This window comes from Flavobacterium sp., from assembly GCF_046296355.1.
Lineage (GTDB): Bacteria > Bacteroidota > Bacteroidia > Flavobacteriales > Flavobacteriaceae > Flavobacterium.
This window is the reverse complement of sequence record NZ_JBKBLM010000017.1, coordinates 1-57,671: the sequence shown is the minus strand read 5'-3', so window position 1 is coordinate 57,671 and position 57,671 is coordinate 1. Positions and strand designations below refer to the sequence as shown.

Sequence of the window (57,671 nt, the reverse complement as noted above, 5' to 3'; positions counted from 1 at the left end):
AAATTACAAATGAAGGTAGTTGAGCATTGTAAAACAATATTATACGAGTAGAATTAATGTTTCATAATTTGATGAACGATTTTAAATGGTTTGACACTTTATTAATCAAATTATATTCAAAAATTAATAAATAAAATCTTCATTTTAACTTTTTTATTTCTGCTTTATAGCAGTCACTTCAATCTCAATTTTCATTCGAGTATCAGCTAAACCTGCGGAAATCATAGTGGCAGCCGGTCGGCTTTCGCCAAAATACTTTCTAAGTATTGGCCAACATAGCTTAAATTCTTCCGCATTTGGCACAATATAAAGTACGCGAACTACATCAGTTATTTCGGCGTCAGCTTTCTTCAAAGCAGCAACAATATTTTTCAAACATTGCTCTGTTTGTTCTTCGATCTCTTCCGAAATGGTCATTGTTTCATAATCAAAACCGGTGGTGCCGGATACAAAAACCCAATCGCCTTGAACTACTGCTCGCGAATAACCGATTGCTGTTTCAAAAGTGGAGCCCGAACTGATGAGTTGTCTTTTCATAAAAGTAATTTTTAAGGATTATTCCAACATCAATTGCATAAGCTGAGAATGCAACCAGCGGTCAAATTTAAATCCGGTTTCTTTAAGCACTGCTACGGTTTTAAAACCAAATTGCTCATGAAAAGTCACACTGCTTTGGTTTTCCGAGTCAATTACCGCTATCATGGTGTGCAGTTTTTGATTTTTGGCCAAATGAATTAGGTTTTCCATAATCAATTTACCAATGCCTTTGCCGTGAAAATCATTGGCTACATAAACCGAATGTTCAACGGTAAAGCGATAAGCTTCTCTAAAACGAAACTCGCTGTAATAACCAAAGCCAACTACTTTATCCTCAATAGTGGCCACAATTACCGGAAAGCCTTTCTTTAGTTTATCTTCAAAAATCGCCTCTTGCTGTTCCAAAGTCCGCGGCTGATAATCGTATAAAGCGGTTGAATTTAAAATATTGTAATTGATAATGTCCACTATAGGTTGAACATCTTGATTTCGATAAGGTCTAATGCTAATTTCCATGGGATAAAAAAGTGTACTCAAAAGTAATAAAACTATTCATTAGTATTGAAAAACCTACACAACTTTGTACCTTTGTAGTCCATAAAAAACAACAATGATTTATCCCAAAATACCGTTGGCACAAAGCATTATTGAGATTTGCAATGCCAAAGGAGTTCACGATATTATTATTTCGCCAGGTTCCAGAAATGCACCGTTGACTATCGGGTTTACCAATAACCCTAATTTTCGTTGTTATAGTATTGCGGACGAGCGTTGTGCTGCCTTTTTTGCTTTGGGTATTGCCCAACAAACACAAAAACCGGTAGCGGTTGTTTGTACTTCTGGTTCAGCGTTGTTGAATTATTATCCGGCATTAGCGGAAGCTTTTTACAGCCAGATTCCTTTTGTTGTCATTTCAGCCGATAGACCTTTTGACAAAATCGATATTGGCGACGGGCAAACCATTCGCCAAGAAAATGTTTTTTTGAATCACTCTTTGTACAATGCCAATTTACTCCAAGAAGCTTCTGAAGAAAACGATGTGTTTATCAATGAAGCGATTAACGTAGCCATTGCGCACAAAGGTCCGGTGCATATCAATGTGCCGTTTGAAGAACCTTTATACCAAACCACAAATAAGCTAACGGTCGATGTGAATTTAACGAGTTTATTTAAAGTCCACCGCCAAGTTAGGGTAGAAGATATCATCGCTTTTTCGACTTTATGGAACCACAGCCAAAAAATTTTGGTATTAGTAGGCGAATGCGCTCCCAATTCAGTAGAACAAAAATGGATTGACAAGCTTGCCGAATTTCCTTCGGTTGTTGTGCTGACAGAAACCACGTCAAACTTACATTATCCCTCATTTATCAATAATATTGACACGCTGATTACGCCTTTTGGACCAAAAGAGTTTACCGAATTACAACCTAGAATACTTATCACTTTTGGCGGTATGATTGTTTCCAAAAGAGTAAAAGCATTCCTGAGAAAATACAAACCAAGACACCATTGGCATATTGACGAACTGAGAGCTTACAACACCTTTGGCATACTGACTAAACATTTTGTGGTGAGTCCGAATCAGTTTTTTTTACAGTTTATGCCGCATTTAAAAGAAGTCAAAAGCCATTACAAATCGACTTTTGAAACGATTCATCAGGATAGAAAAGTGAAACACAACGAGTATTTGGCTAAAGTGAAATTCTCTGATTTAAAAGCTTTTGAAAATTTATTATCGGCTTTGCCAAAGAATATTCAGTTGCAAATCAGCAACAGTGCTGCGATTCGTTACGCTCAGTTATTTGATATTGACAATTCCATTCAAGTGTTTTGCAACCGAGGAACTAGCGGTATTGATGGAAGTACATCTACCGCAATTGGTGCAGCCGTTGGAAGCAAAAAGCCAACCGTTTTAATCACCGGAGATATTGGATTTTTATATGATAGCAATGCGCTTTGGAACAATTATATCCCAAAAAATTTCAAAATTATATTGATTAATAATGGCGGTGGCGGCATTTTCAGAATTCTTCCCGGTCATCAGGAAAATGAAACTTTCAATACTTACTTTGAAACTTCACACTGTTTGACCGCAGAACATTTGGCCAAAATGTACCAATTGGATTATGCCATAGCGAGCGATGAAGCGACATTGACCGATGGTTTGAAACAATTATTTCAAAACAACGACAAACCTGCCATATTAGAAGTTTTTACACCAACGCGTGAGAACAACAAACAGTTATTGAACTATTTTAAAGCCTTGGTCTAAATTTATATCTTTACTAAACTGAAACCACATAGAAACATAGAAATTACTATCAGATTGCTATAATTTTCTATACTAAAGAGAAACTTCTTGATGCCATTAATAAAAACTATGTATCTATGTGGTTGAAAAAACAATAAAACTGTGAGCCAAACCAATAAACTAAAAATATTCAACGATCCGATTTATGGGTTTATTACCATTCCCAATACCTTGGTTTATGATTTAATTCAGCATCCTTATTTTCAGCGTTTGCGTCGTATTTCCCAAATGGGTTTGTCTTATTTGGTTTATCCCGGTGCGCATCATACGCGTTTTCACCATGCGCTTGGCGCGATGCACATGATGCAACAAGCCGTGGAAGTACTTCGTTTTAAAGGAGTTTCTGTTTCAAAAGAGGAAGAAAATGCTTTGTTAATCGCCATTCTTTTACACGACATCGGGCACGGACCATTTTCGCATGCGATGGAACACAGCATTGTAGAAGAAGTCAATCACGAAGCGATTTCGTTGTTGTTTATGAATAAATTAAACGAGGAATTTGATGGACAATTGAGTTTGGCTATCCAAGTATTCAAAGGCGAATACCACCGAAAATTTATGTTGCAGTTGGTTTCAAGTCAGCTCGACATGGACCGAATGGATTATTTAAAACGCGACAGTTTTTATTCGGGTGTTGCAGAAGGAAACATCAATTCCGACCGTTTAATCCAAATGATGAACGTCGTCGATGATGTTTTGGTCATGGAAGAAAAAGGGATTTATTCGATAGAAAAATTCTTGATGGCGCGCCGATTAATGTATTGGCAAGCTTATTTGCACAAAACAAGTTTGGTCGCCGAATTGACGTTGACCAAAACATTGCAAAGAGCCAAAGAACTTCTTCATAAAGGCATTGAAATAGAATGCAGCAAGCCGTTGAAGTACTTTATGGAACACAAAGTCACACTGGATAATTTCTCAACTCATGATTTAGATACTTTTGCGCAATTAGATGATTTTGATATTATTAGTGCTTTAAAAGTTTGGCAGTTTCACGAGGATTTTATTTTGAGTAGTTTAAGCAAAATGATTATCAATCGTGATTTATCCAAAATCAAACTCCACAGCGAAAAATTCCCGGTGGAAGTATTGCAGGAAATGTCAAGTCGGTTTGCCAAAGAAAATAATATCACCATTCAAGAAGCCAAGTATTTTATTTTTAAAGGAAAGATTAAAAATCAGGCTTACAGTAAGGAAGCAGAACCGATTCGCATTTTGAAGAAAGACCGAACGATAGAAGATGTAGTGGAAGCTTCGGACCAATTGAATTTAAAGGCATTATCAAAGCCGGTAACCAAGTATTTTATTTGTTACCCAAAACAACTTGCCGAAATTTAACATTAAAATCGTTTTTTTTATACTTTTGTCGGAATGAAATTTACAGCAGCTCAAATAGCGGGAATTCTTGAAGGCGAAGTGGTAGGCAACCCGGACGCCGAAGTTTTCAAGTTGTCAAAAATCGAAGAAGGCACTGAAGGTTCGCTAACATTCTTAGCCAACCCAAAATACCTCAATTATATCTACTCAACCGAAGCTACGATTACCATCGTAAACAATACCTTCGAACCTGAGAACGAAATCAAAACTACTTTGATTAAAGTCGAAGACGCTTATCAATCTTTTTCAAAATTGCTTGAATACTATAATCAGGTGAAGCTAATGAAATCAGGGATTGAACAACCTTCAGTGATTTCAGAAAATGTGACTTATGGCGAGAATTTGTACTTAGGTAGTTTTAGTTACATTGGCAAAAATGTCATTATTGGTGACAATGTAAAAATCTATCCGAACACTTTTGTGGGTGACAATGTAACCATAGGTGATAATACCATTCTTTTTGCCGGTGTCAGAGTATATTCCGAATCAATTATTGGTGCTAATTGTGCTATACATTCCGGAGCTATTATAGGTTCAGATGGATTTGGTTTTGCGCCAACCGAAGATGGAACCTTCAGCAAAATACCTCAAATCGGGAATGTGATTATGGAAGATTATGTTGATGTTGGTGCTTGCACTACTATTGACAGAGCGACATTAGGCTCAACCATCATCCGAAAAGGCGTTAAGCTCGATAATCATATTCAAATTGCCCACAATGTTGAAATAGGAGAGAACACCGTGATTGCCGCTCAAACCGGTGTCGCAGGTTCGTCCAAAATAGGAAACAATTGCATGATTGGTGGACAAGTGGGTATTGCAGGACATTTGACTATTGGCAATAATGTTCGTGTGCAAGCGCAATCAGGAATAGGAAAAAATATAGCCGATGGGGAAACCATACAAGGTTCTCCGGCTTTTAATTATGGCGACTACAGTAAATCGTATGTTCATTTCAGGAACTTACCGAAGATTGTAGCCGACTTAGAAGAATTGAAGAAAAATAAATAACAAACTAATAAATAAGCATACCAATGGTTAAACAGAAAACCATCCAAAACGAAGTTTCCTTGACCGGAGTTGGACTCCATACAGGAAAAGAAGTAAAGATGACTTTTAAACCCGCACCAATAAACAATGGCTATACTTTTGTCAGAGTTGATTTAGAGGGAAGCCCAATTATTGAAGCCGACGCTAATTATGTGGTGAATACCCAAAGAGGAACCAACCTTGAAAAATTAGGCGTAAAAATCCAAACTTCAGAACACGTTCTAGCTGCCTTTGTAGGTTGTGATGTGGATAATGTTATTATCGAATTAAACGAATCGGAGCCACCCATTATGGATGGTTCTTCGAAGTTTTTTGTGGAAGCTATTGAAAAAGCCGGAATCGTTGAACAAGACGCTGAAAGATGTTATTATGTAGTAAAAGAAGTAATCTCTTTTACCGATGAAACCACCGGAAGTGAAATCCTTGTAATGCCTTCAGACGATTACCAAGTAACCGCTATGGTTGATTTTGGAACCAAAGTCTTAGGCACACAAAATGCTACTTTAAAAAATATTTCTGATTTCAAAACTGAAATCTCAGATGCCAGAACATTTAGTTTTCTTCACGAATTAGAAACTTTATTAGACAACGGTTTAATCAAAGGAGGCGATTTAAACAACGCCATTGTCTACGTTGACAAAGAGATTTCTGAGAAAACCATGGATAATCTGAAAGTAGCTTTCGGAAAAGATAAAATTTCAGTGAAACCAAATGGAATCCTTGATAATTTGACTTTACATTATCCAAATGAAGCGGCACGTCACAAATTGCTTGACGTGATTGGTGATTTGGCTTTAATCGGAACCAGAATTAAAGGAAAAGTAATTGCCAATAAACCGGGTCATTTTGTGAATACACAATTTGCCAAAAAACTATCTAAGATTATCAAAATAGAACAACGCAATCAAGTTCCGGTTTACGATTTGAATTTGGAACCATTGATGGATATTCACAAAATCATGAGTATCTTGCCTCACCGTCCGCCATTTTTATTCATTGACAGAATCATTGAAATGTCAGACAACCATGTGGTCGGAATGAAAAACGTAACGATGAACGAAGGTTTCTTCGTGGGCCATTTCCCTGAAGCACCGGTTATGCCCGGCGTTATCATCGTAGAGGCAATGGCACAAACAGGAGGAATTCTAGTGCTAAGCACCGTTCCCGATCCTGAAAATTACTTGACATTCTTTATGAAGATAGACAATGTGAAGTTCAAACACAAAGTGCTTCCGGGCGATACTTTGATATTTAAATGCGAATTGATTACGCCAATAAGAAGAGGAATTTGTCATATGCAAGCCAAAGCGTATGCTAACGGAAAGTTAGTAGCCGAAGCGGAACTTATGGCGCAAATAGCCAAAAAACAATAATATATGAACCAACCGTTAGCCTATGTACATCCTGGTGCCAAAATCGCTAAGAATGTCGTAATAGAACCCTTTACAACTATTCATAACAACGTCATCATCGGTGAAGGAACTTGGATTGGTTCCAATGTTACCATCATGGAAGGTGCCCGTATCGGAAAGAATTGCAATATTTTTCCCGGTGCCGTAATTGCCGCTGTGCCCCAAGATTTAAAATTTGGTGGCGAAGATTCACTAGCCATAATCGGCGATAATTCAACCATCAGAGAATGTGTAACGATTAACCGTGGTACTATCGCTTCAGGACAAACCGTAATTGGTAAAAACTGTTTGGTTATGGCAACCGCGCATATTGCGCATGATTGTCATATTGGTGACAACGCTATTATCGTAAATGGAGTGGCTTTGGCCGGACACGTAATCGTTGGAAACTACGCTATCATTGGTGGTTTAGCAGCAATTCACCAGTTTATCCATATTGGAGATCACGCTATGATTTCCGGTGGTTCCTTGGTACGTAAAGACGTTCCGCCTTACACTAAAGCCGCAAAAGAACCGCTTTCTTATGTTGGAATTAACTCAGTAGGATTGAGACGAAGAGGTTTTACTTCAGACAAGATTAGAGAGATTCAGGATATTTACAGAATATTGTACCAAAAAAACTATAACACTTCACAAGCAATGGCCATCATTGAAGGTGAAATGGAAGCAACACCGGAAAGAGACGAGATTTTGGATTTCATCAGAAACTCTTCACGAGGAATCATGAAAGGATATTCAGGATCTTATTAAAAACAAATAAACAAATAACCGCATTAACAAATACACATTACAATGGCATCTACATCAGATATTAGAAACGGATTATGCATTAAGTTCAATCACGATATTTATAAAATTATTGAATTCCTTCACGTTAAACCGGGAAAAGGACCGGCTTTCGTTAGAACTAAATTGAGAAGTTTAACCAACGGTAAAGTATTGGACAATACTTTTTCGGCCGGACACAAGATTGATGAAGTTCGTGTAGAAACACAAAACTTCCAGTTTTTATATGCGGAAGGTGATCAGTTTCATTTTATGAATACGGAATCCTACGAGCAAATTACTTTGGATAAAAAAGTCCTTGATGCTCCCGATTTATTAAAAGAAGGAACAGTAGTGATGGTTCAAATTAACACGGAAACCGATTTGCCTTTATCAGTAGATATGCCGGCTTCTATAGTTTTAGAAGTGACTTATGCCGAACCGGGTGTAAAAGGAAATACCGCTACTAATGCTACCAAACCTGCGAAAGTAGAAACCGGAGCTTCTGTAAACGTCCCTTTATTCATCAACGAAGGTGATAAAATCAAAATTGATACGGCTACAGGTTCTTATATGGAAAGAGTTAAGGAATAGTGGTCAGTTAGCAGAAAAACTGAATACTGAATACTGATTACTGAACACTAAAACATGAAGTTTCCAAGAATACATACCCTAAAAGAAATCGCAACCATCATCGACAGTCAATACGTTGGCGCCGATGATTTTGCCGTTCATGGCATGAACGAAATTCACGTGGTGGAACCGGGTGATATTGTTTTTGTTGACCATCCGAAATATTATGATAAAGCTTTACAATCAGCAGCGACTATTGTTTTAATCAACAAAGAAGTCGATTGTCCGGAAGGCAAAGCGTTGTTGATATCCGATGATCCTTTTAGAGATTTCAATAAATTGACTAAGCATTTCAGACCTTTTGTGGCTGCTAATGCCAGCGTTTCATCTTCCGCTTCAATTGGAGAGGGAACAGTCATTCAGCCGAATTGTTTTATCGGTCACCATGTTACTATCGGTAAAAACTGCTTGTTGCATGCCAATGTAATTGTGTATGACCATACGGTTATTGGTGACAATGTGATTATCCATTCGGGAACCATTTTAGGTGCTGATGCTTTTTATTATAAAAAACGTCCGGAAGGTTTTGACCAATTGCTTTCAGGCGGAAGAGTTATTATTGAGGATAATGTTGGCATAGGAGCGTTGTGTACCATCGATAAAGGGGTTACAGGCGATACCACTATCGGTGCCGGAACTAAAATTGACAACCAAGTCCATGTGGGGCACGATACCGTAATTGGTAAAAAATGTCTGATTGCTGCCCAAACCGGAATTGCCGGTTGTGTAATCATTGAAGATGAAGTTACGCTTTGGGGACAAGTGGGAACAACAAGCGGAATTACCATTGGTACAAAAGCAGTTGTTTTAGGCCAAACCGGTGTAAGTAAATCTATTGAAGGCGGAAAAACCTATTCGGGAACACCTATAGATGAAGCTCGTGAAAAGATGAAACAGTTTGCTTATATCAAGAAAATACCTGAAATTTTAAATAAACTAAAATAAATATGAGCGCTAAAGCTATCGTTCAAGAATTTTACAAATCGGATGTAATATTAGACGCGGATAAAGTGAAAGCTTTACTGCATCCTGATGTTGTTTTGGAATGGCACAGTACCAAAGGTTTTTTGAAACTTCACCAAAGTCAAATCGTTGAATTGAGTACAGAGTTGAGCAAAGCTTATCTTCGTTCCAAATCAAGAATCTCTCATATCGTGGCCAATGGAAATACGGTTGCTGTTCGTTATGCACATTACGTAAAAACCATTGAAAATCCCAGAGAGGAAATGATGTTGGCGCACTTCATGGTCGTGTGGGAAGTCAAAGACGATAAATTATACCGCGGCTATCAGATGAGTCAACTATAGTAATTTTGCAAAAAACTAATCACTAATTACTAATTACTAATTACTATTTTCTACTTTTGCATCACAAAAAATAAACACAAATAAACAAACACAAACATGAGCGTTTTAGTTAATAAAAATTCAAAAATAATAGTACAAGGATTTACAGGAAGTGAAGGAACATTTCACGCTTCCCAAATGATTGAATACGGAACCAATGTAGTTGGTGGTGTAACGCCTGGTAAAGGTGGTTCAACCCATTTAGAGCGTCCGGTTTTTAATACGGTTAAAGACGCTGTAGAGCAAGCCGGAGCTGATACTTCTATCATTTTTGTTCCGCCGGCATTTGCTGCCGATGCTATTATGGAAGCTGCTGATGCGGGTATCAAAGTAATCATCGCGATTACAGAAGGTATTCCGGTGGCAGATATGATTAAAGCTTATGATTTTATCAAAGGTAAAAACTGTAGATTAATTGGGCCAAACTGTCCGGGTGTAATCACTCCGGAAGAAGCTAAAGTAGGTATCATGCCTGGTTTTGTATTCAAAAAAGGTAAAGTAGGGATTGTTTCTAAATCGGGGACTTTAACTTATGAAGCGGCAGACCAAGTAGTAAAACAAGGATTAGGGATTACAACCGCTATCGGAATTGGTGGAGATCCAATCATTGGAACAACGACTAAAGAAGCTGTAGAATTATTAATGAACGATCCGGAAACCGAATGTATCATCATGATTGGTGAAATCGGTGGCCAATTAGAAGCAGATGCTGCTTATTGGATTAAAGCTGACGGTAACCGCAAACCGGTGGTTGGTTTTATCGCTGGTGAAACGGCTCCAAAAGGACGTACTATGGGTCACGCCGGTGCAATCGTTGGTGGTTCTGATGATACGGCTGAAGCCAAAAAACGAATCATGAGAGAATGTGGTATTCACGTAGTAGATTCTCCTGCTGAGATTGGTAAAAAAGTAAAAGAAGTAATGGGATAATTGATTCCCATACATATATTATAAATGAAAAGCCTCGAGAAATCGGGGCTTTTTTGGTTTGGCACCTTATTTGTTTTAGAATGTAGCAATAATACTGTAGCAATTTAAAATGCTACAAAATAAATGCTACAGATGAAAAAAAGCACACACCTCAGAAAAGAATTGAATCTTACGCAATACGAAATGTCTGAATTATTGAATATTACCCGAAGCCAATTATCACTTTTCGAATTGGGTTTACGAGAATTGCCTACAACAGCTTTAGTAAGATCATCACAAATAGGAATTTTTATGGCCACTACCAAAGCACCAGAAGCAAAGGATTATCCTCAAATTGCTGATTGGGAGGAAGAAAAAGAAAAGTTTCTTACGAAAGCCTTAGACGACTGTAAACATTTTCAGTCGGGTATCATTAGAAAGTTACCCAAAATGGAAGAAGAATATCGAGCTACATTGAATCTACTCCAACTAATTGATTATTTTAAAGAACAGGAAGATAAAGAGGACGCACTGCATCCCGGAGCCTTAGTAACTTTAGAAGATAAAGCTATGAAAAGCTTGGAAAGATGTGGGCCGAAGGAGATGGTAAGACAAAATTACCAACTAATGATGTTGCAAAAACAAGAAGAGTTACTAAACGAATTAATAGAAAGCAATAGGATAGAAAAAAAAGAGTAGAGACGCGATGCATCGCGTCTCTACAATAAATGTTTCTATTAATTCGGAAACGGATTAGCCCATTTAGGATCGGTGTAAACATTGGTTCCAGATAAAGTCCTCAAGAAAGCAATCACTGCATTGACTTCCGGAGCGGTTAAATGGAGTTGTTGTCCAAATCCATTGGGGCGTAATCTTGGGTCCAAATTAGTATTGCCCGGCGCTAAATTAATCGTACCATAATGACCAATAGCTGCTTGCAAAGTAGTAATCACTCCTGTATGCATCATCGGTCCGTTAGTGGTTCCGTCAAGTTTTACTAAGTCGCGTAAAGAAGGTGCTCTGGTATTGGTAATATCTATTCCGGTGCCGCTGATGGTACCAATAATGCCATTGTTTCCTGTGTTCGGATTGATATCAAATTCGGGCGCAGCATGACAACCGGCACAACCTAATCCTCCGGCAGTTCGGTTTCCGGTAGCATCAAAGACCGGTGGCGATAAAAATAAATTCTTGCCTTGATTTTCCTGAGCCGTGAAGTTGGCAAAAGGCTGTCCTTCATTAGCCGCTTGTGCTCTTCCTATATCATATTTACTATCGAATGATTGAATACTTCTGATGAATTGGGCCAAAGCCAATTGGATTTTGTTTTCGGTGATTTCTTCGCTACCATAGACAAATTGGAACAACTCTTTATAATAACCAATGTTACTTAATTTGGTTATTAAACCGCTAAAAGGTTCGTCGCCATTAGTCCCGCTAAAGCCCATTTCACCGTGGTCTTTTATTGGCATCGTGGTTTGGGTTTCCAAATTTACAGCGCGTTCGTCCCAAAAGAATTTGGTTTCATTGGCAAAACGGGTATTAATTAAACGCATCGAATGTCGACCTGTTGTACCGTTTACGCCATTGCTTGCAATATTACTATCACCAAAAGCATTGGCTTGCTGGTGACAACTCGAGCACGAAATTGTATTATTGGAAGATAGATTCTTATCGTAAAACAAAACCCGACCCAAAGTAGCGCCTTTGTCCGTAATTGCATTTCCGCCGGTGTTGTCTTTGGTGATATAATTTGGAACGGTCTGATTGGCGTAATTGGCCAGACTTTCCGGATTGATGTTGCTCCCGAAAGTAGCCGTGATATTGGCGTATGGGTCGATTGGTACGTAGTCTGAACTGTCATCACTACCACAGGAATAGGTGAGTGGCAAAACAAGTAATGGGATAAACTTTTTGAACATAAAAAATGGTTTTGGTTGGTTAGTTGACAGCTAGGACTCAATTAAATTTAAAAGGTTTAAAAGTAAAGTTAACTTTTTCAACGTGTAAAATATTCCTATATTTGACCTTTCATTAGAATAATAAAAACAAACTTTTACAATATGAAATTATTAGAAGGAAAAGTAGCCATTATAACCGGCGCAAGTAGAGGAATCGGAAGCGGCATCGCTAAAGTTTTTGCCCAACACGGAGCCAATGTGGCTTTTACTTATAGTTCTTCTGCCGAAAGTGCTTTGGCATTGGAAAACGAATTAACCGCTATAGGAATTAAAGCCAAAGGATACAAATCAAACGCAGCTGATTTTAATGAAGCCCAAAAATTAGTCGACGATGTTATGTCCGATTTTGGGAACGTTGACGTGCTAATTAACAACGCCGGAATTACCAAAGACAACCTTTTAATGCGCATGAGCGAAGAGGATTTTGATAAAGTAATCGAAATCAATTTGAAGTCGGTATTCAATATGACCAAAGCCGTTCAAAAAATCATGCTGAAAAATCGCAAAGGTTCTATCGTAAATATGAGTTCAGTGGTTGGGGTAAAAGGAAATGCTGGACAAGCGAATTATGCCGCGTCAAAAGCCGGTATGATTGGGTTTACCAAATCGGTAGCTTTAGAATTAGGTTCAAGAAATATCCGTTGCAACGCGATTGCACCTGGATTTATTGAAACCGAAATGACCGCCAAATTAAACGACGATGTAGTACAAGGTTGGAGAGATTCTATTCCGTTAAAACGCGGTGGAACTCCGGAAGACGTTGCGAATGCTTGTTTGTTCTTCGCCTCTGATATGAGTGCTTATGTTAGCGGACAAGTATTGAATGTTTGCGGAGGAATGCTTACTTAGGATTGACAGGTCGCTCCGATGGAGCTCTATTGCAATATTCTATAATCATTCTACAAACAGTCGGCTCCTACGGAGCGATAATTGTCTAGAAAATTAAACGTCTATTACTTTTGTTAGTGATTTATAATTATATATAATGTTTTTCCAATGCTCCATAGTAGCATACTATTTATTTAATATAAATTGTCTTTCCATTGCTCCGTAGGAGCATACTATTTGTAGAAAAATCGTTAAACCATTAATAAAGCTCCATCGGAGCGACCTATTAAAATGCCAAACACCTACACACAATTATACATACAAATTGTTTTTGCGGTTAAAGGAAGGCAAAATTTAATTCAGGAAAATAATAGGGTAGAATTACAAAAATTTATTACTGGAATAGTTCAAAATAGAGAACAAAAGCTTTTGTCAATTTTTGCAATGCCAGACCATGTGCATATATTGGTTGGATTGAAACCAAATATGTCCCTATCAGATTTAGTGAGAGATATTAAAGCGGGTTCGTCTAAATTTATCAATGATAGCAAATGGATTAACGGAAAATTCAATTGGCAGGAAGGATATGGTGCATTCTCATATTCCAAAAGCCAAATTGATACGGTTGTTAATTATATAACAAATCAGAGAGAACACCACAAAACAAAAACATTTAAGGAAGAATACACAGATTTTTTGCATAAATTTGAAATTGAATATGATGAAAGATTTTTATTCGAATGGATAGAAGATTGATAGTTCGCTCCTACGGAGCTGATATTTGCAACCTTTGATATGCTACAGATAGTTAGCTCCTATGGAGCTTTATTTATTTTAACAACTATAAAAATATAATGAACACCACAACAATCTTGTTATTACTTGTATCAATACTAATTGCTGCCGGCGTTTCATTTTACCAATATTTATACACCCGAGCGCAAGGCGCGAACTGGCGAAGCAAAGTCAAAAGCAGGTCTAAAGTGACTTTACTTTTGGCTTTTTTGCGTTTCTTTTCAGTTTTTGGATTGTTGCTTTTGTTGATTAATCCAATTATTACTCGAAAAACAATTGAAACTGTAAAAACGCCTTTGCCTATAGTGATTGACAATTCTGCTTCGATGGTGGATTTGAAGTCGGATAAGCAAGCGCTGGAATTGTTTGAGAAACTTAAAGACAATTCGGCTTTAAATGATAAGTTTGAAGTGCAGACGTATCAGTTCGATGAAGACTTTTTACCTTCGGATACGATTGATTTTAAAGGAACACAATCGAATATAGATGTCGTAGCGAAGAGCTTGAAGAATATCTATAAAAACCAAACGTTCCCAACGATTCTAATCTCTGACGGAAACCAGACTTCGGGTGAAGATTATGTCTTTGGGTTTAACCCAAATAATAAAGTATATCCTTTGGTAGTAGGCGACACGACGACTTATTTGGATTTGAGAGTTACCCAATTGAATGTCAATAAATATGCTTTCCATAAGAACAAATATCCGGTGGAAGTTTTCTTGAATTATTCGGGAACCAAAAGTATCAATGCTTCTTTTAAAATTTCCCAAGGGAATTCGGTTTTAAATGAGCAAACGGTTGCTTTTTCGCCTTCAAAAAAGTCAGCCACTTTGAATGTTTTATTACCGGCGAATAATGTTGGATTGCAAATTCTGAAAGCCACAATTTCTTCTAAAGAGCAAGAGAAAAACACTTATAACAACACCAAGAATTTCGCTGTTGAAGTGATAGATCAAAAGACGGAAGTCGCCTTGATTTCAGATATGGCGCATCCTGATTTAGGAGCAATCAAACGCGCTATCGAAACTAATGCCCAACGAAAAGTAACCATTCTTAAACCTAATCAAGTCAGTAGTTTAGAGAATTATAATATTTTAATTCTTTACCAACCAACGGTTGCTTTTAAATCGGTTTTCGAAAAGAATGCCAATGCCAAAATCAACACTTGGATAATCACCGGAAACGATACTGATTTCAACTTTTTAAACCAAAACCAAAGTCAGTTTACTTTTAAAATGAGTTCGCAGAAGGAAGATTATTTGGCTTCGTATGATTCTCAGTTTAATTTGTTTGCGCTGGATAATATTGGTTTTGAACAATTTCCGCCATTAGAAAATCCATTTGGAACGATTACCGCAAAAGGAAACACGAATACTTTATTATCTTCAACCATTCGAAATATTGCCACCAATCAACCTTTGTTGACGTTTAACGAAGAACAAGGCAAACGTTCGGCTTATTTATTCGGAGAAAACATTTGGAAATGGCGTTCGGATAATTATTTGGCCAAAAAAGACTTTGTCGATTTCGATATTTTCTTGGATAAGACCATTCAGTATTTAGCTTCCAATAATGCCAGAAAGTCTTTGGTAGTGAACCACGAGCGTTTTTACAATTCAGGCGAAGGCATTGAAATTACAGCACAGTATTTCAATAAAAACTACGAATTAGACGAAAAAGCTCGATTAACCATTGCGGTAACCAATACCAAAACCAAGCAAGTTAAAAACTACGATTTACTAAGAACCACGAATGCTTTCCAAGTGAATTTAGACGGATTAGCGGCAGGAAACTACAACTTTACCGTGAAAGAATTGAATTCCAATTCCTCTTACAGTAGCGGATTTGAAGTTTTAGATTTTGATATCGAAAAGCAATTCGTCAATCCGGATTGGAATAAATTGAACCAATTGGCTACGCAAACCCAAGGCAAAGCTTATTTGCCAAACCAAGTCGATGCCTTAATCAAACAATTGTCAGAAGACGAAAGTTATAAAGCCATTCAGAAAACCATCGTCAAGAAATCGCTTTTGGTGGATTGGGTTTGGTTATTGGTTTTGTTGGCACTTTCGTTAGCTTCGGAATGGTTTATTAGAAAGTATAACGGTTTGTTGTAATGCTTAATAATTCAAATTCACACCAAAACCTAATCCCATATCACTGTCATAATGGGTTGTTGCACCAAGGTTTTTAGTCAAAATATAGCGGAATCCCGCCATGTATTCTTTATCGGTATTCCACATTAAATTCATCCGTAATCTTTTTGAAAGCGGAATATCCATTCGTTCAAATTGCAATCTAAAATTACCATCAGTAAACACTTCAGCCTGTGCTTTTACCAGCATTGGCATAGTATATTCGATACCGGCGCTAAAAACAGAACGCTCGTCTTTGGTGCTTTTTTGATTGAAAAGATTCCTTTCTATTTCACCATGCATTTTTCGGTAACGCCAATCAAAGCCGATAAAAGGCATCCACCATTGCATTTTGCCTAAGTATCTGCCAATATGGGTTTCGGTTTCATACCCATGTTTACCGCCGTAACCCAATCGCCATTCTGTGCCGATACTCCAACGCGTATTGCCAATCATCAACATTCCGTCATTTCCATTAGTGGCAAAATCATTTTCGGCCATGATATGAAATTGTCTATCGTCGGCAAATAATTTTCGTTGGGCTAATTTTAGATTCGGTATCAACGGATTTGGTGCTTGGTTTTCATAACTAAAAACGCGCCCCATGCCGGCCATCATGTGATAAAGGATATGACAATGGAAAAACCAATCGCCTTCTACGTTGGCTTCAAACTCAATCGTATCTGTTTCCATCGGCATAATGTCGATGATATTTTTTAACGGTGCATAATCACCTTGACCGTTGATTGCCCTAAAATCATGTCCGTGTAAATGCATCGGATGGCGCATCATCGAACCGTTGTACATGGTAATACGAACGATTTCGCCTTTCTTAATCAAGATTTTATCGGTTTCCGAAACTACTTTATTGTCCATACTCCAAACGTAGCGGTTCATATTGCCCGATAATTCAAAGCGTAGTTCTTTGACCGGTGCGTCACTAGGCAAGTTGGTTTTAGTGGGCGATTTTAGCATTGCATAATTAAGCGTAACTATTTTTTGAGGTTTTGCATCACCGTGATTGTGGTGACTCATGTCAGTTTCCTCGGTTGGCATCGAAGCGCCAGTAATTTCAGGATACATAACCGAGTTCATGTCCATCGTATTCATAGACATTTTCATACCCATATCATCTAAATCGCCATTCATTTTCATCATTTCGTTCATCATCTTCATGCCTTCAAAATACTTCAATTTGGGTAAGGGCGTTGCTAGGTGTTTTGTTCCGTTGCCCAAGAATAATGAAGTCGATTTGGTTCTGTCTTCCGGAGTAACTAAAAACTCATAAGCGATATTATCTTCCGGAATCGTAACAATGACGTCATACGTTTCAGAAACGGCTATAAGCAATCTATCCACTTCTACGGGTTCAACATCGTTACCATCGCTGGCAACTACTGTGATTTTTCCACCGGAATAGTTTAGCCAAAAATAGGAGGAAGCACCACCATTGGAAATCCTTAGGCGTACTTTATCACCTGCTTTGAATTGCGAAAATTGATTCTCAGTTTTACCATTGATTAAGAATTTATCATAATAAACATCGCTTACATCCATCGCGTTCATGCGTTTCCATTCGTTGGTTACTTTCGTTAAAAAATGTCCGTTTTTGATGGCTTCAGCATAACTTTGTGTAGTTCCTTTTTTGATAGCAAACCAATCGGTCGCATTGTGCAACATTCTGTGCACGTTTTCGGGTTTCATATCGGTCCATTCGCTCAGAATGACAGGAATTGTGGGTAAATCATCAATACCTTTTCTGAAAGTTGGATCTTCATTTCTTTTATTCATAACAAACGAACCATACATGCCAATTTGTTCTTGTAAACCGGAATGACTGTGGTACCAATGGGTTCCGTGTTGAATGATAGGAAAAGTGTATTTGTGTGTTGTTCCCGGTTCGATAGGCATCTGTGTCAAATTAGGAACACCATCTTCTTTATTGGGTAAAAACAAGCCGTGCCAATGCAAGGAAGTGCTTTCTTTTAATTCATTATGCACATATATTTCAGCAGTATCACCTTGGGTGAAAGTTAATGTTGGCATTGGTATTTGTCCGTTTACCGCAATCGCTCTTTTGGGTTTACCGGTAAAGTTGACAATTGTATCGCGCACATATAAATCATAACGTATAGTTTTGGGTGGATCGTTTTTTAGCACGACAATGGGTTGCTTTGGCTCAATAACTTCAACTTCTTTTACAGTTGTAACGGTGTCTTGAATAATTTCTCTAGCAACTACAGGAACTATTTTCTTAACAGGTGTGGTTATAGGTTTAGGAACAGGTTTTTTCTTGGTTGGCTGAGGCTTTGCTTTAATTAATTTCATACCACAAATAGGGCAATTACCTGGTTTGGTAACACGAACTTGAGGATCCATTACACAAGTATAAATGGTTTGTGGCATTTCTTTTTTAGTTTGTGCATGGGCGATTGAAACCATGAATAACAATAGGAGTATTTGTATCAACTTTTTCATAATTTATAATTTTAGACTTCGCAAGCGCAAAGCATTGGCAATTACAGAAACAGAACTAAAACTCATTGCCAGTGCTGCAATCATTGGCGATAATAAAATTCCAAAATAGGGATACAGTACTCCGGCCGCGATTGGAATCCCTAATACATTATAGAAAAAGGCAAAAAATAAATTTTGTCTGATGTTTTTCATCACAGCGTGACTTAAATCTTTGGCTTTAACGATTCCTTGTAAATCGCCTTTAACTAAAGTAATTTTTGCGCTTTCAATCGCTACATCAGTTCCTGTTCCCATTGCAATTCCCACATTGGCTTGCGCTAATGCCGGTGCATCATTGATGCCATCGCCTGCCATCGCTACAATTTTTCCTTCGGCTTGGAGGCGTTTTATTTCTTTAAGTTTGTCTTCGGGTAAACAGCCTGCTTTGAAAGAAGTGAGGTGCAGTTCATCGGCTACGGCTTTTGCAGTATTTTGATTATCTCCCGTTAACATAATTACCGATACTCCTTTACTAATTAGCGATGTAATAGCAGCAACACTTGAAGATTTTATAGCATCTGAAATTGAAACATAACTAATTGCAACCTTATCTACAGCGATATAGGAAACGGTTTTGCCTAATTTTTGTTCCGCCACCACTTTGGTTTCCAAATCTTCGGAAATACTTGCTTGCATTTGTTCCATTAATTTTCTATTGCCTAAAACCACTTTTGTACCGCCGACACTTCCTACAACGCCTTTTCCTATGATGGCCTCAAAATCTCTGACTTCAATCAAGGTAACCGATTTTTCTTTTGCGTAATTGACAATCGCTTGCGCCAATGGATGTTCGCTATATTGATTTAAGGAAGCAATATATTGCAACACTTCATTTTCGTTATTATTGGAAGCATATATTTTTTCCACCGATGGTTTTCCTTCCGTAATAGTTCCGGTTTTATCAGTGATTAAAACATCCACTTTATCCATATTTTCCAGAGCTTCTGCATTTTTAATCAATACACCTGATTCCGCACCTTTACCAACGCCTACCATTACCGACATTGGTGTCGCCAAACCCAAAGCACACGGACAAGCAATAATTAAGACTGCAATGGCATTGATAAATCCGTAAACCAGTGCAGGTTCTGGACCGAATTTGGCCCAAATAAAAAATGTAATTACAGCAACAATAACCACAATCGGAACAAAATACTTGGCAATACTATCGGCTAGTTTCTGAATCGGTGCTCGGGAACGACTGGCATCATTGACCATTTTAACTATTTGAGAGAGTAACGTGTCTGAGCCTACTTTTTCTGCTACCATAACAAACGTTTTGTTGCCGTTGATTGTTCCTGCGATTACTGGATCATCTATTGTTTTATCTACAGGAATAGGTTCGCCGGTAATCATGGCTTCATCAATACTACTTTCGCCATCTGTTATTTTTCCGTCAACCGGAATTTTATCGCCCGGTTTCACCCGTAATAAATCTCCTTTTTTAATATCATGAATGGAAATGACTTTGTCTGAACCATCAATAATTAGTGTGGCTTCTGTTGGGGCCAATTTGAGTAAGGCTTTAATGGCACTATTGGTTTGACTATGCGCTCGAGCTTCTAATAATTGTCCCAATAAAACTAAAGTCAGAATCACCGTCGTTGCCTCAAAATAGAGATGGATTGTTCCATGCTCGGTTTTAAATTCGGCCGGAAATATATCCGGAAAAAACATTCCGAAAAGACTAAATAAAAAAGCAGCACCGGTTCCGATTCCGATTAAGGTAAACATGTTTAAATTCCAAGTAATGATAGATTTCCAAGCTCTGATAAAAAATATCCAGCCACTATAAAAAACTACCGGAAGCGTTAGTAGCAATTGCACCCAATTCCATTTTGCGACACTCATTATTTGCAGTAAAGGATTATTGTGTGACATTTCGATCATGGCAATGGCAAAAATCGGAACGGTGAAAAGCACGGCGATTTTCATTTTGTGGAGTAAATCAAGATACGTCTTTTGGTCTTCGTCATCTTTCGGTTCCATGGGAATTAAATCCATTCCGCAAATGGGGCAGGAACCCGGATGCTCTTGAATAACTTCAGGATGCATCGGGCAAGTGTAGCTTGTTTTGGCAACTGCTAAATCAGGAGCTTTTACTAAATCCATCCCACAAACCGGACAATCGCCGGGTTTGTCGTAGACTTTATCGCCTTCACAATGCATCGGGCAATAGTATTTTCCGGCAGCATTTTTTGGAACTTGAGAAGCTTTGTTATCAGTGTGAGTAGGAACAGAGCAACATGATTTTGCTATTGGAGCATGGGTGATTTCCTTTTGGTGACTACCATTATCCATTGCTATAGTGTAGTTTCCAACGGCAGTTAAGACTTCTTGTAATTTTTCAGTTGAAATATGATTTTCCATAGTGATTGTCGCCACTGGTGGATTAAGAGTAACGACTGCTTGAATCCCATCAATCGTATTCAGTGTTTTTTCAACTTTGCTGCGACAGCCATCGCAAGTCATTCCGGTAATGTTATAGGTATGTATCATAATTATAGTATTTGAATACAAATTTCCGTTATAACCATTTTGGGGATTTGCACAATTTTGGGGATGATTTGCAAGATTTACAAATCTTCTATTTGCTTTCTTTTGATGAGCTTTAAGTTTTTGAAATAAGTAGGTGAGTAGCCGGTTATTTTTTTGAATTGGTTACTCAAATGCGAAACACTGCTGTAATTGAGCGAATAAGCAATTTCACTCAGGGAAAGTTCATCATAAATAATGAGCTCTTTTATCTTCTCAATTTTTTGATGGATAAAATATTTCTCGATGGTGGTGTTTTCTACCTCTGAAAAAAGATTGCTTAGCGTGTTGTAATCCTGATTGAGGTTTTGAGACAAATAATGGGATAGATTGCTTTTTAAATCGTTGTTTTTGTTTTGGACCAAATCAATGATGAGTGTTTTGATACGGTCTATAGTTTTGCTCTTTTTATCATCGATAATTTCAAAGCCCAAGGGTTTAAGTGCTTTTGATAAAGCTGATTTTTGGGTTTCACTGATTTCGCTCTTTAACTCAACTTCTCCCAAATCAATAGCTAAGGTTTCAATTCCAACAGTTTCAAAAACGGATTTTACTACCATTTTACATCGACTGCAGACCATATTTTTGATGTAAATTTTCATCCTTATTGTTTTAGCTATACAAAGATAAACCAACTTTAAAATAATCGCATTTCAAAGTTGGTTTAAATAATAAGGTTACACAACAAACACTTACTGAACTGGTTCCGTCAATTTCATGCCGCATTTTGGACACTCATCATCCAAATCACCTTGTTCTTCCGGGTGCATTGGACAGGCATATAGAGAGGAAACCGCTTGTTGGGTTTCTGTTCGAACTGTATCTGTTACAATTGATATAGTGTCATTGTTTTTAAATTCTGTTTCAACACTATTAAGTTCTGCATCATCCACAGAATCTTCTTTGCTTTTTTGGTTACAAGATGCCAAAACAAAAGTAATAGCGATTGCCGAAAGAAATATTTTTTTCATAATTAATACTTTAAATTTATAAAACTTTTAAAGTATAAAAATAAGCAATGCTGATCAGAATATATTTTACTATTTAGACTAATCATTGTAAAATTCACACTTTTAAAGCTTTTTTTTTCTATTAAAAATCTTCTCAAAAACAATCACTAAAACAATTCCGGCCATGTATGCCAGAATATCTTCCCAAGAAAAAGAAGTGCCAATTACGGTTTTGGCCATTTTGTTGTTTTCTAATCCTAATTTTTCCACTATTGCTAAATATTGCAGTGTTTCAATACTGAAGGCAAACAGTAAAACTGCAATTGCTGCTTTGATTACTGATACTTTTAAAAATGATTTTACAAAGCAGTAAATTAAAATCACGACCAAAACATCACCCAAATAAGGTCGGACAAAGTTATCGTGAACAAATAATGCGATACCAACTTCAATAAAAAAAAGCAAAATGGTCAGTAGAAAGTAGTTTCTGTTGAAATGCAGCATAAATTATAATTCAAATGATTTTCTAGTAATTTCAAAAAACTTTAATCGAAGATAATCATAAAACAGCGCTATGACTAATATGAATGAGGCAATCAATAAGGTTTTTATTTGCCAATACCCATAAGCAAATCCACCCAAAACACAGCCGATGAAGAAGAACGAAATGATGGATAATCTCAGGTAAATGTTGGTTTTTAACTTCGTTTGCTGTTCGGGTTTTTTGTAAAAGAACAATTGGGAAAGTTCGATACCCAAATCGGTAAACAAACCGGTTAAGTGCGTAGTTCTAACGGTCGACTGTGATACTTTGGTTACCAATGAATTTTGAATACCCATCGCAAAAAGCAATAGGAAAGCTTCAATTTTTCCGTGGGTGTCATAAATACTCGAAGTCCCGAAAAACAAGCCAACACCAGTAAGTATAACAATTTCTAACGCGATAGGAACCACATGGGCCAATCTTGGTCGTTTTTGTAAAACAATTTCGACTATAGTATTTGCGGTAAACGAACCCAATAAAAAGCACAAAGTAAAGACCAAAAAAGTAATGGCTATTGCATAATCTTTGCGCATGATCTCTTCGGCAAAGTATGCAAAATGTCCCGTGACGTTTGTGGTAAGGGTTTTTAAAGCCAAAACGCCTGTGATATTCACAATACCGGCAACCAATGACAATAATGCCGCTAATCGCAGGTTGTGCAGAAAGGTTCGGGCTTTGCCTTGGTGTCTAAACATAATTAAAAGTAACTATAAATTTGGGTTCAGACCATTAGTATCAATTTAAATCTTTCTAAAAATATAACTTTTACCACCTTGAAGCAAGGTCATTTGTTGGTTGGCTAAATCAAATTTCATTTTGATTCCGGCTGCTAAAAATTCAAAAGTATCAGCCTTAGTAGCGTCTAAAGGAAATTCACCTTGACCAGTTGCTTGAGCGAAGAGTTTATCGGCTTTTCTGGTAACTTTGATAGTCATCGCCAATTCTTCACTGGCAAAATTGCCAAGGTATTTGTCTAATTCTTCTTCGGTTAAGGCAATCGTTTTAAAAGAAGGCATTTCAAAAGGCACAGCATAGTAAGTACTTAATAAGGCAATCATAATTTGATTGTTGTCAAAATTATTGCCGTTAGAAGTTAAGGCGACCGATACATTACTGTCGGGAAAGTAACCCAATGATGAACTAAAACCATCGATTCCACCGGTATGACCAAATCCTTTTCTTTTATCAAACGGAAGTTGAAAAATGCCCATTCCATAATTGTCTTTGATAGTGGTCATTTGGTGTAAACTCTTTTTGGAAATAATCTTTCCGGCAAATAAACTTTCGATAAAAATGTTTAAATCAGTTGGGTTGGAAACTACAGCGCCGGCACCAAGCGGAATTGAAGGATCGGTTTCTTTTTCAGTGTCCCAATTTTCAGTGTATGTAAAAGAGTAACATTCATTTTTTCCTAAATTGATTCTGTTGCCTAAATAAGTATTTTTCAAACCAAGTGGATTGGTAATCTTTTCGGTCAAAATTTCTCCGTATGATTTTTTATAAATTTTTTCCAAGATATAACTCAACAAAATGTAATTGGAATTACTGTAATCCGCTTTGCTGTCGGGTTCAAAATCGCTTTTGGTTTTGGCTATAATGGCTACCATTTCTGCTTCTGTTTTGGGCTTGGTGTAATACGTCCAATAATCACCACTATTGGTTATGTTATAAATACCGCTTCGGTGGTTCAACAAGTTAGAAATGGTTATTTTCTTAGCATTGGGCACCGATGGAAAATAAGCTTCTATAGTTTGGTCTAATGCTATTTTTTTTTCTTCTACCGCTTTAAAAATCATAGCGGAAGTAAACATTTTAGAGATAGAACCAATTCGGTATTTGGTTGCATTTGTTGCTCTTCTTTTGCTATACATATCGGTTACTCCAACGGATTTACTGTATAAAATTTTTCCGCCTTCGCTAATGGCAACACTTCCCATAAATTTGTTGTTGCTTTCTAAAAGCGTAAACAAACTGTCTAATTTGGCGTAATTGTTTTGGGCGAAAGTAGTTACGGTAAAAAGTAAAAAAAGCAGGGCAACTGAAATTCTTCTGGTCATGATAGTAAAGGTTTATTTGTGTTGTAAAAGTATTGAAAAAGACTATAAGAATTAGAATTGGGGCAAAATATCATTTCAAATTCCGTTAAACAAACAGGTTCAATCAATTAAAAATTCGCCTATATTTGGCAAAAATTAAAACAATCATGAAAAAATTACTCTTAGCATTTTTTATGCTATTCGGTTTAACAGTAATGGCGCAGTCTACAGATTTAGATCCATTTGATATTAATTATTCTTATGTAGCGTTACCGGCCAAACCAATTTTAGAAAAAAAGAACCGAACGTATTCTTTTGTAACCAATATTGACCGCAACTTGCAATACAGCAAATCAAAATTCTTTATTGAGAATCAAGTTACCATTTCGGGGTTTGAAAAGAAAGAAAAGAACGGTTACTTGAGCGTAGAGGTCGTGTTGCAAAATCCGGCAATTACCAAAAAAGACATCACCAACAGAATGAGTTCTTCCAAAGATAAAAACGGAAGAGTGACCAATAAATACTTTTACACGGTTAATTATTCTTATTCCCAAGACGGAAACGCCAAAGTAGTCAGCAGTGATGGAAAAGTGAATAAAATAATCAACTTCACCGCTCAAAAAACCGCCAAGAGTCAAGAGTACGAAAGCTATACTCAAGCAGAGAGTTTTCAATACGGTATTTACAATTTGATTCGAAACAACTTTACAACCGAAGTGGTAAATACCTTAAACAACGAACTAAATGATGAATTCGGTTATCCGGTGAAGTCGGGCACGGATAAATTATGGATATTGGCCAATAAAAAGCACCCGGAACAATTGGCTGAATACAATGCGTATTTGACTGTGAAAAATGCTTTCGACAGAATGAATTTTGCCGAACCAACCGCTGATATTGAAACCGAAGTAAAAGACGCGATTGCTTATTTCGAATCGTTGCCAAACAAATATGCCGAAGACGAAAAAGCACACCGTAAAATCAGATACAGCGCTTATTTTAACTTGGCTAAAATCTACAGTTTGTTAGACAAACCTGCTAAGTCGAATGAGTATTGCCAAAAACTAATTGCCAATGACTATGATAAATTTGATGGGGAATCGATGTTGAAAACAAATAATGAAATGCTTACCCTTTTCAAAGCCAATCAAATCGCCAATCGCCATTTTAGCGTGGAAACCAAAAACTTTGTCTTTGAAGAAAAGCAACCGGTTTATTCCAACAATACTTCAAGTGCGCCTGCCAGCGATGCACCTTACAGCATAGAAACTGACCAAAATTATATCTTAGCTTACATGCTTACCATTAAGAAAGATACTATTGCAGGATATATGCACAAAAGCAGATCTATGAATCTAAGCGAAGCGGTTACGGTAACGGTTAAAGATTTCCAAGGTAAATTCTCTGAGCGCAATTTCAAAGCGAATGAGGTTTCTCGCTTGATTTTGAGCAATGGAGAAGAATATGCTACAGTAGCTTTCCGTGTATCTGTTGATAATGGCGGTATGACTATGGCTTCTGCAACTAAAAAGTTTGCCAAAGAAATGTATGTTGGCAAAAAAATAAGTGTTTACCAATATTTCAACGGTGAAATCATTCTCAAAATGAACAGTGAGTCCGAAGGAAAATCAAATGCTTCCGCAGGTTGGATGCTCGGTCCGAAAAAGCGATTTGAAGAAATGGCCAAAGGCTGTCCTTCAGTCTTAGAAAGGGTTGAAAAAAAGGAATTCAAAAACAATCTCGAAAGTATCCTGTCCTTTGCAGAAGCGCTCGAAGCTTGTAAATAAATAAAAAAAAAGTCTCTCATTCGAGGGACTTTTTTTTTGAGGTTATTTGTTGAGTTTCTTATGCTTTAATAAATAGGCGGAACTTTGATAGTAGGCAATCGTTTCTTTTACTAAATCTTCTCTCAAAGCAGTCATCGGTTTTTCTTCAAAGTGTGTTTGAAATTCCTGTTTTATCTGTGGCTTGACTTGTGGAATTAACTGAAATTGTTTTACTTTTTTTACCGGAGAAATAACCGTGAGCACATTGTCTTTTATCATGCCTAAATCCTGATAAGTCGCCACAAAAGCTCTTGGCTGATAGTTTTTATCAAAGACATCTTGTCCGAAAAACTTACTCTCGTAACTAAAATTTAGCAAACCAAACAGCGTTGGCATAACATCAATTTGCGACATCAAAGTTTTCACATGTTTAGGCGCTATAAATCCCGGAGCATAAACCATCGCCGGAATTCGGTATTTGTCTAGAGGTAGTTCAGTTTTTCCTGAACTTGAAGCACAATGATCGGCTAAGATGACAAACACGGTATTCTTGAACCAAGGTTGCTCTTCGGCCATTTTAAAGAATTGCTTCAAAGCATAGTCAGTATACTTTACGCCACCGTTTCTCGACTTAGCGGTTCCCGAAATATCAATCTTCCCTTCTGGATAAGTAAATGGGCGATGGTTACTTACCGTCATGATGTGGTTAAAGAAAGGTTTGTTTTGTTGGGCTTCACGGTTCATCTCCTTGATGGCTTTTTGATACATGTCTTCATCACATACGCCCCAAATATTAGCAAACGTTATCTCTTCGGGTAAAAAGTTGTTTTTATCAATGATGTCATAGCCGTTTCCACCAAAAAAATCACCCATATTGTCAAAGAAAGCATCGCCGCCATACATATACTTTACGGCATATCCCTTTTGTTTGAATAGATTACCTGTCGAATATTTGTTTTTATTATCTACTCGTTTCACCACGCTTTCCGCAGCACTTGGTGGCAAACATAAAGTCACGGCTTCCAATCCGCGAACGGTTCTGTTGCCTACTGCATATAGGTTTGTGAATTGTAAACTCTTATCCGCCAAAGCATCCAAGAAAGGCGTGATGTGCTTTTCATTGCCATATTCGGTCATAAAATCTTCGCTCAGACTTTCAATTGTTATCAGCACCACATTTTTATGAAGTTCGGTCGAATCACTTGTAATGGTTCGCAAAGTGCTTCCGCCATTTGTTCCGGCTAATTGCTTTTGTAACAAGACAAATGCTTCGTCGTTGGGTATGGTTTTATAAAACTTATCAAAAGCCAACTCATTGTTCATGAAAGCTGTGTAGAATTTGTATATACCATTAGCTTCGAGTTCATTTACATAAACATTACTATTATTTCCCTGCTTGGCAATTATTGGAACAGCAAATAGCGACAATGTCAATAACAAAGCATAAGTACCTAACCCTAATATTTTATCTCTAAAAGTTGGTAAGTAGTTCAAAAAAGGTTGGGAACGTTTTACAATGAGGTAAGTGATTATTCCGGTTATCAATCCAACGCCTGTAAATAAAGGAATCACAGGATAAGATTCCATGATATTGCCAATTACAGTATTGGTGTAAACCAAATAATCTACAGCAATAAAATTATAGCGAACGCCAAATTCATTCCAAAAGAAATACTCACTGATAGCGTTTTGAACAATCACCAATACAAAGATGAAAATAGCTATCGAAAACAGTATCAATCTCAATGTTTTTTGGTATTTCGGTAAAAACAATAACAAGCCAAACAGTAATGTTTTTAAAGCAATGAAACTGATACCTATTTCAGGTAACGAACCACCGTATTCATTGAGTATAGTATTGAAAAAGGAAACATATAATATCAATAAAACCAATCCACCAAAAATAAAATATCCCCAAGGTTTGTAATACTTCTTATTGGATAAAAACAACAAATAAAGCCATAAAAATGAGCTACCTATTACATACACCAATAGATCTGAAAATAAACCAAGAACAAATATCTTAACGACTTCCATTAAACTAAAACTTGATTGTGTAATAGGGTGGAAGAGCAGAACCAATCGGAGGATGAAATTGGTGATGATGAATAGAAATAACAAACTAATAACTGGAGAGTACTTTTTGAAATAATTCATTTAGAGATACAATTAATATTACTAGAACAAATCACGAGTACAATACCCTATAGCAAGATTATTAAGATTAGCTTAAGAAAAAAGTTCTTGTTAAAATGGCACAATTAAATTATAATTTTACCCAACGAGGTAGGGTAAATGAATCCTAACTTTCTTTATATAAAAATTCAATCATGAAACGCCTTTTTCTATTCGCCCTTGTATTAATAACTACCAATACTTTTGCTCAAAACTGGACCACTAATATCGAAGAGGCCAAAGCCACCGCAGCCAAAGAAAACAAAAACATCCTCTTAGTATTTTCCGGCTCCGATTGGTGTGCACCTTGTATCAAATTAGACAAAAACGTTTGGCAATCAACGGAATTTAAAACTTATGCCGACGAAAAGTTTGTGTTATTACGCGCTGATTTCCCTAAAAAGAAAGCCAATGTATTACCCGAAGAACTTAAGAAAGCCAATTTGGCATTAGCCGAAAAATACAATAAAGATGGCTTTTTCCCATTGGTTGTCGTATTAGATGCCAACGGAAAAGTAGTCGCCCGAAAAGGGTATGAAAACCAAACTGCCGAAAAATATATCGCCGAACTACAAGCCCTTATCAAATAAACATGAACCGATTACTTTTAATAGTATTTCTTACCGTTGGTTTTAGCGCCAATGCCCAACTGATTCACAAACGAAAAGTGAGTTTGCTGGGCAGTCCGTTTGAAATAACGGTGGTGGCCAAAGACACAGTGCAAGCCAATCAATATGAAGACATGGCTATAGCCGAAGTCAAACGCATAGAGAATTTAATTTCCGATTGGATTCCCACTACACCATTGTCACAAATCAATCAAAATGCCGGAAAACAAGCAGTTAAAGTGCCCACCGAATTAATCGAATTGATTGAGCGTTCCATAAAAATCTCAAAACTTACCGATGGTGCGTTCGACATCAGTTATGCTTCTCTGGATAAGATATGGAAATTTGACGGCAGCATGAAAGAAATGCCTACGCCGGAAGCCATCAAAAAATCAGTAGAAAGAGTAGGGTATGAAAATATCCTTATCGACAAAGAAAAACAAACCGTATTCTTAAAACTCGAAGGCATGAAACTCGGCATGGGCGGCATAGGTCAGGGCTATATCGCTGATAAAGTTAAAGCCTTATTGCTTTCCAAAGGTTGTGTCGCCGGCTTGGTCAATATTTCCGGAGACATAAGTACTTGGGGCAGACAGCCTAATGGAGAACAATGGAAAGTAGGGATTAAAAACCCAATGAACAAAAACAAAATATTTGCTACTTTCCCTTTAGAAGATACGGCGGTAGAAACTTCGGGCAGTTATGAAAAATATGTCACCTTCAATGGCAAACGCTATTCGCATATCATTGACACGCGTACCGGTTATCCTGCTACGGGTTTAATTAGCGTGAGTGTATTTGCCAAAACCACCGAACTTGCTGATGCCTTAGCCACAGGCGTATTCGTAATGGGCAAAGACGCAGGAATGAATTTGGTCAACCAATTACCGGGCGTAGGCTGCATTATGGTGGATGAAGAAGGTAAAATAACGACCTCAAAAAATATCGATATAAAAAAATACCAACATGACTAAAATATTTGGATTACTTACACTGATTGTTTTCATGTCTTCTTGCACTACAGTGAAAGAATATGAAAAAGAATATATCAACGACACCGAAATGAAGTTGTCTGCCAAAACTGCCGAACGCTATGAAGTAACCTTTCAGGTTTACAGAGAAGCCGCTGCCGGTGCCAATGGCGGAAAAACAGGCGGAGGTTGTGGTTGTAATTAAAAAATAAAATGAAAAAATACATTTTCTTATTAGCCCTATTAGGCGGTTACCGTTCTTTTGCTCAGGAAAAAGACAGTACCGCTGTTTTCAAAAAACGAGTTCTCGACGCTACCGAAGTTGATTTCTTAATCAGTTATTACAAACAGGACGGTGTTCACTCTGCTGTTTCGGGCGGAATGGGTTCGGAGAAACTAACCGATCTAGCTTCAAACATTGTAATTAGCATTCCGATGAATGCCGATGACATTCTAACCGTTGACGCCGGTTTATCAGCTTACACTTCAGCTTCTTCCAGTAATATTAATCCATTTAACGGTAGCGGTGCTTCAGGCGGTGATGACGATGACGACGATGATGACAAAGCCGGTTCACCTTATGGAACACCATGGCTAGCTTCTTCGGGCGCTTCAGCTCAAGATGCTTTGACGAGTGTAACCATCAATTACAGTCATAGCTCCGACAGCAGAAACTTTATTTGGAATGCCGATGTGTCGTTTTCCAATGAGTATGATTATACTTCTATAGGTTTTGGCGGTGGTATTGCCCAATTGTTCAATGAAAAGAATACCGAGTTAAGTTTGAAAGCCAATGTTTATCTAGACCAATGGCGACCGATATTACCAACAGAATTACATGAGTACGACCGCTATGGCACTGGTTTCTTAAACAACGGGTATTTTAGCGGCGTAACGGTTTATGACCAAAACGGAGTGTCGACTACCGGTTATTTGCCTTCTCAGTTTGAAGATATCAAATCAGTGAATCGAAACTCTTATTCGTTGTCGTTTGCCTTTTCGCAAATATTGACCAAAAAACTACAGGCTTCCCTTTTCTTTGATGTGTTGCAACAACAAGGATTGCTATCAACACCTTATCACCGCATCTATTTTGCCGATAAATCCAATTATTATATTGGGCAAAGCCAATACATTCCGGTGTATGAAACACCTGAAAATGTGGGTGTTTATCGCTTAGCCGATGACATCGAGCGTTTGCCGGATACGCGTTTCAAATTGCCGATAGGCGCAAGAATGAATTACTACATCAACGAAACATTTAAACTGCGGACTTACTATCGTTTTTATACCGATGATTGGGGCATCCAAGCACATACAGCCAATATTGAAGTGCCGATTAAGTTGAATGATCACTTCACCGTTTACCCAATGTATCGCTATTACACCCAAACAGAATCGAAATATTTTGCCCCGTTTGAAGCGCATGTGTCTACTGAAAAGTATTATACGTCAGATTATGATTTGTCAACGTTCAACGCCAGCCAGTACGGAGTAGGAGCGACTTACCTTGACATCTTTACCAAAGCACACATTTGGAAATTTGGTCTGAAGAATATCGATTTCCGCTTCAACCACTACCAACGTAGCGATACTTTAAGCGCCGATATCGTTTCGATGGGCTTTAAGTTTGTGATGGACAAGTAGGGAGTTTTGTGACAAAGAAGTTTTTGGTTCACTTTGTCATACTGACGAAGGAAGTATCACATCCCTTTTTTTCATGTTAATTGTTTATCTCCGTTCTCAAAATGAGAATATTACTGATTCATAAATCTATCATTCAAAAACTCAAATTGAGGATTAAAATTTTTTATTAAATCTAATTTCTTTTCTCTTCTCCAACCTTTAATTTCCTTTTCTCTGGCAATTGCTTGTTGTACCCACGTAAATTTTTCATAATAAACTAAAAACTCAATGTTGTATTTAGAGGCAAAGGTTTTAATACCTTTTTCAATATTCTCTTTGTGCTGTTTTAATCTCACACCAAGATTGTTGGTCATTCCAATGTAATATGTTGAGCGGTATTTATTGGTAATGATGTAGACATAATAAGAATGATAACCCTCATTATATTCAATCATTGTGTTGTTCATTTTACTTAAGTTTTATTGCTTTAGTTGTTATGTGTTCCCTCCGTTGTCGGGATGACAAGGTTTACGAGTGTATTTGTCATACTGACGAAGGAAGTATCTCATTTTGTTGGATTTTATTTATATGTTCCCTCCGTTGTAGGTATGAGAAGATTTCCACGAGTATTTGTCATACTGACGAAGGAAGTATCTCATTATCTTTATTGGTTTTGTAATGGACAAGTAAGGGTTAGGAGTTAGGGTTTTGCTTTTTGGCAATATTCCTAAGCGATACGAAACCCAAAACGACAATCACAGCGGCACAAACCATAATAATGATATGATTGGTATTGTCTTTTTGATTGTCGAGTTTTAGCATATAATTGCCGAATACCAGTAATCCGCCCAAAATCATAAAGATGGAAGCATTCTTCTTAGATTTATTTTCCATAGGTTTTTTTTATTTGTTTTAAATAGGGATTACTTTTTACCCATACTTTTTAAAGTCAGGTTGTGATTTCTCGCTGCGGCATCTTTGTGTATGTAGCTGTACTCACAATAAGGTTGCCCGTTTTTAAGCGGCTTGTTTTGGTATTCTATGACCGATACAAAAATGGTCTCATCTTCTGTTTGGTAGGTTTTTATTACTATGCCTTCTTCAACACCAATTAACTTGTTTTGGTCTATTTTTTCTTCTTTCAAAGCTTTAAATATTTCTTTCAGTTCGGCTGTGTTTGTGGCTTCATTGCTGGAGAATTTTACTTCACATATTTTCCCTTTTTCGGTGGTTACATTTAAATCGGAAACAGCACCAATCTCCTCTGAAACCTCAAAACGATTGAGGAAAAATTCATCATCCATCACTTTTGTAAAAGAAGAGGCAATAGCCAAAGAAGAGAATTCTGTACCGATACTCAAGTCGCCTAATCCTTTAAATTCGGTTTTAGTTTCAACACAGGAAATACTAAGTAGGCCAAGGGCTAATAAAAGTGCTTTTTTCATAATTGTGTTTTTAACTTTCTTTCAATTGAATAGTAAATAAATATTTGTCCGATAACCAAAATAGATAAAACTATAATACCCGCGTCGTATTGAAAGTAATGAAGTATTACTGATAAAAACAGTAAAAAAGAGTACAGTAAAATCAAATAGTTTGCGGCATATTGGTTAGCCAGTTTCCAATGTGCTTCACTGTTTTTGGCACTTCCTAATTGATAGCCATAATAAAAGTTGGGCTTCTTAGGCGGAAAGATTTTAATGAGAATGGCAAAGACTAAGAGAATGATTATTATTATGTTCATGTTTTTTTGTTGTTACTTATTAATAAACCCAAGCTACGCATTTGTTGCAAACTGCTGTTAGTGGTAGTTTATGGTAAATTATTAATTTGATAAAACTTAAACTCTTCATTTCCTCTATCACCATTTATCAAACTTTTGTATTTAAGTTTAAGTACGCCTTCTTTAGTAATTTTTCCTTTATACTCAACAATACCAACCTTACTAACTGTTGAAAAAGCAATTTGATTTCCATTAATTCTGTATTCGCCAACATTCAGATATTCAATCTCTTTATTGTCAATATAAAACCAACTGCTTACTTCAACCCCATCACCTTGGCAATCGGTCGGAATGCTTATCACTTTTCCATTAGGATAGAATCTTAAATATTGTTTATCGCCTTCAATATCATCTTCAAATGAACACTGTGTTACATACAAACCATCAAATCTAACAGATTTAGTCTCGGGTTGTTTTACTGACAAAAGTGGTAGCAATAAAATTAGAAATATTGACTTCATGATTTTTAGATGATAGTGGTTTAAATTACCGCTAACGTGCCGCTGCTTGCAACAACTGCGATGATTTATTCAAATATAAAACTCCTTTTTGAATTTTCGAAGAAAATTCGGTGGACAAACCAAGCCACACAGATGTTGCAAACTGCTACTACAAGTCGTTATTTATTTGATTTTACCCAAAGATTATACTCATTAATCAATTCTATAATTTGCTTTTCTTTTGCAATTGGTTTTGAATTAAATAAATTATCAAGTTTAACAGCTATGTCCTCGTTTCCATAAAGATATAGTTTTAATACTTCATAAACTGCTGTATTTAATGTTAAACCATGATTAAAATCAAATAATTTAATATTGGATTCCTTAGTGATGGGTTCTAATTTTGAATCATATATTGCGATATAATAAAACCGCTTTTCACTAGGAGCAAAATATCCCGCTTGACCTGCTGTACCTGTGCCGCCTAGTATTTCAACTTCGCAAAATAATTTAACTTTACCTTGGGTTAATCTTTGAATAAATTTGTACTGTTTATCATTTTTATATTGCTCTAAATAGAAATTTTCATTTCTCTGATAATCATATCTATCCGGAGCTTTGCGTTCTTTTTTTTCGACCGGTATGCGTTCATAATACTCGTTTTTATTGACTGTATAATAACTAATTATCTCGTCTACTTGATATTTTTTCTTGTTGCCGGCAACCTTTGTTTTTACTCCAAAGTCGGTTACAGTTACCTTATCAACATAAATAGTATCTTGAGCTGTAGTGACAATAAAATCAGAGGTTTGAGCACCACAATAGGAGCAAAACAATAGTGCTAATAAAGTTATTTTGTATATTTTTTTTTCTTTCATAATGTTTGCTTACGTCTTGCAGCTTGTAACTGCTGTCATGATTTATTACTGATGATTCTAAATATGAAACTCCTTTTTGAATTTTCGAAGAAAATTCGGAGCAAGCCCAAGTGCGCAGTAGTTACAAACTGCTGTTATCACTGACTTTTACCTATTACAACAACTTTATGAGTAACTCTTTTCTCATCTTCAATTTCTCTCACGATTTTAGTACCTTCTTTATTTTTCTTATCTAAATCAATTACAACATAATCATTAATAATTCCATCAATATAAAAAATACCTGGCTTATTAAATTGAATATTCTCTATATCTATTTCTCTGTTGTTTGATGCTCCAAATGTGTCACTAAAGATTTGTTTTAAGTGTTTCTCATCATAATTTGGATTTTGTGTGATCGTCATAAAAAATAGTACGTAGCGATTTTTCTTTTTATCATCAAAAGTTGTAGTGACTGTGTCTAAAGAACTTTGATATTTTATGACTCCGTTGTACGGTTTGTTTACTATTACAGTATCTGGAAATTGAACTTTGTATTTTATTCTCTCTTGTGTGTGTTTTTTTGTTTCAATAGCATCTTTCTTTTTACAAGAGAATATGACTAAACTAACAAATAATAATATAACTCTTCCGTACATAAATTTTCAAGTTTAACTTCTCTATTACTTTCCGACAGCAGTCAGCACCAACTCTCCTATAAGTATAACTCTTATCAGTAGATTAATACCAAACTTACAAAATTCCCAACCACCATCCAATCCCCATCAATAGGGAATTATAGTGAAGTTATTAACATAATTTTCCTATAAATGTACTTTTAAACTCTAATGTTTATAAACCTGCTAAGCCGTATTAAAGCCGTAGTAAAGCCGTAGTAAAGCCGTAGTAAAGCCGTAGTAAAGCCATAGTAAAGTCATAGTAAAGCCATAGGTAAGTTATGGTAAGCCATGGTAAAGTTGTTCATGATACTTTTAAAAGCTACTACTCCCAATCAAAGCCCAATCAAAGACCTATTAAAGCCCAATCAAAGTGCAGTAAATGATTAGTTGTCTTTTCTCCGTGAATCTCAGTGCTTCTTTGTGCATCTCTGTGTAACATCATCCAAATTAATTTTCCCTTAAAAACAAAACCTTCACTATCGCCAAAACATAAAAAGCAGTACATTAGCACTACAAACCCAATGATATGAAACACATTCTAATAGTAGAGGACGAAGAAGGCATAGTGCAGTTCCTCAAGCAAGGTTTAGAAGAAGAAGGTTATCAAGTTAGTGCAGCCAACAATGGAAAAGCAGGATTAGAGCTTTTTGAAAACACCAAGTTTGATTTAGTGTTATTAGACTGGATGTTACCCAAAATGACCGGCTTAGAAATATGCAAAGCCATAAGAGTGCAAAACACCAAAATCCCCGTTATATTCCTAACCGCCAAAGACACTGTGCAAGAAACCGTTGAAGGTCTCAAAGCCGGCGCCAATGATTACATCAAAAAACCGTTTAGCTTTGACGAACTCGTAGAACGCATCAAAGTGCAACTTAGAGACAAGGTCGAGAGTGATGTCTTAACCCTTGGACCGGTTGAAATAAACTTGCAAAAACACCAAGTTACAGTCGATAAAAAAGAGGTGTCACTTACCCAAAAAGAGTTTGATTTGCTACACTATTTGGTTAAAAACAAAGGAACAGTTTGCTCCAGAACACAAATCATTCAAGACGTGTGGGATATCCATTTTGAATACGACACCGGTGTAATTGATGTATTCATGAATGCCATCAGAAAAAAACTAAACCTAAAGGTAGAGGAGGATTACATCAAAACCATTCGTGGGGTTGGTTATATCGCTAATGATGAGTAATTAGAGCATAGATTAGCACTGATTAATCCGTGTAAATCAGTAAAATCTGTGTAATCTGTGGCTAATTTTTTCAGAAGCTTAAATAAAATGTACTATTAAATATTTTTGACCCATTAAATGCAACAGTTTTCTTTTAAAAACAGAATCGCTTCCAATTATATTATCACCACTGCCTTATTGATTTTGGTGGTGTTCTTTGTGATTTATTCCATAGTTAGATTCAGTGTCTACATCAGGGTTAACAACGAAATCAAAACCGAAGTTGCCAAACATCTAAAGGAAATAGAAGTCATAGAAAACTGTGTACTCCTAATCGAAGAAGAAGAATGGAAAACCAGTCAGTTCAATAAAGTAGAAGTCAGTCCGGCTTTCATACAGTTTGTTGACGAATTGGGCGCTATGGTAGAGAAATCGCCCAACCTGAAGCAAAAACAACTAACCTACAAGCCCAAGGCACCGGTAAACGAATTGTTTGACACCAAGCTCGAAAACATTGCTGTTCGCCAAATACAAGTACCGCTTTACCAAGGGACTAAAATCATCGGGTATTTAATTGTAGCCATGTCACTAGAAGATTCGGCTATGGTTTTACACAACTTGTTTGTCATCTTGTTAGTGGCTTATCCCATCATCTTAATCATTTTATTCCTCATCGCCCGATTCATCGCCGGTAGAAGCATAAAACCAATTAGTGCTATCATAGAAACTTCTAATATTATCACCAAAGACAATCTAAAATCGAGGATTCCGCTACCACTCAATCGTGACGAGTTATTCACACTTTCCCAAACCATCAATAACCTGCTCGATAGGGTAGAAAATGCCATTGAACGTGAAAAGCAATTTACTTCTGATGCCTCACACGAACTCAGAACGCCATTAGCTGTAATTAAAGGAACTTTAGAAGTATTAGTGCGCAAACCCCGTAATCCTGAGGAGTATAAAGAAAAGATTGATTTCTGTGTAAGCGAAGTAAATCGACTAAACCATTTGGTAGATGAGCTACTTTTATTAGCCCGATTCGAAAACCAAAAACAGACTTTAAAGATTGAAAGGGTTTCGCTAAACGGGTTATTTTTGGATGTCATTTCCAGAAATACCACCATTATTGCAGAGAAGAAAATCAAGTGCATTGCTAATTTCGACAAAGAGTATTATGTCAATACCGATTCGTATTTGCTTTGTATTATTGTCAATAATATTTTGACGAATGCCGTGAAGTATTCTAAACCTAATGACACCATTACCTTTGATATTTTAGAAAGCGATAGCCAATTAATTTGTTCCATTTCCGATCAGGGAATTGGGATAGCGGAAGAAGATTTGCAAAAGATATTTGACCAATTCTATCGCTCTAAATCAAACGAACATCCTGAAATTAAAGGCACCGGCTTAGGATTGTCTATCGTAAAAAGATTGTCATTATTACTGCAAATAGATTTGCAAATTGAAAGCAAAGAAAACAAAGGCACCAAAGTAATTTTGGGCTTTACTAAGTGATAAAACAGTTGATATTTATCATATTTTGACTAAGAAATTAATAGTATTTTTGAAACCAATTAAACCACTAAATCCATGAACGACGCACACTTACACTTATTAGTTAACCATTTTCCAATCATCGGGACGATTTTTGGATTGGGAATTTTAATCGCCGGTATTGTCTTAAAAAATAATACCGTGAAGAACACCGCCTTTGTATTGCTGATGGTTTCGGCTGTTTTTGGTTTTGCGGCCATGTCAACCGGCGAAGGCGCAGAAGAATTGGTGGAAGACATGCCTAGTGTTGGCAAAAAAATCATTCACGAACACGAAGAATTAGCCGAGAAGTTTATTTTGGTACTCTATGTAACCGGCGCTTTTGCTTTGTTATCATTAATTGCCAATCTTAAAAAACACTCCAAAGCCAACCTATTTACCTGGATTACTTTATTGTTAACCATAGTGACCGCAGTTTTGGTAAAAGAAGTAGGCACCTCAGGTGGTGAAGTTCGCCACACCGAAATCAGAGCCAATGGTGGCAATACCGAAATAGCAGCTCCTGAAACCGGAGGAGAACAAGAAGAAGATTAGTTATTTTTTTATCTTATAAACCCAAACCTAACAGTCATTTCTGTTAGGTTTTTTTATTTTAAAGTGAAATAAATTAAGATATTTCAATAAAAAATACGCATTATCGATTATCTGCTAATTTTTGAAAAAGGCTTTGTAATCCAACCCCAATAAAGTATATTTACGTTCTATGTAAAAATGATTAAAAAGCATGCGCAGAACCGAAGACAATGTAGCGGAAGATTTAACCCTTAAGAAAATTATTGAACCCCAACTCAATATAATTTTAACCACCGACGAAGACGACGAAAGACCGGTTTATATCTCGGGAAACTTCAATAACTGGGAAACCCAAGACAAACAATTTGAAATGGAACGCGTGGGACAAGGCTTGTACCATTACAAATTTGCCCACGATTTCTCTTATCCCGACGAACTTTTATACAAATTCACCCGAGGCGATTGGAGCGAAGTAGAAATAGATAAATTCGGCAACCGTACCGAAAACAGAAGCTGTAAACAACACAATGGCGTTCGCAAAGAGCATGTAGCGAAGTGGCGTCACAATTGGTTGCCATTCAAATCTAAGTTTTTGCCAAAAGTCCATTTAATTTCCGAAGAATTCGAGATTCCGCAATTGAACAAAACCCGCAGGGTTTGGGCGTTGTTGCCTCATGATTACGAAAAAACAACCGAAACTTATCCGGTATTGTATTTACAAGATGCTCAGAATCTATTCAACGAAAAAGCCAAATACGGCAATTGGGAAATAGATAAAAAACTCGCTGTAATGGCCGAATACAAGATTGGTAAAATCATCATCATCGCCGTTGAACATGCCGAAAAAGAAAGAATCAAAGAATACAATGTCGGCAATACAGTACTCGGTAGTGGTGAAGGCAAAAAGTATATTCGCTTTGTAACCGAAACTTTAAAACCTTTTGTAGATGCCAATTTCAGAACCAAACCCGAACGCGAACACACCGGAATCGGCGGTAGCTCTATGGGTGGATTGGTGAGTATCTTTTCGGGGATTATGTATCCGGAACTCTTTGGCAAACTAATGATCTTTTCGCCATCGTTATGGGTTGTTCCAAAGATAAAATTGTCATTCCTCGATATGGATGAACCGCAAGACACGCGAATTTATCTTTATGCCGGCGGCGATGAAAGCGCAACCATGATTGATCATGTAAAGAATTTCAAAAAACGATTACTAAAAAAAGAAGGCTTTGCCGATAAAATGAAAGTGCGACTAAGCATCAACATGGAAGGCAAACACAACGAAAGATACTGGAGTGACGAATTCCCTAAAGCAATTGAATGGCTTTATTTCAGTACAAAAGAAGAATAATTATGAAGACAAAACACATCAAAACCTTAGACGGATTTGTCGGTACGATTTTAATTCCGGTTTTCGAAACCAATGCCAAAAGTATTGTTCCCATCGAATACCATGGAGTTACCGTTTCCGCCAAAGTATTTTACGGCAAAAAGGACACCCATTATTTAGTAGAAAAATACGATTGTACTCATGTCTTTATCGGTCTCGGAAAAGAGATTGATTACAAATCGATTAAAACCATTTTCAGAAGAATTGCAGCCAAACAAAAAGAAGTGTTCGGTCAAAATGTAGCTTTGGTTTTTCCGGATAAATTCAATGCGAGTGAAGTAGAAGCCGCTGTTTCCGGATTGGTTTTGGGTACTTATGATTTAGGACATTACAAAAAAAATGAAGCGCATCCTTTTACCAACGACAATTTCGAATTACAATATTTAGCCAAAGGGGATATTGAAGAAGCCATCAATAAAGGCATCAAAATAGCCAATGCCCAATTAGAAACCTTCAATTTAGTCGATTTACCGCCAAACAAAGTCAACCCAAAATACCTAGCCGATTGGGCAACCGATGCAGGCAAAAAATATGGTTTTGACGTAACGGTTTTTGGTAAAGAAAAATCGACAGAAGTAGGTTTGCATTCTTTTCTGTCAGTCGGAAAAGGCAGTGCCAATGAACCGCAATTCATCATCATGGAATACAAACCCGAGAAATCCAAAAAGCACATCGGTTTGGTTGGAAAAGGAATCACATTCGACACCGGAGGATTGAATATTAAAACCGCCGGAATGGTTCAAATGAAATGTGATATGGCCGGAGCCGGAGCGGTTTTAGGCGCTATGCAATTGGTCGCCGATTTGCATTTACCTTATCGCGTAACGGCTATTGTTCCTGCGTGTGAGAATTCAGTCGATGCGCATTCTTTTATGCCAAGCGATGTGATTCAAAGTTATGCTGGACATTCCATAGAAATCATAGATACTGATGCGGAAGGCAGATTGATTTTGGTTGATGGCTTGTCTTATTTAATCAAAAACTACAAACCCGAAACCGTAATCGATTTAGCCACTTTAACCGGAAGCGTTGTAGGTACTTTAGGCTACGAATGCGCCGGATTGTTTACCAATAATGAAGCGTTGTCCAAAAAACTACAACAATCAGGCGATGCGATTGGAGAGCGTTTGTGGCAATTACCGCTTTGGGATGCTTACAAACCGGATATCGATAGTGAAATTGCCGATGTGAAAAACTATTCAGGGAAACCTGTTGCCGGAGCGATTTCGGCAGCTAAGTTTTTAGAGTATTTTACCGAAGACCATAAATCGTGGGCACATTTGGATATAGCAGGCGTAGCTTTTGGAGACAGTGAATTTGCCAAAACCAAACATGCGACTGCTTATGGCGTACATTTAATTACTAAATTTATTGAAAATCTATAGCTTATGGAAAATCCAATCAAGAATTTCATCTGTATTTCCAATTATTTTAAAGGGAATGATTTCTTAATTAATTTAAAGAAACAGGGCAATAAAGTCTATTTAATCACTTCCGAGAAGTTGCGCGACAAACCTTGGGCCTTTGATTATATTGATGAAATTTATTTCATGCCCGGACAAGATGTTGATTGGAATTTAGAAGAACTTTTATCCGGTGTTGCCGGTTTAATGCGAGAAAGAAAGATTGACGGCATCGTTGCCTTAGATGATTTTGATGTAGAAAAAGCAGCGTATTTGCGTGAAAATTTGCGCATGTCCGGAATGGGACAAACCACGGGAAGGTATTTCCGAGACAAATTAGCCATGAGAATGCGTGCCAAAGATGCCGGTATTTCGATTCCGGCGTTCAGTCCGCTATTCAATGATGAAGAAATCAATGAGTTTGCCGATACCGTTTCGCCACCGTGGGTTTTAAAACCGCGTTCGGAGGCTTCGGCATCCGGAATTATGAAAGTCCATTCCAAAGATGAACTTTGGGAAAAGATTCACGGTTTAGGTGATAATAGAATTAAGTATTTAGTAGAACAATTCAAACCCGGAGCAGTGTATCATTGTGACGGATTGAATTGGCACGGCAAAACTTTGTTTTCCATAACTTCTCAATATTTGGCCACGCCAATGGAAATCTCCCAAGGCGGAGGTATTTTCAGAAGTGCCAATATTCCGTATGATTCCAAAGATGATAAAGCCATCAAAAAGCAAAATGAGCAAGTGATGAAAGCATTTGGCATGCAACATGGCGCTAATCACACCGAGTTTATCAAATGCAATGATGATGGAAAAATTTACTTTTTAGAAACGGCTTCTCGGGTTGGCGGGGCTCATTTAGCCGAAATGGTAGAAGCAGCTTGTGGAGTGAATCTATGGGCAGAATGGGCAAAAATTGAAGATGCGTTAGTCAAAGGCAAAGAATACAAATTGCCAAACATCAAAAAAGAATACGCCGGAATTGTACTGACTTTGTCCAAATTTGAACATCCTGATTTATCCGGTTTTAGTGATGGTGAAGTGTGTTTCCGTGTTCCTTTAGAATACCACGCCGGATTGGTGGTGAAAAGCGACAAACACGCACGTGTCCGCGAATTATTAGACGATTATGCTGAACGTTTGATTAGAGATTTTGCTACAGTAGCCCAACAAGAAGCGGTTAAGAAATTGCATTAAAATTTTAACCACGAATACACAAACATTGTTGTATTCGTCAGTTCGAGTGTTCCGATGCAATCGGAATGTATCGAGAACCCTTTTAAAACAATATTTGTGGCCAATAAAACCTACACCAAACTTAACTTTCATTCGCATACATTTTGTATTTGGAAAGAAGTGCCTTTTTCTGAAATCAAGGATTTAAAAATCAATTACACCAGTCAATCCGGAAGCCAATACATTTTTACGGCTGAGGGTTTGTACCGCATTTCCAATCATTGGGGCAGAGTAGCGAATTGCCATTGGCGATTGATTCCGTTGACTGAATTTAAGAATCAAAACATCACGGTCGCTTTTGCAAATTGGACCAACTTTTATTCTAATGATGATACTTCAAAGCTATTTTTTGTCAAAGTGAATTTGGATACCAAGGAAGTTAATTTCTACCACAAACTAACTATAGATAACAACGAAAAAGTGGTATTGCGAAATGCCAAAGAAACCGCTAAAACCATCAGAACGATCAAAGAAGTTTTGACTCAAGAAGATTGGGCGAAGTATTTAAAATATGAAGATTTAGAAACTTTGAGAAGCGAAATTGTAAATGAATTGGTGAATACTTCCAAAACCTTTTTAGAAGTAAAGAAAAAATATTTAAGTTAAATATTTTTAAATCTCTGTGAATCTCTAGTGTTTCTCCGTGAATCTCTGTGAAACTCATTTCTCAAACATCCCAACGGTTCCACCAACCCAATCTTTGTCTTTATTGAATTTTACGCCAATCATTTCCCCACGACTTAATCTTACTAAATTAGTTACTAGAGTAGGAGATGGCGTGTCTTTTTTCCATACAGCAAGCAAACGAACTTCGGCTTTAACTTTGCCGTCAGGCGATTGGATTATGGGTTTGTAATTGACTTTTTTCTGCAATATGTACAAGTCTTTTTCTTTAACACCTTCAATATCTCCCGGCTTTACATGGAAAATCACGCCGCTTCCTGAAAAAGAAAACAAAGGTTTTAAAACATAATTCTCTAAATCAGTTGGGATTTCTTTTAAGTCGGAAAGCAAAGTGGTTTCAATAAAATATTTTCCTTTCAAATAAGGCAAAATGAACTTGCTGATTCTGAAAAACCAATTCGGATGACCGGCCCATTCTACATCGTATTCTTTTGAAAAATCGAAATTTAACTGTAAGTCAGTTCGCAAATCCAATTCGTCAAAAATTACTCGATTGTAAATGCGTTTTACTTGCGTTTCTTTGCCTTGTTTATTTTTATAGAATAGTTGGTTTTGCTTTTCGTACAACTCGGTCACACAAACCACCGGAATGCCTAAATCTCTTTGACAATAATAGAAATCTATCTTGGTGTTTTGTTTTTCGGGTTCGATTTCGAGAAGGATTACGTTCTCTTTTGGGAAGTCATTGCAGATAACCTCTTCTATTAATTTCAAATAACTTTCCGGATTTAATCCATTCAGAAACGGCGTTAACTCAGACAGAAAAGGGTAGTGGTTGACAAATTTTAGGGACAAATGATTCTGAAAATTGAATAGCGAAGGAAAACCTTGTACTTCAATTAACTTGGGAACAATCTCGCCATCTTCTTCACAAATGCCAAAATCGATGGCTAAAAACGTGGTGTGATTGTCTTCGTTAGGTACTTTTCGATTTAATTCTAAAGCCCTATCGGTAAGTGATTTGAAGTCGTCCTTTTGAATGAAATTAATAACTTCCTGACAACCTTCTAACAACTGTGCTTTTAACTCATTCGAAATAAAAAAAGGAGTTTCGCCAATTCGGAATGTCACTTTATAATCGAAATCTGAAGTGATATCGTCTTGCATGGCTTCGTATTTGGCCACGGTAAAGTTGTCGTTGAAAAGTTGGCGGTATTTTGGATTCATTTTATAAATCTAATTGGAAAGCGATTTTCTGTGTTTCATCAAATCATTGATAGCAATGCGCAAGAAATTCGGAATAATGGTTTCGTTGGTTTTATAGATTTTGTCTTCATCCAATAAATCTTCCAACATATCGCGGAACTTGGTTTTGCCTTTCATGGCAATAATGTGTTCACGTCTTTCTTTGTTTTTCAAATTCGCCACAAAACTTAATGCATCCGCTTCGGGGTGAAATTGCAACCCAACAAACTCATCCGAAAAACGTACGCCCATAATAGCGCGTTCGTATTCTACATGCGTTCTTATTTTTTCTAAAGCGATAATCATCGCGCCTTTTTTGCTAAAAATACTCAACTTAGGCTGAACCACTTGGTAATCGCGACTATCAATGGCGTAAAAAGGATTGTTCAAACCTTCTAAAATGGGATCATTGGTTCCTGCTTCGGTTTTGTGAATGGTCATTACCCCGAACGAAGTGGCTTTTCGTTTATTAATCGTTGCCAAACCGAAGTGATGACAAGCCATTTGGAACGAATGACAAATGAATAACATGTGTTTTTTGACTTTTTGGTCTTTGTTCCAATTCCAGAGTTGGTCCACAAAATCATACCATTTCAAATCCCAACCATCGCCTTCGAGAGGATTTCCCGGTCCGCCGGTAGAAATAAAAATATCATACTTCTGAATATCCGGAAACTCAGATTTACCTCTGACATCAAAAACTTGGAACGTAACAATTTGGTTAAATCTATTAATAATATCAATGATACAACGCATTCCTTGGTTGGGTTCTCCGTTGTACATGTCTAAAATCGCTATGCGAATGGGGTGATTCATTTTTTTACAATTTGGTAATGCAAAGATAACTTTTATGGTTGTGGGTTGTATGTTCTGAGTTGTAAGTTTTCAAAAGGCTATCAACAAATACTAACCTACAACTAACAACTTATAACTTAAAACATTACAATCCTCTGGTAAATTCTGACGTAATCATATCTACCACTTTAGTTAAATCCTGTGTTTGATTGAAAACGGCTAATTGTTTATCGGCACCGGTTCCGTTATTTAAAATGGTGTGAACATAATTGATTTCATCACGACTGCATAATTCATCAACCACATCATCGATAAACTCAAGCAATTCGAGGATTAAGCTTTTTGTATTGACTTCTTGTTGCAAACCAAAATCAATCATATTGCCTTCAACTCCATAACGCGCGGCACGGAATTTATTTTCCTTTATCAAAGCAATTCTATAGATATTAAAACTGGTATTCGCCATAGTCAACTTGTATAACTTAGCCACAACCGCTTGGATTATGGCAACAATACACATCGCTTCATCAACGGTCAAACTCATATCGGTGATGCGAAATTCAATGGTATCGTAAAAAGGATGCAAACGCAAATCCCACCAAATTTTCTTCGGATTGTCGATGCATTTGGTTTTAACAAGCGTTTCCAAATAATTATCATACGCTTGAACGCTATCGAAATATTCGGGCAAACCGGTTCTTGGAAACTTATCGAATACTTTAGTTCTGAATGACTTGTAACCGGTATTTCTGCCTTCCCAAAAAGGAGAATTTGTTGACAATGCAAAGATGTGCGGTAAAAAATAAGTCGCCTGATTCATTAATTGCAAACCAATTTCACGATTTTCAATCCCAACATGGCAATGCATCCCAAAAATCAAATTGGAACGCGCCGCATCTTGTAATTCATTTACGATGTGATGGTATCTTGGATCGTCGGTAATGGGTTGGTCTTGCCAACGCGAAAACGGATGCGTTCCGGCACCGCCAACAACTAAGTTTTGTTTGGCCGCCAATTCAACAATTTTACTTCGCAGAAACCGAATTTCATCTTTGGCTTCTTTGACATTTTTACAAATATTGGTTCCGACTTCCACCACAGATTGATGCATTTCGGCTTTTACCTGTTCGTTTAAAATGATTTTGGCACCATCTACAATCTTAGACAAATGCGATCGTAAATCACGGGTTTGTGGGTCTATAATTTGGTATTCCTCTTCTACGCCTAAGGTAAATACGGGTAATTGCTTCGTCATTATTTCACTTTTAAATTAAAGGAAAGCTATTATTTTTCTGCTGCAGCATTTTTAATAAAATCTCCCCAAGTTAGGTTGACTTTCCCTGGTTTTTGTTTTTTAGCGAAAGCTATGGCCATTTTAGCGGCTTCTTCCACAACCCATTCAAAGTTCTCCGCGCCAACCGAAGTATATTCAGCATCAGGAGCAGGATTTCCGAAGTCGATCGCGTATGGAATGCCGTCACGAACCGCAAATTCAACGGTATTGAAATCATAGCCTAAACCTTTGCAAAGGCGAAGCGTATAATCTTTAATAGTTGCCATCAATTTTTTATCCGTATTCGGATTTTCTACAACATATCTTAAATGGTGCGGATTTCTTGGTTCGTAGGGCATAATTCTAACCGCTTTTCCGCCCAAACAATACACGCGGTAATAATCATCGAAGACAATTTCTTCTTGTAAAAGCATAACCAACTGACCGGTTTCTTGGTGTTTTTGCCAAAATTCTTCTTTGTTTTCAAGGCGATAAACGTTTTTCCAACCACCGCCGGCGTAAGGTTTCATATAAGCCGGAAAACCTATGTATTCGAAAATTCCTTCCCAATCCATTGGGTATTTCAGATTTCTGAAGGATTTGGAAGTGGTATCTGTCGGATGTTCCGCTGAAGGCAGAATTACAGTGTTAGGCAATGGAACGCCAACAGTATCAGCTAGACAGTTGTTGAAGAATTTATCATCGGCACTCCACCAAAACGGATTATTGATTACGTTGGTTCCGGTTAACGCTGCATTTTTTAAATACGCGCGATAAAATGGAACGTCTTGTGAAATCCTGTCGATAATCACAGCATATTCTCCACCTTTGTTTTGAACGACTTTGTCTATGGTTACAGCTTCAGCAATAATGCCTTTCTCATTTTTTGAATTGACTCTTTCGATGAATGCGTAGGGAAAAGTGTCTTCCATTCCGAATAAAATACCTATCTTTTTCATATCTCTTGTGTTATTGTTTTGTCTTAGTTATTATTTTTAAAAAAACTTAATTCTGGATAAATAATGCGGAAACATTTCGCGCCAAACCGGCCAATCGTGTTCTCGGTCTTGCCGTATGTCTAACCAATGCGGAATGTCTCTTTGGGAAAGAATTTTGCTCAGTTTCAAATTGGCATCAAAACAGATATCCCAATTGGAAGTACCAAGAATGATATCCATATTCCATAATTCACCGTCGTTTAATCCGTGTAAATAATCTTCCGGGCTATTGTAAAATACATTGTCGTCCCAATGTCCATCCATAAAACTTTTGATTGAAAATGCGCCGCTAAGTGAAAACATATGACTAACATATCCGGGATGTTTAAAAGCAAAATTAGCTGCATGATAACCGCCAAAACTGCAACCGGCTACGGCTACTTTTCCGGCGTAAGTATTGTTTTTAACGCGTTCAACAATTTCGTGGCAAATCATTTTATCATACCAAACATGATTTTGAATGCGATGGACAGGATGAATGCTTTTGTTATAAAAACTGTCTTTGTCAATACTGTCCGGACAAAAGATTTGTATCAATCCTTGTTCGATGTACCAGCGAGCACTTTCTATTAATCCTTGGTCTTTATTTTCGTGGTAACTTCCCATTGAAGTGGGGAAGAGGATGACCGGATAGCCGGCATGTCCGAAAACCAGCATTTGGATTTCACGGCTTAAATTAGGCGAATACCATTTAAAATATTCCTCTTTCATAATTGTTATTCGTTTTAACAATTATAATGAAAAATTTGTTGTGAAATGCGTAAAACTTTGAATCTTATTAAGTTTTGCGATAAAATATTTAATAATATTTAGTTTTTGAAAATTCTCCAAAAAAAGTAGTAAATACAAATACTGAATTTAATTATTGTCAAGAATAACAGTAATATAAATTCCGCAAGTGTCTATAAACAGTAGTTAAAACTGTTAGTCTACTATAAAAACGTCAGTAACTAAGCTTCGAGTTCAATTAATTGGATTTGACTCTTAAGTCTCTCAACTAACATATTCATCATTCTTTTATTGAGATTGGAAGAGTTTTGAATGTATTCAGCATATTCATCCAAAGTAAAAAAGGCGATAACCATTCCTTTAAGAGAGTTTCTGAATTTGATGTCTCTTTGGATTACATTCTCCACATAGGCCATTTTCTTTTCGGGTGTTAGAGTAAAGAAAACATTCTTTTGTTTCATAGCGTAATTAATGAAAACCTGAATGAACAAATCATTCTGTAACTTTAAGATAGGACGAAGGGTTTTATTTTGAAAAACTTCCTCGAGCGAGGACTGACTTGTGATTGTTCCTAAAGATTCTCCTCTTAATTCTAGAACATTATTGTCTCTGGCTTCCATGGTGGTTTTGTTTTAAGTTTATATCTTACTATCAGATATTTTAAAGTTATAAAAAAACCCCTGTCGTAAAACAGAGGTCATTTTATAGTTATCAATAATTAATTGTTAATTAGTTATCTTGAATACTGCCTTGCGAACTAGTCGTCTTGCGTACTCTGAGTTCTTATCAACTGAGCTGTCAATTCCGGCTCCTTTAGCATTTAATCTTGATGGATTAATGCCGGCTTTAACCAAAATTGCTTTTACGTTTTCTGCTCTGGCATCGGCTAGCTTTTCATTTTTAGCACTGCTACCAACTTCGTCAGCATAACCTGAAATTTCAATTGATGCGGTTGGATTGTTTCTTAAGTAATTCAGCACGAAACCAATGTTATCTGCAGAAGCAGGTGTTGGTTGTGAATTGCTTTTGTCAAAATAAGCTGCAATATAACCTTCATTTATCAATTGTTCTAACATGTTTTTAGACAATGTGGCATTGTTTGTATTGTTATTGGTTATTGAATTATCAATGTATTTTTCTAATTCGTCAGGAACGCCATTGGTATTTTTGTCAACCATTCTTCCTTTCGTATCTACAGCCACTCCGGCGATAGAATTATTTTCAACATCCAAATAATCAGGCACACCATCTTTATCAGCATCGTTCATCAAGGTTTCGATTTCACCGATTCTATTGTTTAATTCTTCTATTTCTTTGTCTTTTTTGTCTTGGATAATAGCCCAATCTCCGTGAATTTTCTCGTTACCGAACGAATATGACAATCCAAATGCCAACAATACCTGTTGTCCTGAAAGATTATCTGTGCTTTCGGCATAAGAACCATCCCAATTAAAATGTTGTCTGTAATTATTCATGGTACTCAAATCAGCAAATAGGGCTAATGAATTGGTTAGTCTGAATTGTGGGGAAAACCCAACAATTAAACCACCATTCCATTCATGTCTTCCTTTGTTGTGACCAGGCGCCACTGTTTGTGGCTGCATATAAGCAAAGTTAAGACCACCATGCAAAAGCAATCCGAATCTTCCTGCCGCTTCCTCAATTCCGAATAAACGAACAGCATTAACAACTCCTTGAATACCGGTTCTGTATTGAAGCATTTCAAACTCTAAGCTTTCGCTACCGCTTTGGTTTTTGAAATTCTCATAGTTGAAATCGAATTTCAAACCAAATTTTGGACTAATCATGTATCGAGCACCAATCCCAAAGGAATTAAGTTGTAATCCTCCGAAAACTTTATCCGGATTACTGGAAAAATAGCCATCAGCATAAGGCTTTACACCTTTGCCTTGTCCAACTGAAAGTTCAATAGACCATTTGTTATAGCTATCTCCAAGTAAACCGGTTGTATCAACTGCAACTTGTGCGTTGGCCGAATAAATGAATAAAAATGCGAATAGGGTAAGTAGGTTTTTTTTCATACACGAGGAATTTAATATACAATTAAATGTTAAAATCAATGCAAATATATAGGTTTACAATTAATAATCAACTTTTTTGCCTTTTAATGGACGAAGAGAGCTTGTTTTCACTGAATATTTACAATAAATCAATGAGACCTTAACTCATGAAAACGATTTCGGTTAATGAATTGCCAAAAAAAGTATTGCCCTAACGAAATTTATTAATTTTGGTAAACAAATTATTTTCTATGAGATTTCACACCAGAAAATGGGTAAAACCCGAAGATTTAAATCCGAACAGTACTTTATTCGGCGGCAGACTTTTGGCTTGGATTGATGAAGAATTGGCCTTGTATTCTATCATCCAATTGGAAAACCCAAAAATTGTGACCAAACACATGTCGGAGATTAATTTCAGAAGTTCTGCCAAACAAGGTGATATAGTAGAAATCGGTATTGACGTTGTCAAATTCGGAGCTTCATCATTAACTTTAACTTGTCAAGTAAGAAATATGATGACCCGCGAAATTATCATCACTATTGACAGTATTACTATGGTAAGCCTAGGACAGGACGGTAAACCAAAACCACACGGAAAAACACAAATCGAGTATATTCAGGACAGATTAACCGATTATTGATCTACAAAATCACTTTTGCCTGAAGGCATCTCATAAATTTCCAGGTCAAAATAAGGAATTGAGGCAAAGATGTGATCAAAAATATCGGCCATAATGTATTCGTAGTTCTCAAATCTTTTATCATTGGAGAAAGTATAAATCTCCAACGGAATTCCTTGAGCCGTTGGCTGCAATTGACGACATAACAAAATCATATCCTTATTCAAACCAGGATATTGGCTTAAATATTGGGTAATGTATTTTCGGAACAACCCAAAGTTGGTCATATTCCTACCGTTAATCAACAAAGACTTATCGATACTATGGGATTGATTAAACTTATCAATTTCGACTTGACGATGCTCAATGTAATGCGTTACCAATTGGATTTTCTTTAACTCTTCCAATTCTTTCTCGTCTAAAAAACGAATACTGTTGGCTTTGATTAGAATGTGCCTTTTGATTCTTCTACCATTGGAATCCAACATACCGCGCCAGTTTCGGAAAGAATCGGAAATCATGCTATAGGTGGGAATCGTTGTTGTGGTGTTGTCAAAATTTCGAACCTTTACTGTAGCCAAATTGATTTCGATTACATCGCCATCGGCACCAAATTTGTCAAAAGTAATCCAATCACCAATCCGCACCATATCATTCAAAGAAACTTGGACACTAGCCACAAAACCCAATATGGTATCTCTAAAAATCAAAATGATGATAGCCGAAATAGCTCCGAATGTTCCCAACATTGCATTGGTACTAATATCAAACACTTTGGAAACAATAATGATAAAACCAAAAGTCCAAAGCACTATCATAATTACCTGAATATAACTATCAATAGGCTTATCACTATAGGATGGATTTGATTTTAAATGATCTCGAAACGCGTTGAGTATGGTTTTAATAATCCACAAACTCAACAATACAATATAAATCCCGACCAGTTTCCCGAAAATGCCTTCCCAATACACAAAATTCTCTAAAATAATAGGAACCGATTTGTAGATAAACAACAACGGAATCAGATGCGCAGTGTATTTCGCTGTTTTGTTGGAAACTAATAAATCATCAAATCTGGTTTTGGTTCTTCGGGCAATTATAATCATGATTCTCACCAAAGCAAACCTGAAAACCAAGAATATAGTGTAGGCAATAAAACCTAAAATCAGGATGTTAATCGCCAAACTTAAATAGGATGAAAGCGTTTCGCCAAAATCCCATTTTTTAAAAAGCGGATAACTCCAACCAAAGATTTTTTCGAAGATTTTATGCATTTTTTACATATTTTTTTTCCACATAAAAAGTAGCAAACGGTAATAATGACGCAAATTGAACGATGGCCAATTCTTTTAAACTCCATTTCTGAGGGTTGAATATGACAAAAGCCAATATTACATAACCAATAAACAAAACGCCATGCGCCATTCCTATTGGAAATAACAACGTTTTATACAAATCTAAATTGGTGGGTTTGATAACCAACATATTAAAGAATAAAACCAGATAGGAAATGCCTTCAGCAATGGCTGTGAACTTAAAAAGCTTGGTCATGTTTTTTTTATTTGATGACAAAATTAAGTAATAACATTAATAAAGAAAGAAAAAGCGGTTACTTTTGTTAGTATAAATTCAAGATGAGTAAAAGAGATTTAAAGAAATACCTAACCGAACTTTCCAAAGCCCAATTGGAAGAGCAAATTATAGAGCTATATGACAAATTCAGCGATGTAAAAGTCTATTATGATTTTGCTTTTAATCCCAATGAAGACAAATTAGTTCGCGAAGCCAAGTTCAAAATCTCTAACGAATACTTTCCTGTGAAAAGTAAAAAGGCCAAAATGCGTCGCTCTGTTGCCCAAAAATTCATCAAACATTTCATATCGCTTGGTGTTGACTCTTTTATCATTGCCGATATCATGCTTTACAATATTGAAATTGCTCAGACATTTTCAGCTGAAAGAGTAATCAAACAGGAATTGTTTTTCAAAAGTATGCTGACATCCTACCAACAAGCAGTTAGTTTTATGATTGAAAGGGGAATTCTGGATGATTTTAAAAGTAGAGTAGTGGCTGTTAAAAACGAGGCTATGGCCCAAAATTGGTTCAATCAGTATGAGTTTATTGCTGTTGTAGAAAGGCTCGAATATTAATTTTTTGTTATTTAGAAAATTTAATTGTGCGTTAACTCTTTTTTAGCTGTACTTTTGCAAAATTGTACAAATCGCTATGTCTCAGAAAGATTTTAATGCCGAAATAGAAGAAAAAAAGGAACTTTACGGTTACCAGAAAGGCGATATTGACAAAATTTTTGAGCGTTTGGATAATGCCCCAAATGACCATCACTTGTTATACCAATTGCCAACCGGCGGTGGAAAGACAGTGATTTTTTCTGAAATTGTTCGCCGTTATTTATCCCAACACGATAAGAAAGTAGTCGTTTTGACACACCGAATTGAGCTTTGTAAGCAAACCTCCAAAATGCTTAAAGGCTTTGATGTTAAAAACAAAATCATCAACAGCAACATTAAAGAATTGCCCGATCAAGATGAATATTCTTGTTTTGTAGCGATGGTGGAAACCCTGAAAAATCGTTTGAACGACGAAAAACTGATGATTGACAATGTGGGTTTGGTCATTATTGATGAAGCCCATTACAATTCGTTCCGAAAATTATTCAGTCAATTCAAAAAATCCTTTATTTTAGGAGTTACTGCAACGCCTTTGAGTTCCAATATCAAGTTGCCAATGCATCAAAATTATGACGAATTAATCGTTGGTGATACTATTCAATCGCTTATAGATAAAGGTTTTTTGGCCAAAGCTACCACTTATAGTTATGATGTTGGACTAACTTCACTTAAAGTGGGAATCAACGGTGATTATACCGTGAAATCTTCGGATGATTTGTATATGAACATGGTCATGCAAGAGAAATTATTGCATGCTTATACCGAGAAATCCTTGGGCAAAAAAACTTTGATTTTCAACAATGGAATCAATACGTCATTGTATGTTTATGATACTTTTAAAGAAGCCGGTTTTCCTATCAAACACTTAGACAACACAACGTCAGCCGAAGACCGAAAAGACATTTTACAGTGGTTTAAAAAGACACCTGATGCCATTTTAACCTCAGTTGGCATCTTAACGACAGGATTTGACGAACCCACAGTAGAAAGCATTATACTCAATCGCGCAACAAAATCATTGACTTTGTATTTCCAAATGATTGGTCGTGGTTCACGTAAATTGCCACACAAAGATAATTTTACCGTTATCGATTTAGGAAACAATGCTTTGCGATTTGGTTTGTGGAATGATCCTTTAGATTGGCAGCATATTTTTAAATCTCCCGAGTATTATTTGGAAAGTCTGCGTGACGATGCAGAAATTGAGTTTAACTTCAAGTATACGATGCCGGATGCTATTCGGATGATGTTTGCTAAAACTGTCGAGGTCACGATGGATATTGAAGAAGAATTCAAAAAGAATACCGCCTTGAATTTGCGTTCCAAAGAAGTACTGGAAAAATCGATTAACCAACATGCTTTAATGTGTGTAGAAAATTCAACCGATTTAAATGGCGCAAGAATGTTGTCCAAATTATTAGGCGATGATATTGAAAGTCGCGTCAAACGTTTTGTAAATTGTTTGGGGAAAACTAGCAAGAATTATCGTGAATGGTTAATTGAAGATTATAAAACCAAATTGACTTTAGCCATTGGTAAAAAGTTTAGAGAGCTTAATTTCTAAATTCATACATTGAAGTAAGGTATTTTATAGTTTTGAAAATAAGCTATTTACGTAACAATATTCAGTTTGGTAAAAACGTATATTTTACGAACTATAATTTATATTATGTAAAATAGTATTTTCTAAATAGCAAATATCAACCACTCCTTTTAGTTTTCAAATGTTTTTAACAATTACCCCTAACTTGCCCAAAGCTTTACTATTTTTGTCGGGGTATAAATAATGTTTTATATATTTTAAATTTAGCGCCATGAGTAATTCTATTGCTGAAAATATTGCCAACTTTTTAAAAGAATATCCGCCATTCAATTATTTGAGTCATGACGAATTGATTCAGGTTGCGACCAGTATTGGTGTTGTCAACTTAGACAAGCATAAAATTTTGTTCCAAATTGACGACAAACTCCACGATAGTTTTTATGTTGTAGCTTCAGGTGTGATTAATCTTTCGGTAATTGCAGATGCAGAAGAAACGTTATTGAATAAGTGTTATGCCGGTGATGTTTTTGGTTTGCGCCCGTTTTTTGCCAAAAACAATTATATGATGACCGCCAAATCGCGTGAAGATAGTATTGTTTACGCTATTCCTATTGTAGCTTTCAAACCTTTTGTAGCTCAAAATCCACAGGTTTTAGACTTTTTACTGGAAAGTTTTGCCACCAATACACGCAATCCTTTTGACAAAGAAAATCGTGGTAAACTGATTACTGACAACGTTTACACCGAAAATCAATCAAATGAGATTCAGTATTTTCAATCGTTAGCCTACAATAAAACGCCACTCAAAATTGCCGGAAATACTGCTGTAAAAGATGCCGCACAGTTGATGACTGAAAACCTGATTGACAGTGCCATTATTTTGGAACAAAACTGTCCTATTGGAATTGTAACTGACACCGACTTTAGAACCAAAATTGCCAATGGCCGATTCCCTATTTCGACTGCTGTTGACAAAATAATGTCGGCACCGGTGATTACCGTTCCTGAAAATGTTTCCGTTGCTGAAGCACAATTATTGTTGCTAAAATACAACGTCAGTCATTTATGCGTTACTACCGATGGTTCTGATAAATCTGAAGTAAAAGGCATTATTTCAGAACATGATTTGATTGTGGCTCAAGCCAATAATCCCGGTGTTTTGATTAAGGAAATTAAACGTTCCCTATCGCCTAAAGAATTAAAATTGGTGCGTGAAAAACTAACCGATTTGATTCAAACTTCTATTGCTAAGAATATACCATTACCGCATATTTATAATATTACAGGCGAAATTATCACTGCTATTATAAAACGTTCTGTTGAATTGGCTATCTTAGACTTAGGTTCTCCTCCATCCAGATTTGCGTGGTTGAGCATTGGAAGCCAAGGCCGAAAAGAACAACTTTTATTGACAGACCAAGACAGTATTCTGATTTTTGAAGATGTCGCTGCTGAAAAATACAGAGATGTTAAAGATTATTTCTTGAAATTATCCAAAAGAACTACGGCTATATTAGAAAAAGTTGGTTACCAATTTTGTCCCAATGGTCACATGGCCAGCAACATGCTTTGGTGTAAGTCATTGAGCGATTGGATGAAGCAATACAATAACTGGATGAAAACGCCGGGCGAAAAGTCAAATGATATCAGCAGTATCTTTTTTGACTACGAAATTGCTTTTGGTGAAGGGAAAATTGAAGATACCATCTCCGATTTGATATTTAAAAACACCAAGAATAACGCACTGTTCTTTGACTATTTGGGCAATGATGCTTTGCGCAAAAACCCACCGCTTAATTTCTTTAAAAAATTCAATTTGGAAGAAGAAGGCGAACACAAAGGCAAATTTGACATTAAAAACAGAGCCATCATGCCATTGGTCGACGGTGCCCGATTATTTGCCATCAGCTTGAATTTACGCGGTATTAACAATACCTATTCTCGCTTCAAACAATTGGCTTTGGTTGATCCTAAGTTTTCTGAAATCTATTTAAATTGTGCCGATGCCTTTTTGATTTTATCCAAATTTAGAACGCTTGAAGGCTTGAAAAATGATAGTTCGGGCGATTTTGTCAATATTGAAGAACTGACTAAAGTTGATCGTGAAAAACTCAAAAACGCCTTGTCACCTATGCGTGAGTTGGAAGAACTGATTAAAGACAAATTTCAATTAACACAATTCTCCTGATATGCTGGATTGGATTAAAAACATCAATAAAGAGCATCCTGAATTTTGGAAGACTTACTTATCTAAGTTTGAAACCAAATCCAACAGGTATGTCATTTTAAGTACGGAAACTACCGGTTTAAACCCAAAAAAAGATGTGATTTTGTCTTTTGGTGCAATCGCGGTAGTAAATGATGTGGTAATCATTGGCGATAATTTTGAAGTAGTTATACTGCAATACAAATACCTTCACGATAATGGTTTGTCCAATGAATTTTTAATCGAAAGCAAGTTGCCTAAACTGGCCGAATACAATGCCATTCAAGCCTTAGTGGAATATATCGGCAATGCGGTTTTGGTTGGTCATCGCATTCATTTTGATATAGAACTTATCAACGAAGCCTTGGAAAAAATGGATTGTGGTAAGTTAAGAAATGAAGCCTTAGACATTGAAATCATGCATCAAAAGTTAATGGATATCAGCAATAAATCTTTTTCTATTGATGACTTGGTTAAGCATTACAAACTTCCTTTGAGCGAAAAGAATTCAGCCTCAGACGATGCTTATGCCATTGCCTTATTGTTTTTAAAATTAAAAAATCGCTTAGGATTTAAATAACAAAAAACCC

58 protein-coding genes (1 of these 58 running past the window's edge) are annotated in these 57,671 nt (G+C 36.7%); 31 read left to right on the top strand and 27 right to left on the bottom strand.

Going from position 1 to position 57,671, the window contains the following annotated elements:
* Positions 1-51: the end of a hypothetical protein gene (locus ACK4HO_RS08395; RefSeq protein ID WP_409664831.1), read on the top strand. Its footprint begins 414 nt before the window's first position; only the last 51 of its 465 coding nucleotides appear in the window; the start codon falls outside the window, past its left edge; the stop codon is at positions 49-51.
* 102 nt (positions 52-153) lie between these two features.
* On the opposite strand, the gene ACK4HO_RS08390 is transcribed toward ACK4HO_RS08395, so the two are convergent.
* On the bottom strand, positions 154-537 hold the full coding sequence (locus ACK4HO_RS08390; protein ID WP_409664829.1) for a RidA family protein: 384 nt from the start codon (positions 535-537) through the stop codon (positions 154-156).
* 18 nt (positions 538-555) lie between these two features.
* Positions 556-1,053, bottom strand: a complete 498-nt coding sequence (locus ACK4HO_RS08385) for an N-acetyltransferase family protein (protein WP_409664827.1) — start codon at positions 1,051-1,053, stop codon at positions 556-558.
* A 94-nt stretch (positions 1,054-1,147) separates the two neighbouring features.
* Here ACK4HO_RS08385 and menD point away from each other — a divergent pair, with 94 nt between their 5' ends.
* From menD to ACK4HO_RS08335, 10 genes are all read left to right on the top strand, one after another.
* A complete protein-coding gene (menD, locus tag ACK4HO_RS08380; protein ID WP_409664825.1) occupies positions 1,148-2,809 on the top strand; it encodes a 2-succinyl-5-enolpyruvyl-6-hydroxy-3-cyclohexene-1-carboxylic-acid synthase in 1,662 nt (553 codons plus the stop codon).
* Positions 2,810-2,950: 141 nt separating this feature from the next.
* Positions 2,951-4,186 carry an HD domain-containing protein gene (locus tag ACK4HO_RS08375; RefSeq protein ID WP_409664824.1) on the top strand — a complete coding sequence of 412 codons (1,236 nt, stop codon included), beginning with the start codon at positions 2,951-2,953 and terminating at the stop codon, positions 4,184-4,186.
* 33 nt (positions 4,187-4,219) lie between these two features.
* Positions 4,220-5,236, top strand: coding sequence for a UDP-3-O-(3-hydroxymyristoyl)glucosamine N-acyltransferase (gene lpxD / locus ACK4HO_RS08370; RefSeq protein ID WP_409664822.1), 1,017 nt, complete (start codon positions 4,220-4,222; stop codon positions 5,234-5,236).
* A gap of 23 nt (positions 5,237-5,259) precedes the next feature.
* Positions 5,260-6,648 carry a bifunctional UDP-3-O-[3-hydroxymyristoyl] N-acetylglucosamine deacetylase/3-hydroxyacyl-ACP dehydratase gene (locus tag ACK4HO_RS08365; protein WP_409664820.1) on the top strand — a complete coding sequence of 463 codons (1,389 nt, stop codon included), beginning with the start codon at positions 5,260-5,262 and terminating at the stop codon, positions 6,646-6,648.
* Between the two features lie 3 nt (positions 6,649-6,651).
* Positions 6,652-7,437, top strand: coding sequence for an acyl-ACP--UDP-N-acetylglucosamine O-acyltransferase (lpxA, locus tag ACK4HO_RS08360; RefSeq protein WP_121313714.1), 786 nt, complete (start codon positions 6,652-6,654; stop codon positions 7,435-7,437).
* Positions 7,438-7,479: 42 nt separating this feature from the next.
* Positions 7,480-8,046, top strand: a complete 567-nt coding sequence (gene efp / locus ACK4HO_RS08355; protein ID WP_187660420.1) for an elongation factor P — start codon at positions 7,480-7,482, stop codon at positions 8,044-8,046.
* A gap of 54 nt (positions 8,047-8,100) precedes the next feature.
* The gene (locus tag ACK4HO_RS08350) at positions 8,101-9,030 is read left to right on the top strand and encodes a UDP-3-O-(3-hydroxymyristoyl)glucosamine N-acyltransferase (protein WP_409664817.1); all 930 of its coding nucleotides are present in this window, start codon (positions 8,101-8,103) and stop codon (positions 9,028-9,030) included.
* Positions 9,031-9,032: 2 nt separating this feature from the next.
* Positions 9,033-9,392, top strand: a complete 360-nt coding sequence (locus ACK4HO_RS08345; RefSeq protein ID WP_409664815.1) for a nuclear transport factor 2 family protein — start codon at positions 9,033-9,035, stop codon at positions 9,390-9,392.
* Positions 9,393-9,488: 96 nt separating this feature from the next.
* Positions 9,489-10,361 (top strand): succinate--CoA ligase subunit alpha, encoded by an 873-nt coding sequence (gene sucD / locus ACK4HO_RS08340; protein WP_409664813.1) that lies wholly within the window; start codon positions 9,489-9,491, stop codon positions 10,359-10,361.
* Between the two features lie 132 nt (positions 10,362-10,493).
* Positions 10,494-11,039 (top strand): helix-turn-helix domain-containing protein, encoded by a 546-nt coding sequence (locus ACK4HO_RS08335; protein ID WP_409664812.1) that lies wholly within the window; start codon positions 10,494-10,496, stop codon positions 11,037-11,039.
* A 38-nt stretch (positions 11,040-11,077) separates the two neighbouring features.
* On the opposite strand, the gene ACK4HO_RS08330 is transcribed toward ACK4HO_RS08335, so the two are convergent.
* Positions 11,078-12,262 carry a cytochrome-c peroxidase gene (locus ACK4HO_RS08330; RefSeq protein WP_409664810.1) on the bottom strand — a complete coding sequence of 395 codons (1,185 nt, stop codon included), beginning with the start codon at positions 12,260-12,262 and terminating at the stop codon, positions 11,078-11,080.
* A gap of 141 nt (positions 12,263-12,403) precedes the next feature.
* Here ACK4HO_RS08330 and fabG point away from each other — a divergent pair, with 141 nt between their 5' ends.
* The 3 genes from fabG (at position 12,404) to ACK4HO_RS08315 (ending at position 16,041) form a co-directional block, all read left to right on the top strand.
* Entirely contained in the window at positions 12,404-13,150 is a 747-nt protein-coding gene (fabG, locus tag ACK4HO_RS08325; RefSeq protein ID WP_409664808.1) for a 3-oxoacyl-[acyl-carrier-protein] reductase, read from the top strand.
* Positions 13,151-13,420: 270 nt separating this feature from the next.
* Positions 13,421-13,885, top strand: a complete 465-nt coding sequence (gene tnpA, locus ACK4HO_RS08320) for an IS200/IS605 family transposase (RefSeq protein WP_409664806.1) — start codon at positions 13,421-13,423, stop codon at positions 13,883-13,885.
* 98 nt (positions 13,886-13,983) lie between these two features.
* Positions 13,984-16,041, top strand: a complete 2,058-nt coding sequence (locus ACK4HO_RS08315) for a hypothetical protein (protein WP_409664805.1) — start codon at positions 13,984-13,986, stop codon at positions 16,039-16,041.
* A gap of 3 nt (positions 16,042-16,044) precedes the next feature.
* Here the strand turns inward: ACK4HO_RS08315 and ACK4HO_RS08310 are convergent, their stop codons facing one another.
* The 7 genes from ACK4HO_RS08310 to ACK4HO_RS08280 all read right to left on the bottom strand — a co-directional run bounded on the left by ACK4HO_RS08310 (position 16,045) and on the right by ACK4HO_RS08280 (position 24,662).
* A complete protein-coding gene (locus ACK4HO_RS08310) occupies positions 16,045-18,537 on the bottom strand; it encodes a multicopper oxidase domain-containing protein (protein ID WP_409664803.1) in 2,493 nt (830 codons plus the stop codon).
* A 3-nt stretch (positions 18,538-18,540) separates the two neighbouring features.
* The gene (locus ACK4HO_RS08305; RefSeq protein WP_409664801.1) at positions 18,541-21,075 is read right to left on the bottom strand and encodes a heavy metal translocating P-type ATPase; all 2,535 of its coding nucleotides are present in this window, start codon (positions 21,073-21,075) and stop codon (positions 18,541-18,543) included.
* Positions 21,076-21,152: 77 nt separating this feature from the next.
* Positions 21,153-21,713: an AraC family transcriptional regulator gene (locus tag ACK4HO_RS08300; RefSeq protein ID WP_409664799.1), complete on the bottom strand. Its 561-nt coding sequence runs from the start codon at positions 21,711-21,713 to the stop codon at positions 21,153-21,155.
* Between the two features lie 90 nt (positions 21,714-21,803).
* The gene (locus ACK4HO_RS08295) at positions 21,804-22,082 is read right to left on the bottom strand and encodes a heavy metal-binding domain-containing protein (RefSeq protein ID WP_409664797.1); all 279 of its coding nucleotides are present in this window, start codon (positions 22,080-22,082) and stop codon (positions 21,804-21,806) included.
* A gap of 102 nt (positions 22,083-22,184) precedes the next feature.
* The gene (locus ACK4HO_RS08290) at positions 22,185-22,565 is read right to left on the bottom strand and encodes a DUF2809 domain-containing protein (protein ID WP_409664795.1); all 381 of its coding nucleotides are present in this window, start codon (positions 22,563-22,565) and stop codon (positions 22,185-22,187) included.
* 3 nt (positions 22,566-22,568) lie between these two features.
* Complete coding sequence (locus ACK4HO_RS08285) at positions 22,569-23,300, bottom strand: YoaK family protein (protein WP_409664793.1); 732 nt, start codon at positions 23,298-23,300, stop codon at positions 22,569-22,571.
* Positions 23,301-23,345: 45 nt separating this feature from the next.
* Complete coding sequence (locus ACK4HO_RS08280; protein WP_409664791.1) at positions 23,346-24,662, bottom strand: serine hydrolase domain-containing protein; 1,317 nt, start codon at positions 24,660-24,662, stop codon at positions 23,346-23,348.
* A gap of 146 nt (positions 24,663-24,808) precedes the next feature.
* On the opposite strand from ACK4HO_RS08280, the gene ACK4HO_RS08275 reads away from it, so the two are divergent.
* Positions 24,809-26,428 carry a hypothetical protein gene (locus ACK4HO_RS08275; protein ID WP_409664789.1) on the top strand — a complete coding sequence of 540 codons (1,620 nt, stop codon included), beginning with the start codon at positions 24,809-24,811 and terminating at the stop codon, positions 26,426-26,428.
* A 42-nt stretch (positions 26,429-26,470) separates the two neighbouring features.
* Here the strand turns inward: ACK4HO_RS08275 and ACK4HO_RS08270 are convergent, their stop codons facing one another.
* Positions 26,471-28,564, bottom strand: coding sequence for an LTA synthase family protein (locus ACK4HO_RS08270; RefSeq protein ID WP_409664787.1), 2,094 nt, complete (start codon positions 28,562-28,564; stop codon positions 26,471-26,473).
* 173 nt (positions 28,565-28,737) lie between these two features.
* Between ACK4HO_RS08270 and ACK4HO_RS08265 the strand changes: the two genes are divergently transcribed.
* From ACK4HO_RS08265 to ACK4HO_RS08250, 4 genes are read left to right on the top strand one after another with little or no spacing between them, the layout of a single operon-like run.
* Complete coding sequence (locus tag ACK4HO_RS08265) at positions 28,738-29,172, top strand: thioredoxin family protein (RefSeq protein ID WP_409664785.1); 435 nt, start codon at positions 28,738-28,740, stop codon at positions 29,170-29,172.
* Between the two features lie 2 nt (positions 29,173-29,174).
* Entirely contained in the window at positions 29,175-30,164 is a 990-nt protein-coding gene (locus ACK4HO_RS08260) for an FAD:protein FMN transferase (RefSeq protein WP_409664783.1), read from the top strand.
* Positions 30,157-30,366 carry a DUF4266 domain-containing protein gene (locus ACK4HO_RS08255; RefSeq protein ID WP_409664781.1) on the top strand — a complete coding sequence of 70 codons (210 nt, stop codon included), beginning with the start codon at positions 30,157-30,159 and terminating at the stop codon, positions 30,364-30,366. The genes ACK4HO_RS08260 and ACK4HO_RS08255 overlap by 8 nt, the downstream gene beginning before the upstream one ends.
* An 8-nt stretch (positions 30,367-30,374) precedes the next feature.
* Positions 30,375-31,808 (top strand): DUF3570 domain-containing protein, encoded by a 1,434-nt coding sequence (locus ACK4HO_RS08250; protein ID WP_409664779.1) that lies wholly within the window; start codon positions 30,375-30,377, stop codon positions 31,806-31,808.
* Between the two features lie 110 nt (positions 31,809-31,918).
* On the opposite strand, the gene ACK4HO_RS08245 is transcribed toward ACK4HO_RS08250, so the two are convergent.
* From ACK4HO_RS08245 to ACK4HO_RS08215, 7 genes are all read right to left on the bottom strand, one after another.
* Positions 31,919-32,254 (bottom strand): GIY-YIG nuclease family protein, encoded by a 336-nt coding sequence (locus ACK4HO_RS08245; protein ID WP_409664777.1) that lies wholly within the window; start codon positions 32,252-32,254, stop codon positions 31,919-31,921.
* 226 nt (positions 32,255-32,480) lie between these two features.
* Positions 32,481-32,681 (bottom strand): hypothetical protein, encoded by a 201-nt coding sequence (locus ACK4HO_RS08240; RefSeq protein ID WP_409664776.1) that lies wholly within the window; start codon positions 32,679-32,681, stop codon positions 32,481-32,483.
* Between the two features lie 29 nt (positions 32,682-32,710).
* Positions 32,711-33,232, bottom strand: a complete 522-nt coding sequence (locus ACK4HO_RS08235) for a hypothetical protein (protein ID WP_409664774.1) — start codon at positions 33,230-33,232, stop codon at positions 32,711-32,713.
* Positions 33,229-33,531 (bottom strand): SdpI family protein, encoded by a 303-nt coding sequence (locus tag ACK4HO_RS08230; protein WP_409664772.1) that lies wholly within the window; start codon positions 33,529-33,531, stop codon positions 33,229-33,231. The genes ACK4HO_RS08235 and ACK4HO_RS08230 overlap by 4 nt, the downstream gene beginning before the upstream one ends.
* Before the next feature lie 68 nt (positions 33,532-33,599).
* Positions 33,600-34,031 carry a hypothetical protein gene (locus tag ACK4HO_RS08225; protein ID WP_409664771.1) on the bottom strand — a complete coding sequence of 144 codons (432 nt, stop codon included), beginning with the start codon at positions 34,029-34,031 and terminating at the stop codon, positions 33,600-33,602.
* A gap of 158 nt (positions 34,032-34,189) precedes the next feature.
* Entirely contained in the window at positions 34,190-34,888 is a 699-nt protein-coding gene (locus tag ACK4HO_RS08220; protein WP_409664769.1) for a hypothetical protein, read from the bottom strand.
* A gap of 137 nt (positions 34,889-35,025) precedes the next feature.
* Positions 35,026-35,526, bottom strand: a complete 501-nt coding sequence (locus ACK4HO_RS08215; protein WP_409664767.1) for a hypothetical protein — start codon at positions 35,524-35,526, stop codon at positions 35,026-35,028.
* 547 nt (positions 35,527-36,073) lie between these two features.
* Between ACK4HO_RS08215 and ACK4HO_RS08210 the strand changes: the two genes are divergently transcribed.
* The 7 genes from ACK4HO_RS08210 (at position 36,074) to ACK4HO_RS08180 (ending at position 43,438) form a co-directional block, all read left to right on the top strand.
* On the top strand, positions 36,074-36,742 hold the full coding sequence (locus ACK4HO_RS08210; RefSeq protein WP_409664766.1) for a response regulator transcription factor: 669 nt from the start codon (positions 36,074-36,076) through the stop codon (positions 36,740-36,742).
* 117 nt (positions 36,743-36,859) lie between these two features.
* Entirely contained in the window at positions 36,860-38,242 is a 1,383-nt protein-coding gene (locus ACK4HO_RS08205; protein ID WP_409664764.1) for a sensor histidine kinase, read from the top strand.
* Between the two features lie 75 nt (positions 38,243-38,317).
* Positions 38,318-38,815, top strand: a complete 498-nt coding sequence (locus tag ACK4HO_RS08200) for a DUF2231 domain-containing protein (RefSeq protein ID WP_409664763.1) — start codon at positions 38,318-38,320, stop codon at positions 38,813-38,815.
* 190 nt (positions 38,816-39,005) lie between these two features.
* Positions 39,006-40,148 (top strand): alpha/beta hydrolase, encoded by a 1,143-nt coding sequence (locus ACK4HO_RS08195; RefSeq protein WP_409664761.1) that lies wholly within the window; start codon positions 39,006-39,008, stop codon positions 40,146-40,148.
* Between the two features lie 2 nt (positions 40,149-40,150).
* Positions 40,151-41,572 carry a leucyl aminopeptidase family protein gene (locus ACK4HO_RS08190; protein ID WP_409664759.1) on the top strand — a complete coding sequence of 474 codons (1,422 nt, stop codon included), beginning with the start codon at positions 40,151-40,153 and terminating at the stop codon, positions 41,570-41,572.
* Positions 41,573-41,575: 3 nt separating this feature from the next.
* Positions 41,576-42,793: an acetyl-CoA carboxylase biotin carboxylase subunit family protein gene (locus ACK4HO_RS08185; RefSeq protein ID WP_409664758.1), complete on the top strand. Its 1,218-nt coding sequence runs from the start codon at positions 41,576-41,578 to the stop codon at positions 42,791-42,793.
* 96 nt (positions 42,794-42,889) lie between these two features.
* Positions 42,890-43,438, top strand: coding sequence for a hypothetical protein (locus ACK4HO_RS08180; protein WP_409664756.1), 549 nt, complete (start codon positions 42,890-42,892; stop codon positions 43,436-43,438).
* Between the two features lie 54 nt (positions 43,439-43,492).
* Here ACK4HO_RS08180 and ACK4HO_RS08175 read toward each other — a convergent pair whose 3' ends face one another.
* The 7 genes from ACK4HO_RS08175 to ACK4HO_RS08145 form a co-directional block, all read right to left on the bottom strand.
* Positions 43,493-44,683: a hypothetical protein gene (locus ACK4HO_RS08175; protein ID WP_409664754.1), complete on the bottom strand. Its 1,191-nt coding sequence runs from the start codon at positions 44,681-44,683 to the stop codon at positions 43,493-43,495.
* A gap of 9 nt (positions 44,684-44,692) precedes the next feature.
* On the bottom strand, positions 44,693-45,517 hold the full coding sequence (locus tag ACK4HO_RS08170) for a type 1 glutamine amidotransferase (protein WP_409664753.1): 825 nt from the start codon (positions 45,515-45,517) through the stop codon (positions 44,693-44,695).
* Positions 45,518-45,641: 124 nt separating this feature from the next.
* Positions 45,642-46,751: a carboxylate-amine ligase gene (locus ACK4HO_RS08165; protein WP_409664752.1), complete on the bottom strand. Its 1,110-nt coding sequence runs from the start codon at positions 46,749-46,751 to the stop codon at positions 45,642-45,644.
* A gap of 29 nt (positions 46,752-46,780) precedes the next feature.
* The gene (locus ACK4HO_RS08160; protein WP_409664750.1) at positions 46,781-47,728 is read right to left on the bottom strand and encodes a RimK family alpha-L-glutamate ligase; all 948 of its coding nucleotides are present in this window, start codon (positions 47,726-47,728) and stop codon (positions 46,781-46,783) included.
* 36 nt (positions 47,729-47,764) lie between these two features.
* A complete protein-coding gene (locus ACK4HO_RS08155) occupies positions 47,765-48,478 on the bottom strand; it encodes an esterase family protein (protein ID WP_409664748.1) in 714 nt (237 codons plus the stop codon).
* A gap of 239 nt (positions 48,479-48,717) precedes the next feature.
* Positions 48,718-49,116 carry a glyoxalase gene (locus tag ACK4HO_RS08150; protein ID WP_409664746.1) on the bottom strand — a complete coding sequence of 133 codons (399 nt, stop codon included), beginning with the start codon at positions 49,114-49,116 and terminating at the stop codon, positions 48,718-48,720.
* Positions 49,117-49,221: 105 nt separating this feature from the next.
* The gene (locus ACK4HO_RS08145; protein WP_409664744.1) at positions 49,222-50,538 is read right to left on the bottom strand and encodes an OmpA family protein; all 1,317 of its coding nucleotides are present in this window, start codon (positions 50,536-50,538) and stop codon (positions 49,222-49,224) included.
* Between the two features lie 230 nt (positions 50,539-50,768).
* On the opposite strand from ACK4HO_RS08145, the gene ACK4HO_RS08140 reads away from it, so the two are divergent.
* Positions 50,769-51,161 (top strand): acyl-CoA thioesterase, encoded by a 393-nt coding sequence (locus ACK4HO_RS08140; protein ID WP_409664743.1) that lies wholly within the window; start codon positions 50,769-50,771, stop codon positions 51,159-51,161.
* Here the strand turns inward: ACK4HO_RS08140 and ACK4HO_RS08135 are convergent.
* Entirely contained in the window at positions 51,155-52,417 is a 1,263-nt protein-coding gene (locus ACK4HO_RS08135) for a mechanosensitive ion channel family protein (protein ID WP_409664741.1), read from the bottom strand. The genes ACK4HO_RS08140 and ACK4HO_RS08135 overlap by 7 nt on opposite strands.
* Entirely contained in the window at positions 52,410-52,694 is a 285-nt protein-coding gene (locus tag ACK4HO_RS08130; protein ID WP_409664739.1) for a DUF3817 domain-containing protein, read from the bottom strand. Before ACK4HO_RS08130 ends, ACK4HO_RS08135 begins: the two co-directional genes overlap by 8 nt.
* 83 nt (positions 52,695-52,777) lie before the next feature.
* Between ACK4HO_RS08130 and ACK4HO_RS08125 the strand changes: the two genes are divergently transcribed.
* The 4 genes from ACK4HO_RS08125 (at position 52,778) to ACK4HO_RS08110 (ending at position 57,661) form a co-directional block, all read left to right on the top strand.
* Positions 52,778-53,293, top strand: coding sequence for a DUF6155 family protein (locus ACK4HO_RS08125; RefSeq protein WP_409664737.1), 516 nt, complete (start codon positions 52,778-52,780; stop codon positions 53,291-53,293).
* 76 nt (positions 53,294-53,369) lie between these two features.
* On the top strand, positions 53,370-54,896 hold the full coding sequence (locus ACK4HO_RS08120; protein WP_409664735.1) for a DEAD/DEAH box helicase: 1,527 nt from the start codon (positions 53,370-53,372) through the stop codon (positions 54,894-54,896).
* 250 nt (positions 54,897-55,146) lie between these two features.
* Positions 55,147-57,063, top strand: coding sequence for a DUF294 nucleotidyltransferase-like domain-containing protein (locus tag ACK4HO_RS08115; RefSeq protein ID WP_409664733.1), 1,917 nt, complete (start codon positions 55,147-55,149; stop codon positions 57,061-57,063).
* 1 nt (position 57,064) lies between these two features.
* The gene (locus ACK4HO_RS08110) at positions 57,065-57,661 is read left to right on the top strand and encodes a PolC-type DNA polymerase III (RefSeq protein WP_409664731.1); all 597 of its coding nucleotides are present in this window, start codon (positions 57,065-57,067) and stop codon (positions 57,659-57,661) included.
* Positions 57,662-57,671: the final 10 nt, after the last annotated feature.

Bases quoted from the DNA above. Each gene is read 5' to 3' on its own strand.
- ACK4HO_RS08335 (WP_409664812.1), top strand. From the start codon at position 10,494: ATGAAAAAAAGCACACACCTCAGAAAAGAATTGAATCTTACGCAATAC.
- ACK4HO_RS08250 (WP_409664779.1), top strand. From the start codon at position 30,375: ATGAAAAAATACATTTTCTTATTAGCCCTATTAGGCGGTTACCGTTCT.
- ACK4HO_RS08135 (WP_409664741.1), bottom strand. From the start codon at position 52,417: ATGCATAAAATCTTCGAAAAAATCTTTGGTTGGAGTTATCCGCTTTTT.
- ACK4HO_RS08150 (WP_409664746.1), bottom strand. From the start codon at position 49,116: ATGGAAGCCAGAGACAATAATGTTCTAGAATTAAGAGGAGAATCTTTA.
- ACK4HO_RS08210 (WP_409664766.1), top strand. From the start codon at position 36,074: ATGAAACACATTCTAATAGTAGAGGACGAAGAAGGCATAGTGCAGTTC.
- ACK4HO_RS08195 (WP_409664761.1), top strand. From the start codon at position 39,006: ATGCGCAGAACCGAAGACAATGTAGCGGAAGATTTAACCCTTAAGAAA.
- ACK4HO_RS08205 (WP_409664764.1), top strand. From the start codon at position 36,860: ATGCAACAGTTTTCTTTTAAAAACAGAATCGCTTCCAATTATATTATC.
- ACK4HO_RS08160 (WP_409664750.1), bottom strand. From the start codon at position 47,728: ATGAAAAAGATAGGTATTTTATTCGGAATGGAAGACACTTTTCCCTAC.
- ACK4HO_RS08350 (WP_409664817.1), top strand. From the start codon at position 8,101: ATGAAGTTTCCAAGAATACATACCCTAAAAGAAATCGCAACCATCATC.
- ACK4HO_RS08235 (WP_409664774.1), bottom strand. From the start codon at position 33,232: ATGAAAAAAGCACTTTTATTAGCCCTTGGCCTACTTAGTATTTCCTGT.
- ACK4HO_RS08285 (WP_409664793.1), bottom strand. From the start codon at position 23,300: ATGTTTAGACACCAAGGCAAAGCCCGAACCTTTCTGCACAACCTGCGA.
- efp (WP_187660420.1), top strand. From the start codon at position 7,480: ATGGCATCTACATCAGATATTAGAAACGGATTATGCATTAAGTTCAAT.
- ACK4HO_RS08185 (WP_409664758.1), top strand. From the start codon at position 41,576: ATGGAAAATCCAATCAAGAATTTCATCTGTATTTCCAATTATTTTAAA.
- sucD (WP_409664813.1), top strand. From the start codon at position 9,489: ATGAGCGTTTTAGTTAATAAAAATTCAAAAATAATAGTACAAGGATTT.
- menD (WP_409664825.1), top strand. From the start codon at position 1,148: ATGATTTATCCCAAAATACCGTTGGCACAAAGCATTATTGAGATTTGC.
- ACK4HO_RS08145 (WP_409664744.1), bottom strand. From the start codon at position 50,538: ATGAAAAAAAACCTACTTACCCTATTCGCATTTTTATTCATTTATTCG.
- ACK4HO_RS08305 (WP_409664801.1), bottom strand. From the start codon at position 21,075: ATGATACATACCTATAACATTACCGGAATGACTTGCGATGGCTGTCGC.
- lpxD (WP_409664822.1), top strand. From the start codon at position 4,220: ATGAAATTTACAGCAGCTCAAATAGCGGGAATTCTTGAAGGCGAAGTG.
- ACK4HO_RS08365 (WP_409664820.1), top strand. From the start codon at position 5,260: ATGGTTAAACAGAAAACCATCCAAAACGAAGTTTCCTTGACCGGAGTT.
- ACK4HO_RS08260 (WP_409664783.1), top strand. From the start codon at position 29,175: ATGAACCGATTACTTTTAATAGTATTTCTTACCGTTGGTTTTAGCGCC.
- ACK4HO_RS08270 (WP_409664787.1), bottom strand. From the start codon at position 28,564: ATGAATTATTTCAAAAAGTACTCTCCAGTTATTAGTTTGTTATTTCTA.
- tnpA (WP_409664806.1), top strand. From the start codon at position 13,421: ATGCCAAACACCTACACACAATTATACATACAAATTGTTTTTGCGGTT.
- ACK4HO_RS08125 (WP_409664737.1), top strand. From the start codon at position 52,778: ATGAGTAAAAGAGATTTAAAGAAATACCTAACCGAACTTTCCAAAGCC.
- ACK4HO_RS08280 (WP_409664791.1), bottom strand. From the start codon at position 24,662: ATGACCAGAAGAATTTCAGTTGCCCTGCTTTTTTTACTTTTTACCGTA.
- ACK4HO_RS08300 (WP_409664799.1), bottom strand. From the start codon at position 21,713: ATGAAAATTTACATCAAAAATATGGTCTGCAGTCGATGTAAAATGGTA.
- ACK4HO_RS08345 (WP_409664815.1), top strand. From the start codon at position 9,033: ATGAGCGCTAAAGCTATCGTTCAAGAATTTTACAAATCGGATGTAATA.
- ACK4HO_RS08225 (WP_409664771.1), bottom strand. From the start codon at position 34,031: ATGAAGTCAATATTTCTAATTTTATTGCTACCACTTTTGTCAGTAAAA.
- ACK4HO_RS08385 (WP_409664827.1), bottom strand. From the start codon at position 1,053: ATGGAAATTAGCATTAGACCTTATCGAAATCAAGATGTTCAACCTATA.
- ACK4HO_RS08290 (WP_409664795.1), bottom strand. From the start codon at position 22,565: ATGCTGCATTTCAACAGAAACTACTTTCTACTGACCATTTTGCTTTTT.
- lpxA (WP_121313714.1), top strand. From the start codon at position 6,652: ATGAACCAACCGTTAGCCTATGTACATCCTGGTGCCAAAATCGCTAAG.
- fabG (WP_409664808.1), top strand. From the start codon at position 12,404: ATGAAATTATTAGAAGGAAAAGTAGCCATTATAACCGGCGCAAGTAGA.
- ACK4HO_RS08265 (WP_409664785.1), top strand. From the start codon at position 28,738: ATGAAACGCCTTTTTCTATTCGCCCTTGTATTAATAACTACCAATACT.
- ACK4HO_RS08295 (WP_409664797.1), bottom strand. From the start codon at position 22,082: ATGAAAAAAATATTTCTTTCGGCAATCGCTATTACTTTTGTTTTGGCA.
- ACK4HO_RS08115 (WP_409664733.1), top strand. From the start codon at position 55,147: ATGAGTAATTCTATTGCTGAAAATATTGCCAACTTTTTAAAAGAATAT.
- ACK4HO_RS08190 (WP_409664759.1), top strand. From the start codon at position 40,151: ATGAAGACAAAACACATCAAAACCTTAGACGGATTTGTCGGTACGATT.
- ACK4HO_RS08390 (WP_409664829.1), bottom strand. From the start codon at position 537: ATGAAAAGACAACTCATCAGTTCGGGCTCCACTTTTGAAACAGCAATC.
- ACK4HO_RS08170 (WP_409664753.1), bottom strand. From the start codon at position 45,517: ATGAATCACCCCATTCGCATAGCGATTTTAGACATGTACAACGGAGAA.
- ACK4HO_RS08120 (WP_409664735.1), top strand. From the start codon at position 53,370: ATGTCTCAGAAAGATTTTAATGCCGAAATAGAAGAAAAAAAGGAACTT.
- ACK4HO_RS08310 (WP_409664803.1), bottom strand. From the start codon at position 18,537: ATGAAAAAGTTGATACAAATACTCCTATTGTTATTCATGGTTTCAATC.
- ACK4HO_RS08245 (WP_409664777.1), bottom strand. From the start codon at position 32,254: ATGAACAACACAATGATTGAATATAATGAGGGTTATCATTCTTATTAT.
- ACK4HO_RS08110 (WP_409664731.1), top strand. From the start codon at position 57,065: ATGCTGGATTGGATTAAAAACATCAATAAAGAGCATCCTGAATTTTGG.
- ACK4HO_RS08330 (WP_409664810.1), bottom strand. From the start codon at position 12,262: ATGTTCAAAAAGTTTATCCCATTACTTGTTTTGCCACTCACCTATTCC.
- ACK4HO_RS08240 (WP_409664776.1), bottom strand. From the start codon at position 32,681: ATGGAAAATAAATCTAAGAAGAATGCTTCCATCTTTATGATTTTGGGC.
- ACK4HO_RS08175 (WP_409664754.1), bottom strand. From the start codon at position 44,683: ATGAATCCAAAATACCGCCAACTTTTCAACGACAACTTTACCGTGGCC.
- ACK4HO_RS08255 (WP_409664781.1), top strand. From the start codon at position 30,157: ATGACTAAAATATTTGGATTACTTACACTGATTGTTTTCATGTCTTCT.
- ACK4HO_RS08165 (WP_409664752.1), bottom strand. From the start codon at position 46,751: ATGACGAAGCAATTACCCGTATTTACCTTAGGCGTAGAAGAGGAATAC.
- ACK4HO_RS08230 (WP_409664772.1), bottom strand. From the start codon at position 33,531: ATGAACATAATAATAATCATTCTCTTAGTCTTTGCCATTCTCATTAAA.
- ACK4HO_RS08275 (WP_409664789.1), top strand. From the start codon at position 24,809: ATGAAAAAATTACTCTTAGCATTTTTTATGCTATTCGGTTTAACAGTA.
- ACK4HO_RS08130 (WP_409664739.1), bottom strand. From the start codon at position 52,694: ATGACCAAGCTTTTTAAGTTCACAGCCATTGCTGAAGGCATTTCCTAT.
- ACK4HO_RS08215 (WP_409664767.1), bottom strand. From the start codon at position 35,526: ATGTACGGAAGAGTTATATTATTATTTGTTAGTTTAGTCATATTCTCT.
- ACK4HO_RS08220 (WP_409664769.1), bottom strand. From the start codon at position 34,888: ATGAAAGAAAAAAAAATATACAAAATAACTTTATTAGCACTATTGTTT.
- ACK4HO_RS08155 (WP_409664748.1), bottom strand. From the start codon at position 48,478: ATGAAAGAGGAATATTTTAAATGGTATTCGCCTAATTTAAGCCGTGAA.
- ACK4HO_RS08315 (WP_409664805.1), top strand. From the start codon at position 13,984: ATGAACACCACAACAATCTTGTTATTACTTGTATCAATACTAATTGCT.
- ACK4HO_RS08140 (WP_409664743.1), top strand. From the start codon at position 50,769: ATGAGATTTCACACCAGAAAATGGGTAAAACCCGAAGATTTAAATCCG.
- ACK4HO_RS08200 (WP_409664763.1), top strand. From the start codon at position 38,318: ATGAACGACGCACACTTACACTTATTAGTTAACCATTTTCCAATCATC.